This is a genomic window from Rhodoblastus sphagnicola (genome assembly GCF_002937075.1).
Lineage (GTDB): Bacteria > Pseudomonadota > Alphaproteobacteria > Rhizobiales > Beijerinckiaceae > Rhodoblastus > Rhodoblastus sphagnicola.
Window position 1 is genome coordinate 1 of record NZ_NHSJ01000107.1, and the last position, 50485, is coordinate 50485.

At 62.3% G+C, this 50485-nt stretch carries 50 protein-coding genes, 2 tRNA genes, 2 pseudogenes and 1 other annotated feature; of the genes and pseudogenes, 15 read left to right on the forward strand and 39 right to left on the reverse strand.

Going from position 1 to position 50485, the window contains the following annotated elements:
- A pseudogene (locus tag CCR94_RS17540) lies at positions 1 to 603 on the reverse strand (IS3 family transposase); the annotation flags it as partial.
- Positions 206 to 322 (reverse strand) — a sequence feature (AL1L pseudoknot). (Overlaps the previous pseudogene by 117 nt.)
- A 343-nt stretch (positions 604 to 946) precedes the next feature.
- On the opposite strand from CCR94_RS17540, the gene CCR94_RS17545 reads away from it, so the two are divergent.
- From CCR94_RS17545 to tnpC, 11 genes are all read left to right on the forward strand, one after another.
- Complete coding sequence (locus tag CCR94_RS17545) at positions 947 to 2395, forward strand: UbiA family prenyltransferase (protein ID WP_104509141.1); 1449 nt, start codon at positions 947 to 949, stop codon at positions 2393 to 2395.
- Between the two features lie 105 nt (positions 2396 to 2500).
- Positions 2501 to 3529, forward strand: coding sequence for an NAD-dependent epimerase/dehydratase family protein (locus tag CCR94_RS17550; RefSeq protein ID WP_104509142.1), 1029 nt, complete (start codon positions 2501 to 2503; stop codon positions 3527 to 3529).
- Positions 3530 to 3545: 16 nt separating this feature from the next.
- Positions 3546 to 4085, forward strand: coding sequence for a hypothetical protein (locus CCR94_RS17555; RefSeq protein WP_146090076.1), 540 nt, complete (start codon positions 3546 to 3548; stop codon positions 4083 to 4085).
- 14 nt (positions 4086 to 4099) lie between these two features.
- Entirely contained in the window at positions 4100 to 4432 is a 333-nt protein-coding gene (locus CCR94_RS17560; RefSeq protein WP_104509144.1) for a DMT family transporter, read from the forward strand.
- A gap of 119 nt (positions 4433 to 4551) precedes the next feature.
- A complete protein-coding gene (locus CCR94_RS17565) occupies positions 4552 to 4917 on the forward strand; it encodes a hypothetical protein (protein WP_146090077.1) in 366 nt (121 codons plus the stop codon).
- Positions 4914 to 6437, forward strand: a complete 1524-nt coding sequence (locus CCR94_RS17570; protein ID WP_104509146.1) for an FAD-dependent oxidoreductase — start codon at positions 4914 to 4916, stop codon at positions 6435 to 6437. Before CCR94_RS17565 ends, CCR94_RS17570 begins: the two co-directional genes overlap by 4 nt.
- Positions 6438 to 6461: 24 nt before the next feature.
- Positions 6462 to 7532: an NAD-dependent epimerase/dehydratase family protein gene (locus tag CCR94_RS17575; RefSeq protein ID WP_104509147.1), complete on the forward strand. Its 1071-nt coding sequence runs from the start codon at positions 6462 to 6464 to the stop codon at positions 7530 to 7532.
- 305 nt (positions 7533 to 7837) lie between these two features.
- Positions 7838 to 8410, forward strand: a complete 573-nt coding sequence (locus tag CCR94_RS25545) for a transposase (protein ID WP_104509148.1) — start codon at positions 7838 to 7840, stop codon at positions 8408 to 8410.
- 427 nt (positions 8411 to 8837) lie between these two features.
- Positions 8838 to 9197 (forward strand): IS66-like element accessory protein TnpA, encoded by a 360-nt coding sequence (gene tnpA, locus CCR94_RS17585; RefSeq protein WP_104509149.1) that lies wholly within the window; start codon positions 8838 to 8840, stop codon positions 9195 to 9197.
- A complete protein-coding gene (gene tnpB, locus CCR94_RS17590) occupies positions 9194 to 9541 on the forward strand; it encodes an IS66 family insertion sequence element accessory protein TnpB (RefSeq protein WP_104509150.1) in 348 nt (115 codons plus the stop codon). The genes tnpA and tnpB overlap by 4 nt, the downstream gene beginning before the upstream one ends.
- Positions 9542 to 9613: 72 nt before the next feature.
- On the forward strand, positions 9614 to 11224 hold the full coding sequence (tnpC, locus tag CCR94_RS17595) for an IS66 family transposase (RefSeq protein ID WP_104509151.1): 1611 nt from the start codon (positions 9614 to 9616) through the stop codon (positions 11222 to 11224).
- Between the two features lie 6 nt (positions 11225 to 11230).
- Here the strand turns inward: tnpC and CCR94_RS17600 are convergent, their stop codons facing one another.
- From CCR94_RS17600 to CCR94_RS17630, 7 genes are all read right to left on the reverse strand, one after another.
- Positions 11231 to 12046, reverse strand: coding sequence for a hypothetical protein (locus CCR94_RS17600; RefSeq protein ID WP_146090078.1), 816 nt, complete (start codon positions 12044 to 12046; stop codon positions 11231 to 11233).
- Positions 12043 to 12582 carry a DUF6650 family protein gene (locus CCR94_RS17605; protein ID WP_104509153.1) on the reverse strand — a complete coding sequence of 180 codons (540 nt, stop codon included), beginning with the start codon at positions 12580 to 12582 and terminating at the stop codon, positions 12043 to 12045. The genes CCR94_RS17600 and CCR94_RS17605 overlap by 4 nt, the downstream gene beginning before the upstream one ends.
- Positions 12583 to 12621: 39 nt before the next feature.
- The gene (locus CCR94_RS17610) at positions 12622 to 15771 is read right to left on the reverse strand and encodes a type I restriction endonuclease subunit R (protein WP_104509154.1); all 3150 of its coding nucleotides are present in this window, start codon (positions 15769 to 15771) and stop codon (positions 12622 to 12624) included.
- Between the two features lie 126 nt (positions 15772 to 15897).
- The gene (locus CCR94_RS17615) at positions 15898 to 17031 is read right to left on the reverse strand and encodes a Fic family protein (protein ID WP_104509155.1); all 1134 of its coding nucleotides are present in this window, start codon (positions 17029 to 17031) and stop codon (positions 15898 to 15900) included.
- Entirely contained in the window at positions 17028 to 18269 is a 1242-nt protein-coding gene (locus CCR94_RS17620; protein ID WP_104509156.1) for a restriction endonuclease subunit S, read from the reverse strand. Before CCR94_RS17620 ends, CCR94_RS17615 begins: the two co-directional genes overlap by 4 nt.
- Positions 18266 to 18472: a virulence RhuM family protein gene (locus CCR94_RS17625; RefSeq protein ID WP_104509157.1), complete on the reverse strand. Its 207-nt coding sequence runs from the start codon at positions 18470 to 18472 to the stop codon at positions 18266 to 18268. The genes CCR94_RS17620 and CCR94_RS17625 overlap by 4 nt, the downstream gene beginning before the upstream one ends.
- Positions 18469 to 20304: a type I restriction-modification system subunit M gene (locus CCR94_RS17630; protein ID WP_104509158.1), complete on the reverse strand. Its 1836-nt coding sequence runs from the start codon at positions 20302 to 20304 to the stop codon at positions 18469 to 18471. The genes CCR94_RS17625 and CCR94_RS17630 overlap by 4 nt, the downstream gene beginning before the upstream one ends.
- Positions 20305 to 20615: 311 nt before the next feature.
- Between CCR94_RS17630 and CCR94_RS17635 the strand changes: the two genes are divergently transcribed.
- Positions 20616 to 21773 (forward strand): tyrosine-type recombinase/integrase, encoded by a 1158-nt coding sequence (locus tag CCR94_RS17635; protein WP_146090079.1) that lies wholly within the window; start codon positions 20616 to 20618, stop codon positions 21771 to 21773.
- Between the two features lie 133 nt (positions 21774 to 21906).
- On the opposite strand, the gene CCR94_RS17640 is transcribed toward CCR94_RS17635, so the two are convergent.
- Both CCR94_RS17640 and CCR94_RS17645 read right to left on the reverse strand, forming a co-directional pair.
- Positions 21907 to 21982, reverse strand: a tRNA-Lys gene (locus tag CCR94_RS17640).
- A 40-nt stretch (positions 21983 to 22022) separates the two neighbouring features.
- Complete coding sequence (locus tag CCR94_RS17645) at positions 22023 to 23159, reverse strand: GNAT family N-acetyltransferase (RefSeq protein WP_104509160.1); 1137 nt, start codon at positions 23157 to 23159, stop codon at positions 22023 to 22025.
- Positions 23160 to 23209: 50 nt separating this feature from the next.
- Here CCR94_RS17645 and CCR94_RS17650 point away from each other — a divergent pair, with 50 nt between their 5' ends.
- On the forward strand, positions 23210 to 24247 hold the full coding sequence (locus CCR94_RS17650) for a polysaccharide deacetylase family protein (protein WP_104509161.1): 1038 nt from the start codon (positions 23210 to 23212) through the stop codon (positions 24245 to 24247).
- 135 nt (positions 24248 to 24382) lie between these two features.
- Here CCR94_RS17650 and CCR94_RS17655 read toward each other — a convergent pair whose 3' ends face one another.
- The 6 genes and pseudogenes from CCR94_RS17655 to CCR94_RS17670 form a co-directional block, all read right to left on the reverse strand.
- Positions 24383 to 24799, reverse strand: coding sequence for a response regulator (locus CCR94_RS17655; RefSeq protein WP_104509162.1), 417 nt, complete (start codon positions 24797 to 24799; stop codon positions 24383 to 24385).
- 181 nt (positions 24800 to 24980) lie between these two features.
- Entirely contained in the window at positions 24981 to 25478 is a 498-nt protein-coding gene (locus CCR94_RS17660; protein WP_104509163.1) for a response regulator, read from the reverse strand.
- A 116-nt stretch (positions 25479 to 25594) separates the two neighbouring features.
- On the reverse strand, positions 25595 to 26152 hold the full coding sequence (locus CCR94_RS26095; RefSeq protein WP_244594117.1) for a sensor histidine kinase: 558 nt from the start codon (positions 26150 to 26152) through the stop codon (positions 25595 to 25597).
- Between the two features lie 213 nt (positions 26153 to 26365).
- Positions 26366 to 26794: pseudogene (locus tag CCR94_RS26465) on the reverse strand (PAS domain S-box protein); the annotation flags it as partial.
- Between the two features lie 335 nt (positions 26795 to 27129).
- On the reverse strand, positions 27130 to 27300 hold the full coding sequence (locus tag CCR94_RS25190; RefSeq protein WP_158254816.1) for a hypothetical protein: 171 nt from the start codon (positions 27298 to 27300) through the stop codon (positions 27130 to 27132).
- Between the two features lie 141 nt (positions 27301 to 27441).
- Positions 27442 to 27651, reverse strand: coding sequence for a DUF2842 domain-containing protein (locus CCR94_RS17670; protein ID WP_104509164.1), 210 nt, complete (start codon positions 27649 to 27651; stop codon positions 27442 to 27444).
- A gap of 138 nt (positions 27652 to 27789) precedes the next feature.
- Between CCR94_RS17670 and CCR94_RS17675 the strand changes: the two genes are divergently transcribed.
- Both CCR94_RS17675 and CCR94_RS17680 read left to right on the forward strand, forming a co-directional pair.
- Entirely contained in the window at positions 27790 to 28311 is a 522-nt protein-coding gene (locus CCR94_RS17675) for a Spy/CpxP family protein refolding chaperone (RefSeq protein WP_104509165.1), read from the forward strand.
- A gap of 148 nt (positions 28312 to 28459) precedes the next feature.
- Entirely contained in the window at positions 28460 to 29383 is a 924-nt protein-coding gene (locus tag CCR94_RS17680; protein WP_104509166.1) for a COX15/CtaA family protein, read from the forward strand.
- An 18-nt stretch (positions 29384 to 29401) separates the two neighbouring features.
- Here the strand turns inward: CCR94_RS17680 and CCR94_RS17685 are convergent, their stop codons facing one another.
- From CCR94_RS17685 to CCR94_RS17800, 23 genes are all read right to left on the reverse strand, one after another.
- Positions 29402 to 30454, reverse strand: coding sequence for a potassium channel family protein (locus CCR94_RS17685; protein WP_104509167.1), 1053 nt, complete (start codon positions 30452 to 30454; stop codon positions 29402 to 29404).
- A 58-nt stretch (positions 30455 to 30512) separates the two neighbouring features.
- Positions 30513 to 30944 (reverse strand): acyl-CoA thioesterase, encoded by a 432-nt coding sequence (locus CCR94_RS17690; protein ID WP_104509168.1) that lies wholly within the window; start codon positions 30942 to 30944, stop codon positions 30513 to 30515.
- A 14-nt stretch (positions 30945 to 30958) separates the two neighbouring features.
- Positions 30959 to 31363 (reverse strand): methylmalonyl-CoA epimerase, encoded by a 405-nt coding sequence (gene mce, locus CCR94_RS17695; protein ID WP_104509169.1) that lies wholly within the window; start codon positions 31361 to 31363, stop codon positions 30959 to 30961.
- Positions 31364 to 31376: 13 nt separating this feature from the next.
- Positions 31377 to 33044 (reverse strand): ribonuclease J, encoded by a 1668-nt coding sequence (locus tag CCR94_RS17700; protein ID WP_104509170.1) that lies wholly within the window; start codon positions 33042 to 33044, stop codon positions 31377 to 31379.
- Between the two features lie 14 nt (positions 33045 to 33058).
- Positions 33059 to 33826: a biotin--[acetyl-CoA-carboxylase] ligase gene (locus CCR94_RS17705; RefSeq protein WP_104509171.1), complete on the reverse strand. Its 768-nt coding sequence runs from the start codon at positions 33824 to 33826 to the stop codon at positions 33059 to 33061.
- Positions 33827 to 33829: 3 nt separating this feature from the next.
- Positions 33830 to 35263 carry an NADH-quinone oxidoreductase subunit NuoN gene (gene nuoN / locus CCR94_RS17710; protein ID WP_104509172.1) on the reverse strand — a complete coding sequence of 478 codons (1434 nt, stop codon included), beginning with the start codon at positions 35261 to 35263 and terminating at the stop codon, positions 33830 to 33832.
- Positions 35264 to 35271: 8 nt separating this feature from the next.
- Entirely contained in the window at positions 35272 to 36783 is a 1512-nt protein-coding gene (locus tag CCR94_RS17715) for an NADH-quinone oxidoreductase subunit M (RefSeq protein ID WP_104509189.1), read from the reverse strand.
- Positions 36783 to 38795, reverse strand: a complete 2013-nt coding sequence (gene nuoL, locus CCR94_RS17720) for an NADH-quinone oxidoreductase subunit L (protein ID WP_104509173.1) — start codon at positions 38793 to 38795, stop codon at positions 36783 to 36785. Before nuoL ends, CCR94_RS17715 begins: the two co-directional genes overlap by 1 nt.
- A gap of 6 nt (positions 38796 to 38801) precedes the next feature.
- Positions 38802 to 39110 carry an NADH-quinone oxidoreductase subunit NuoK gene (gene nuoK, locus CCR94_RS17725; RefSeq protein WP_104509174.1) on the reverse strand — a complete coding sequence of 103 codons (309 nt, stop codon included), beginning with the start codon at positions 39108 to 39110 and terminating at the stop codon, positions 38802 to 38804.
- An 11-nt stretch (positions 39111 to 39121) separates the two neighbouring features.
- A complete protein-coding gene (locus CCR94_RS17730) occupies positions 39122 to 39733 on the reverse strand; it encodes an NADH-quinone oxidoreductase subunit J (RefSeq protein WP_104509175.1) in 612 nt (203 codons plus the stop codon).
- A gap of 127 nt (positions 39734 to 39860) precedes the next feature.
- A complete protein-coding gene (gene nuoI, locus CCR94_RS17735) occupies positions 39861 to 40397 on the reverse strand; it encodes an NADH-quinone oxidoreductase subunit NuoI (protein ID WP_104509176.1) in 537 nt (178 codons plus the stop codon).
- Positions 40398 to 40406: 9 nt separating this feature from the next.
- The gene (nuoH, locus tag CCR94_RS17740) at positions 40407 to 41417 is read right to left on the reverse strand and encodes an NADH-quinone oxidoreductase subunit NuoH (RefSeq protein WP_104509177.1); all 1011 of its coding nucleotides are present in this window, start codon (positions 41415 to 41417) and stop codon (positions 40407 to 40409) included.
- A gap of 10 nt (positions 41418 to 41427) precedes the next feature.
- Positions 41428 to 43500, reverse strand: a complete 2073-nt coding sequence (nuoG, locus tag CCR94_RS17745) for an NADH-quinone oxidoreductase subunit NuoG (RefSeq protein WP_104509178.1) — start codon at positions 43498 to 43500, stop codon at positions 41428 to 41430.
- A 114-nt stretch (positions 43501 to 43614) separates the two neighbouring features.
- Positions 43615 to 44916 (reverse strand): NADH-quinone oxidoreductase subunit NuoF, encoded by a 1302-nt coding sequence (nuoF, locus tag CCR94_RS17750; protein ID WP_104509179.1) that lies wholly within the window; start codon positions 44914 to 44916, stop codon positions 43615 to 43617.
- Between the two features lie 10 nt (positions 44917 to 44926).
- A complete protein-coding gene (nuoE, locus tag CCR94_RS17755; RefSeq protein WP_104509180.1) occupies positions 44927 to 45595 on the reverse strand; it encodes an NADH-quinone oxidoreductase subunit NuoE in 669 nt (222 codons plus the stop codon).
- On the reverse strand, positions 45592 to 45801 hold the full coding sequence (locus tag CCR94_RS17760) for a hypothetical protein (protein WP_104509181.1): 210 nt from the start codon (positions 45799 to 45801) through the stop codon (positions 45592 to 45594). Before CCR94_RS17760 ends, nuoE begins: the two co-directional genes overlap by 4 nt.
- Positions 45788 to 46033 carry a hypothetical protein gene (locus CCR94_RS17765; protein ID WP_104509182.1) on the reverse strand — a complete coding sequence of 82 codons (246 nt, stop codon included), beginning with the start codon at positions 46031 to 46033 and terminating at the stop codon, positions 45788 to 45790. The genes CCR94_RS17760 and CCR94_RS17765 overlap by 14 nt, the downstream gene beginning before the upstream one ends.
- Positions 46030 to 47220 (reverse strand): NADH-quinone oxidoreductase subunit D, encoded by a 1191-nt coding sequence (locus tag CCR94_RS17770; RefSeq protein ID WP_104509190.1) that lies wholly within the window; start codon positions 47218 to 47220, stop codon positions 46030 to 46032. The genes CCR94_RS17765 and CCR94_RS17770 overlap by 4 nt, the downstream gene beginning before the upstream one ends.
- A gap of 8 nt (positions 47221 to 47228) precedes the next feature.
- The gene (locus CCR94_RS17775; RefSeq protein WP_104509183.1) at positions 47229 to 47765 is read right to left on the reverse strand and encodes a hypothetical protein; all 537 of its coding nucleotides are present in this window, start codon (positions 47763 to 47765) and stop codon (positions 47229 to 47231) included.
- Entirely contained in the window at positions 47765 to 48409 is a 645-nt protein-coding gene (locus CCR94_RS17780; protein ID WP_104509184.1) for an NADH-quinone oxidoreductase subunit C, read from the reverse strand. The genes CCR94_RS17775 and CCR94_RS17780 overlap by 1 nt, the downstream gene beginning before the upstream one ends.
- A 57-nt stretch (positions 48410 to 48466) precedes the next feature.
- The gene (locus tag CCR94_RS17785) at positions 48467 to 49063 is read right to left on the reverse strand and encodes a NuoB/complex I 20 kDa subunit family protein (protein WP_104509185.1); all 597 of its coding nucleotides are present in this window, start codon (positions 49061 to 49063) and stop codon (positions 48467 to 48469) included.
- Positions 49054 to 49416, reverse strand: a complete 363-nt coding sequence (locus CCR94_RS17790) for an NADH-quinone oxidoreductase subunit A (RefSeq protein ID WP_104509186.1) — start codon at positions 49414 to 49416, stop codon at positions 49054 to 49056. Before CCR94_RS17790 ends, CCR94_RS17785 begins: the two co-directional genes overlap by 10 nt.
- A gap of 825 nt (positions 49417 to 50241) precedes the next feature.
- A tRNA-Asp gene (locus tag CCR94_RS17800) sits at positions 50242 to 50318 on the reverse strand.
- Positions 50319 to 50485: the final 167 nt, after the last annotated feature.

Here is a 50485-nt window from a genome sequence, read left to right on the forward strand (position 1 = left end):
TCGCGCGCATCAGGCGCGCCACCGTGCAGCGCGCGACCGCCACGCCTTCCCGGTTCAATTGCAGCCAAACCTTGCGCACGCCATAGACCTCGAAGTTTTCGGAAAACACCCGCCGGATCGCCACCTTCAGGGCCAGGTCGCGCCTGGCCCGCCGAGAAAGCTTCGAAGGATCAACGCGGCTGGCGACATTGGCGTGATAGGTTGAAGGGGCGATCGGCAAGACCTTGCAGATCGGCTCGACCCCATGGGCTTGCCGATGATCGTCGATGAAGGCGATCATCACTTCGGTCGGCGGTCGAGCTCCGCCAGCGCAAAATATTCCGAGGCCTTGCGCAGGATCTCATTGGCCTGCCGGAGTTCGCGGTTCTCGCGCTCCAGCGCCTTCAACTTCTCGGCGACTTCGCTCGGCACGCCGGAGCGCTTGCCGCTGTCGGTTTCGGCTTTGTTGACCCATTCGCGCAGGGTGTGCGGCGAACAGCCGATCTTCGACGCCACAGACGACACCGCCGCCCAGCGCGAGGCGTGATCGCCCTCGTGATCTAAAACCATTCGCACCGCGCGGGCGCGAACCTCAGGTGAAAATTTATTGGTCGTCGTGCTCATGATAGCCCCATCCTATTTTGGAGTTGGGGCCTCCGGCAAACCCGGCGCGGTTCAATGCGACCGATATACAGCTTGCAAATCTGACCGGATAAGTGGGACATATTCTCAGGCGCTGCTTATTGTGGACCGCGCGCGAGCGGCGGAATTGTTGGGGCTCTGGGCACGTCGCCGCAGAACCTGCTATGAGGGGCATGAGGCGTGACGTGTCGCTGGTCGGTCGATGCCGCCGTGTTGTAAACGTTGGTTATGACCATGCGGCTTTCCTGTTGACAAAATGTTCTATTTAGACCATGAGGACCAAGCTTGTATGTTTTTTTGCTCATGAAATTTGGCGGAGTTCTTAATGCTTGATGCCATAAACGATTTGGACAACAGTATTCCGCTGATTATTGACCTCGATGGCACATTTATACACACAGATTCATTGTATGAAAACTTGATCGATGCGTTGTTTCATTCGACAGGCCGTTTGTTGAGAGTGGTTCCGAAGCTGATTGCAGGCCGTGCGCGTATCAAGCAGTCCTTGGCGAAGGTGCGGCCGCTCGATCCAGCGAATTTGCCTTACCGCACGGAGATTTTGGAGCTTATCCGCGCCGCCCGCGCCGCCGCCCGCAGAGTTTACCTCGTGTCCGCCGCCGACCAGCAGATCGCCGAATCCGTTGGGCGTCATCTTGGCTTGTTCGATGGGGCGAAGGGAAGCGATGGCGAGGTCAACCTCAAGGGGTCGAACAAGCTGGCATGGCTTAGAGACACGTTCCCGCATGGATTCATTTATGCGGGCGACAGCGCGGCGGATCTTCCGATTTGGTATGCGTCTAAACTTGCTGTTTTGGTTGGCAACGGGGGGCGCTTTGCCCACAGGTTGCGCGAGACTGGCGTTCCTGTCGCGACCGTCGGGGAGGAACAGCACGATTCTTTGCGCGATTGGCTCGCGGAATTCCGTTTGCACCAGTGGTCGAAGAACCTTTTGATTTTTGTGCCTCTCGTTCTCGGGAACATCGGCGGCGACACCGCTGCGATTCTGAAAACAGCGGCAGCCTTCTTCATCGTCGGTCTCGTCGCGTCTGGAACCTATGTGATCAACGATCTCGCTGATCTAAAGGCAGATCGCAGCCATGCGACAAAGCGGTTTCGCGCCATTGCCGCGGGCCGCATCGGCGTCGGAGAAGGGCTTGTGGCAAGCCTTTTGCTTATCGTTGTCGGATTTGGCTTCGCGGTCGCCCTCAACGCGGCCTTCGCCGCAGCCCTAGGTTGCTATCTTATTGTCACACTCGTCTATTCGTTCCGCTTGAAGCGCGTTGCGCTTTTCGATGTCGCCGCGCTGGCGGTCTTGTTCACGCTGCGGATCGGCATGGGCATTTTCCTGAACGATTTGCCGGTGTCGCCCTGGATACTGTCCTTTTCGGCTTTCTTTTTCTTTTCGATGGCGCTCGCCAAGCGGCATGTCGAACTGATGCGCGCCGAATCCCAGGGGAATACGCGAAAAATCGCCGGTCGAGGCTACATGACCAGTGACTGGCCGTTGACGCTCGCGTTCGGCGTCGCGAGCGCCTTGTGCTCCATGATCGTGATGCTCCTGTTCGTGGTGGAACAAGGGCATCTGACGGGAGGGTACCGGCATCCGGGCTGGCTGTTCGCGATGCCGACCTGCATCTTGCTATGGACATCGCGGATATGGCTCTTGAGTCACCGGAGAGAGCTCGATGACGATCCGGTCGTGTTTGCGATAAAGGACCCCCCAAGTTATGCGCTTGGCGGAGTGATGCTTGCTGCATTATTGCTTGCGGTTTGAACGGTAAGGTTTGTGTCGTCGTGCACGCGCGTCCGGAGCGGGCTCATCCCCACGCGCGTGCGTCTGAAATGCCGATCGGCAAACGGTTGAAAAGGGAGATACGTTATGTTTCACCTTGTGACAGGTGGCTCGGGCTTTGTTGGATCGACAATCGCACGACGGCTGGTCGAACGGGGGGAAAAGGTTCGCGTATACGATTTGTGGCGCGCTGAAGATCAGCCTGCGGAAGTCGAATTCGTACAGGGCGACATCAATGACCGCGCCGCGGTAGCCGCCGCTATGCACGGCATTGACTGCGTCCATCACAATGTCGCTTTGGTGCCGCTCGCCAAGGCCGGAGACCGGTTCTGGACCGTCAACGTCGAAGGAACCCGCATCGCGCTCGAAGAAGCGAAACGAGCGGAAGTCAAGATGTTCGCGCACATGTCGTCGAGCGCGGTGTTTGGGTCGCCCGAGGTCATGCCGATCACCAATGACACGCCGCGCAGACCGATCGAAATCTATGGCGAGGCGAAAAAGGCCGGCGAGGATCTAGTGCTCGAAGCTCAGGCTCATGGCTTTCCGGCTTCAGTCATCCGTCCGCGTACAGTGATCGGCATCGGGCGGCTCGGGATCTTCGAGATTCTTTTCGATTGGATCCGAGATAAGGCCAATATTTACATCATCGGTTCGGGCGACAATCTGTTCCAGTTCGTTCACGCCGAGGATATTGCAGATGCGAGCATTTATAGCTGTCTGAAACACGTTCCGGGCGTCTTCAATGTCGGCGCGGAGAAATTCGGCACGTTGCGCGAAGACCTGGAATTTTTGTGCCAGCATGCTGGAACGGGGTCGAAGGTCGTCAGTCTGCCAACTGGACTGACGATCGCCACGCTACAGACGCTCGACAAGGTTGGACTATCGCCGCTTGGCCCGTGGCACTACCTCACCTACCACAAGCCCTTCCATTTCGATTCCGAACCGGCATTTGCCGCGTTGGGCTATCGGCCGCGTTATGACAACCGCTCGATGCTGACCGACAGTTACGATTGGTTCGTCAATAACTTCGACGCTTCAAAGGTGAAGGCTGGCGCCTCAACGCACAAGCGCCCAGTCAAACAGGGGATCCTAAGGGTCTTGAAAGCGCTGTCGTAAGCGGATGGCGATGGCCTTGCGAAAAGTTATCGTCGTGCCGGACGGTCTTCAGGCGGAGCGCGGAACTGGTCGCGCTCTGCCGCAGCCAAGCTTCATGTACCGCGGTGTGCTTGATCACGCAGCGCGTCAATACCTGCGCGATACACTGTATTTGGCGCCGGCCAACGACTTCGGTTGCGGTGTCTGCGAACAGGCCGCCGCCGCCGCGTACCTCCGGAAAGCCGCGCCCGATGTCGTCTGTGTCGCCGTGGCGTACGGGCAGTCGAACTACATCGACACACGCGGCAACGCGCGCGGGATGCGTCTTCACTTTGAGCAACGGTCGGCGTGGCCAGTCCCGCCAATCACACTCATTGCGGCGCGTCCGCACGCAAGGCGAGCCGCCCTGTGCTTTCGCAAGGAAGGCTTTCTGATCGAGCGCCTCGTCGCGGTCGACTGCTCCATTCCGCCCGAAGAGCCGGTGGTTTCGCGATTGTGGTATTATCGCTGGCCGACCATTCATGCGACTTATGAGGCTCTGGCTTATCTGCGGGATTTGCTGCGTCCGGCGGCTTGAATCGGGGTGACAGCATGTCGGTTTCGTTGATGGCTCTCGTTTTCGCGATCTTGGCCAATAGTGGGGCCAATATTCTGATTAAAAAGGCCGGAACAGTCGAAAGCGGACTGGCGAGCTACATCTCGGTCTGGTTTATAGCTGGGCTGGTGTTGTTCGGGCTCAATCTCGTGGCTTATACGTTCGCAGTCCGGTCGATTGCGTTGTCGGTCGCCTATCCGATACTGGTCGGAGGTTCGCTCGTTCTGATTGCCGCTTACACGTCATTCGGCCTGCAAGAATCATTCGGCGTGTCGAAATTGGCGGGCTACGCGTTTGTCATTGCTGGAGCCTACCTCATCGTCCGCTGAACCTTGCCCGAAGGTGATTGCGCGCCGGGCCTGACGGTTGACAAAAAGGCGCTTCCGACGGCCTCTCGCGGGTGGACTTCATCGCTTTTCCGAAATAGTAAAGCTCCATGTTATTCAGCTTGATCATTATCGAAACTATGGTTCCAGATTGGCCGCTTCTCGATCTGCGAGCGAGGGATGCGGCGCATGCTCGCATCGCCAACGATGTTGTAACAGCCATCTCTCTGGCGCCTTTGCATGTCAAAATCGGTGTGAGCGTGCTCTCCATCCTCCTTGGCGCAATGGTCCGCTGTCTAGCTCTGACTGCGGGCGGGTCGCTCGGCCGCCGAAACGAGCGCGCCAACCGACTCTATGGTTTGATCCAGCGCCTACCCGGCCCGATGGCGGCCGTCGTGCGACTCTATCGTTCGATGACGCTTCTGTCGTACTATGAGCAGCCTGAAATTGCGCAAGCGTTGCTGGCACTTGGAGAGACGAGGGCATGAAAGGCAGTTTTCGTCCCTGCTCGCCCCTCGTGCTCGACGCCGACGCGGTGATCATCGGCTCCGGAGCCGGCGGTTCAAGCGTCGCTGACGTGCTGACCGCCGCAGGTCTTTCCGTGGTGATGCTCGAAGAGGGCGGGTATTTGCCGGGGTCGCGGGCCTCGGCTCTGGCGACCGAGGCTTTCCCGGCAGCGTGGCGCTGCGGCGGCCTGACGGCCGCGCTCGGCCGCCCGCCAATAGCCTATGCGGAGGGGCGCGGCGTCGGCGGCGGCACCGAAATCAACAGCGCCATCGTCCAGCGGACCGCCGACGAACTGATCGACGAGTGGCGCGCGCGCTACCGCATCGAGGAATTTAGCCCGGAAGCGCTTGCGCCCTATTTCGAGCGTGCGGAATCTACGGTCAACGCCAGCTATACGCCGGGCGCCCTTGGACGGCCAACCGACATCCTGCGCGAAGGCGGCAAACGGCTAGGCTGGAAGGTCTCCGATCTGAAACGCGGCCAAAAGGATTGCAAGGGCGCTAACCGTTGCTCCTTCGTCTGCCCGAACGGGGCCAAGCAGTCGATGGCGGTGACGCTGTTGCCGCGCGCCATCGGCCGCGGCATGCGGTTGCTTGCCCATACGCGCGTGACGAAGCTTGTAATCCGCAAGGGGCGGGTCGAAGAGGTGCGCGCCCAAGCGACTGACAGCAGCGGCTCCGCCCTGCCGGTCGTCATCCGCGCGAACCTGGTGTTTTCCTGCGCCGGAGCGATCCACACGCCCGCCTTGTTGCAACGCTCGGGCTTGCGGCGGCGCATCGGCGCGACTCTGCGGCTTCACCCGACGATCAAGGCGACGGCCGTCTTCGATGAGCCGGTCGACGCTCATGCGTCCCGGTTGCCGCTCAGCGCAATCACCGAGTTCATGCCGGATCAAAGGATCGGCGGTTCGGTATTCACGCCGTCGGTGTTCGCCCTCTCGCTTGCCGAGGATTGGAAACAGCGTGCCGATCTGATGATGGATTGGCGGCGCTGCGGCTCCTATTACGGAATGATCCGACCGAAGGGGACTGGCTCGGTGCTCGCCCTTCCGGGTGCCCGAGAGCCTCTCGTGCGATATGCGCTCGCTCCGCAGGATTGGGTGGCGCTGGGTCAAGTCCTGACGCGGCTCGGGCAAGCGATGTTCGCCGCAGGCGCCCGCAAGGTGTTTCCAAGCATCAGCGGCCACAAGGGGTGGACGAATGCGGGCGAAGTCGAGGAATTTTGGGATCGGCCTTTGCCGGCAACGTCCACCAATCTGATGACGATCCATTTGTTTTCGTCTTGTCCGCCTGGGGAGAACGCCGACCTGTGCGCCACGGACAGTTTTGGACGCGTGCGCGGAATCGAGAACCTGTTCGTCGCCGACGGCAGTCTCATTCCCGAGGCGCCGGGCGTCAATCCGCAGATGACAATCATGGCGCTGGCTTTTCGCGTGGCGGAAGCCGCCCTGGCGCTCTCCGGTCGGGCGCGCGTGGCGTTGGTCGATCGAGAAACCGCCTGATCCGCCTGACACCGAGGATGTCCGATGAATAATGACCCGTCGCCGCGTCTGAATGCTCCGCTGATCCTCGTCACCGGAGGCGGCGGCTGGCTCGGCAAGCGCGTAGTCGCGGCGCTGACCGCCGGCCTGCCGGAGGCTGGTCCGCTCGCGGTCGGAGGGCATCGGGTGAGGGTCCTAGCTCCCGCCGGCGAAGTCACGTCAGAGTTGATGGCGTTCGGGGTCGATATCGTCACCGGCGATCTTCGCGATCCGGACGCCGTCGCGGACTTCTTGCAGGATTCCCAAGGCGCCGTTCTGATCCACCTCGCCGGCATCATCCACCCGCGCGCCGTTGCGGAGTTCGAAGCGATCAACACGCAGGGCGCCATCGGTTTGATCGCCGCCGCCAAGAAGGCGGGCGTGCGCCGCGCGGTGGTGATGTCGTCGAACTCGCCGATCGGCTGCAATCCGCGGCCGGACCACCGCTTCGACGAAGAAAGCCCTTACAATCCCTACATGGGATACGGGCGCTCGAAAATGTTGATGGAAAAGGCGTTGCGGGCGGAAATGGCGGCCCGGACGTCGCTCGAAATCTGCATCGTCCGCGCGCCCTGGTTTTACGGGCCGGGTCAACCTCCGCGCCAGACGCTGTTTTTTCAGATGATCAAGGAGGGCAAATTTCCGATTGTCGGCTCGGGCGAAAACCGCCGTTCCATGGGATACACCGACAATCTCGCCCAGGGCATATTGTTGGCGGCTGCCCATGACGCAGCGGTGGGAGAAATTTTCTGGCTGGCTGACGAGGCGCCCTACACGATGCTTGAGGTCATCGAGACCGTCGGCGCCGTGCTGCGCGAGGATTTCGGCATGACGGTCAAACCCAACCGGCTGCGGTTGCCCGGCGTCGTCGGCGACATCGCGACGCTGGTGGATGCGAGCTTGCAAAGCCTCGGCGTCTATCAGCAAAAAATTCATGTCTTGTCCGAGATGAACAAGACGATCGCCTGTGACATATCCAAGGCGAAACGCCTGCTCGGCTATCGGCCGGAAGTCGCGCTGCGCGACGGCATGCGCCGGTCGACCGAATGGTGCCTGCGCAACGGTCAGGTGATTTGAGAGCGGGAACGAATTTGAAGGCGTCGCACGCGAAAATCATGGAACTGGTGCTGGGAAATGATTTCTGTCCGGCGCGCTCGGCAAAGGCCAGTCTGCTGAGCGCAAAAAACGATCGATCGCGACCATGATCTGCCGGTCGCGCGCTAGCGTCTTTATTTTCGCATGATCTTTTCCAAAAACTGGTGTCCACTTTTTGGGATCATGCTCTAACCCGGATTTCTCAAACGGGGCTGTGCATCGGGGCTACGAATCACAGATAAGTTGTTTTGCGAGAACGACTTAGCGTGAGGCAGTGAGGTTCCCCGATGCCGACGGAGTGTAGCGCGAAACCGAGCATTTTCACACCCGTGGAAGGGCGGGCCGTGGTGGCCGAATTTGACGCCGGGGCGGTGACCTCGGACGCGGGCGGGCTGCTGTTGGGGGAGGCCGACAAGGCCATCGGTCTGGTTCGTCGCTTGGCCGACTGCTTTCGCGATAAGCGCGATGGCCGCTTCATCGAACACACGGTGGCCACGCTGGTCGGCCAGCGCGTGTTCGGCATCGCCCTGGGATATGAGAACCTCAACGATCCCGATGATCTGCGCCATGATCCGATGATGTCGGTTCTGGCCGGCAAGCTGAAAGCCTGGAGGTCGGACTGCGCGCCCGTGGCCGGCAAATCCACGCTGAACCGGCTCGAACTGTCGCGCGCTGCGCCGACGAAGTATCGCAAGATCGCGCACGACCCGGCCGCGATCGAAAACTTGTTCGTCGATCTCTTCATCGAAGCGCACGCAAAAGGTATCCACCGGAGCATAGATACCACCGCCATATACGTGAAGGTGGCGCTGCCGCAACTCGCCGACGTGGCGCAGCCCTTTCCGGGAGACGCGTCATGAGCGTCTTCGCCAAAACGCTGGCCGAGAAAGTCCAGAGCTACATCGAGCTTCGACGCTCGCTCGGCTAGCGCAGCTTGTCGCGGGCATATTGCGGGCGGTTCTCGGTGGTCCACATCCGGCGGCCCCTCCAGAATCAGGCCGCAAACCTTGAATCACAAATGACTCAACCGATTCAACTTCTTTTCGGACGGACACTTAATTCGGTTCGGGCGTGAGGATGGTGAGGCAACACGCCCATTTGCCCTCGACCGCGGCCATGATGGCGAAAACGAAGGTTTCATCGGCCTGATACACGAATAGCAGGGCGTTTTTTGCGTCGGACGCCTGCCTTGGCGTATCCCTCCGGCGTGACGCGCCTTGCGAAAATTGAGGCCTGCGCGATGCTTCGCAGCTAAATCGGCTTTATGAGCGAGGTTAGCTGCGCAGCATGGGACGAATTACGGTGATATCGGGCGCCGAGCGCCGCCGGCGGTGGAGCGACGAAGACCGGGCGCGGATTCTTGCGGCCATTTCCGAACCCGGGGCGGTGATCGCGGAGGTGGCGCGGCGCGAAGACGTTTGCGCCAGCCTCGTCTTCAAATGGCGCCGGGAGATGCGCGAAGCTGTTGAAGCGGATGCTTCCGGATTTGCGCCCGTTGTCATCGAGCCGGCGCCGGCTTCGCCTTGCTCGTCATCGAACTTGGGTTCCGCCGTGATCGAGGTGGAGTTGAAAGATGCGCGCGTGCGCATCCACGCAGGCGCTCCAACGTCGGCGATCGCGGCGGCTTTGAAGGCGCTGCGGCCATGATCCCGATCCCCTCGGGATGCCGCGTCTGGATCGCCATGGGCCACACGGACATGCGCCGGGGCATGCAGGGCTTGGCGCTTCAGGTCCAGGAGCAGTTGAAGCGCGATCCCCATGCCGGCGACCTGTACGTCTTCAGAGGTCGCAGAGGCGATCTGGCGAAAATTCTTTGGCATGATGGGGTCGGCCTATCTCTGTACGCGAAGAGATTGGACCGGGGAAAGTTCATCTGGCCTTCCGCGAAAGACGGCGTCGTTTCGATCTCGGCGTCCCAGATGGCCTGCATGCTGGAGGGGATTGACTGGCGAAATCCGCAATTGACCTGGCGGCCGACCAGCGCCGGATGACGCGGAAAAAATCTGGGGCCGAACGCATTTTGGGGCGCCTCGAATCGCGAGAATTATGATTCACTCTTACGTATGGACGCCGCCAGCCTCGCCCTTGCCGAAGAAAACGCCGCGCTGAAAGCGGAGCTGGCGGTGGCGCGGGCGAAAGCCTCCGAGGACACGGCGTTGATCGCGCAGCAGAAGCTGCGGATCGCCATGCTGGAGCGGCAAGTTTACGGGCAAAGGTCGGAGCGCTCAGCGCGCCTGGTCGACCAGTTGGCGCTGGCGTTCGAAGAGGCGGAGGCCAGCGCCACGGAAGACGAACTGGCGGCGGAAAAGGCCGTCGCCAACACCACGACCGTGCGCGCATTTACGCGCAAGCGCCCCGACCGCAACACCTTTCCCGACCATCTCCCGCGCGAACGCGTGGTGATCGAAGCCCCGACGACCTGCGCGTGCTGTGGCGGCAAGAGGCTGCGCAAGCTCGGCGAGGAGGTGACGCGGACGCTGGAGTCGCAGCCGCGCCAGTGGAAGGTGGTCGAGACGGTGCGCGAAAAGTTCACGTGTCGCGATTGCGAGAAGATCACTCAGGCGCCCGCGCCCTTCCACGCCATCCCGAGGGGATGGGCGGGGCCGAGCCTGCTGGCGATGATCGTGTTCGAAAAGTTTGGCCAGCACCAGCCGTTGAACCGCCAGGCCGAACGCTACGCGCTGGAAGGCGTGCCGATCGCGCTGTCGACCATGGCGGACTCCGTGGGATCGGTCTGCGCGGCGCTCGCGCCGATCCTTCGCATGGTGGAGTCCCATGTGATGGCGGCCGAGCGGTTGCACGGCGACGACACCACCGTGCCCGTTCTGGCCGAGGGCAAAACCGACACCGGGCGATGTTGGGTGTATGTGCGCGACGACAAGCCGTTCGGCGGCGCCGGCCCGCCGGCGGCGATGTTCTATTACTCGCGCAATCGCCGGGGCGAGCATCCGCAGGCGCATCTGGCCGGATATTCCGGAATCTTCCAGGCGGACGCCTTTGAAGGCTACGGCAAGCTTTATCAGGCTGACCGAAAGCCCGGTCCGATCAAGGAGGCGGCGTGCTGGGTTCATGCGCGGCGCCCGTTCTTCGCCATGGCCGACATCGAGGAAAACGCGCGGCGCAAGGCCACCGGCAAGAAGGAAATCCCGCTGTCGCCGATCGCGATCGAGGTCGTGCGCCGCATCGACGCGCTGTTCGAAATCGAGCGGACCATCAACGGCAAGAGCGCCGCGGAGCGCCTCGCGGTTCGACAAAAACTGAGCCGGCCGCTGGTCGAGGATCTCCAGGCCTATATGTGCGAGCAAGCCGCCAGACTGTCGCGCGGGCATGATCTGGTCAAGGCGATCAACTACATTCTCAAGCGTTGGGCCGCCTTCACGCTCTTTCTGGATGATGGCCGGGTTTGCATGTCGAACAATGCCGCCGAACGGGGCCTGAGAGGGATCGCTCTGGGAAGAAAATCGTGGCTGTTCTGCGGTTCGGATCGCGGGGGCGAGCGCGCCGCAGCCATGTACAGCCTCATTATCTCCTGCAAGATGAATGGCGTCGATCCGCAGGCCTGGCTGGCCGACGTCCTCGCCCGCATCGCCGGCCATCCGGCGCATCGGTTGGATGAGTTGGTCCCGTGGAACTGGAAACCGCAGGCGCCGGCCAGCGCCGCTCAGGCCGCCTGAGCCCGGTCAGCCCACGCCTGCGTGGTATGCCGGATGGATACCCATCATCTCAAACACGACAGGCCCATAGGTCCGGATGTAACGATAGCCGTCGTAATCGAGATTGTACGCGATGATCGTAATAGCCTCTCCAAGGCTCTGGCCCATGTCTGCCACTGCATCCAGCAATTTGGAGGGTCTGCCGAAGCTCCCATGCTCCTGCCCCCTCCACTTGACGTCAGATGCCACGTCCGTAGGATCGAACAGCCGCTTGTCTTCGTTCAAAGGGGGGTCGCCATAGCGGTGAAGTCGCAACGATAAGCGAAAAGCCTTGGCGGCATGTTCCAGAGCGGCGGGAAATTGTTCCTCACGCACGGCGGCTTCAGCAGCTTGTAACGCTGACCTCACCTCGTCTGATCTCACCAGCGCCGACAACGAGATACTGTCAAACTCGATCTCGAACAGCTTCGGCGCGGCGTCGGCCAGGAAGGCGGTGATCGTCGCGCGAAAGCCTTCGACATCATGCCGAGACGGCAATGTGCCCCTGTGTTTGACTTCCACTCGTGCATTGTTAAACCTACGCATCTGCTCTTGATAAGGCAACGTCAGTCCAGCGGTTGCGAATGCTGGCCAGTAAGCCATGAACTCGACCGACTTTGTTAGCTTCACCTCAGGATGATTTTCAGCCGCGACCTGGAGAAACAGTTCGACAGCGTCGTGAAACGGGAGCAGCGCCAAACCGCCGACAAGATCACCTTTGCGCTCCTGCTCAAGGGCCTGGTTGTAGAGATAACGAACGATCGTCAGTCGTCGCATCGTTGGGGCAGATAGAACCAAGCTCATTCTCCAGGTCCTGTCTTGACCAGCGGTGCGTCGTCGTCAGGGGTGGGAAGGATCGTCGCGAGATCGCCTTCGATGTCGATGTCGTAATGCGCCGCCAAGAACACGACCTGCTGACCGACCCTCGCTCGAAACGCGCCGAGCGCGACGAAGAAGCCTGGGCCAACGCCCCTGTCTCGCGAGTGCGCGTCGAAAAACCGGAACTCCTCATTCTCGTCATCATGAAACCGACGTCCTGCGGCGCGTATGGCGCGGATCGGGCTGACGGCGAAGGCCCTGGGGCCAAGTTCCTGAAGAGCTTTCGTGCTCTGTTCCCGTATTTCATGAACAGAGCGTTCGACTTGGCTCGTGACCTCAAGGTCTTCTGCGTTATACAGAACACGGCGATCCTCCAAGAAGATCAAAAAACGCCGAACCACGTCGGCGTCCGACGGACCACCGTCCGACCACTGAATGCCGCCCAGCGGCGTGCTGATGCCCGTGATGCGTCGTGCGGTGTCGGCCGTCAGCCTTCCACTGCACTTGAACCAGTTGCCCATGCTGTTGAAGCTCCCTGTGTCTCGCCTACGTGCCGCGCGTCACTGACTCAATCCGACTCCGCCATCGACAGTCGCACCACCACGCGCCCGCAGCGCCTCCCACAGCCCAGCCGGTCCGAGCAGAATGTCCCTGAGACCGGCCTTCACCTTCTCCGAGGACAGCGCCTGCTTGCTCATCTCGGTGTGCGCCGCGAGCGCGTCGATGATCGCCTCGTCCAGAGCCTTGGTGAGGTCGGGCGAGCCCGAGAATTGCTCCTTGGTGTTGTTGGCGGCCTGCTCGACCAACGTTTCGACCTCCAGGAGCTTCCCCATCAGCACGTTGTTCACGTAGACGAGCCGGTCGTTGTCGGTCAGGTCGCCGGTGAACAGGTCGTTGACCCGGCTGATGATCTCGGCCAGCCGCGCCTTCTCCTTCTCTTGCACCGCGCCTGAGCCCGTCTCGGTCGGCGGAACGAGCTTGGGCCGACCCGTGCCGACGATGAGCGGCAGCTCCCCCTGGCTGCGGATGTTGTGGTGCGTGAGCACGACCTTGGACAGATCAACGCCCTCGCGCTCTCGGCCGAAGTCGAGCAGCGGCAGGAGGCGGCGGTAGAAGATCGCGCGCTTCTCGATGTCGGTATTGCCGTAGTCGAATATCTGGGACAGGAAGGCGTATAGCCGCTGGTAGGCTCCCATGTCGCCCTTGAACAGGGTCAGCGCGTCCATCTGCTGGCGGCAGGCCGTGGCTGTGTTCTCGTCACCTTGCGCCTGCGCGTCGGCATAGGCCGTCTGCGCAGCCTTGAACTTTTTCAGCAGCCGGTCGGCCACCGGCGTGATCGCCGCGACGAGATCGCCCTGCTTCGCCTTCGGGTTCATCTCGACCTTCACCACGGCCTCGATCTCGAAGTCGTCGTAATGCCCAGCCGCGTCGAGCTTGGCTCTCAGGTCGAAGATGATGTTGGGGTCAGAGATGTTCTCCAGCTCGGCGGTCTCGTAATAGGTGCGGAACGCCTTCAGGATTTCATCCGAGCTGTTGACGAAGTCGAGCACGTAGGTCGTGTCCTTCTTCACGCCCTTGTCCTCGTGGGAGCGGTTGAGGCGCGAGAGCGTCTGCACGGCCTGGATGCCGGCGAGACGCCGATCCACATACATGCCGCATAGCAGCGGCTGGTCGAAGCCGGTCTGGAATTTGTTCGCGACCAGCAGCAGGTGGTAATCCTCGGTGGTGAAGGCGTCGCGGATGTCGCGCCCTTTCAGGCCGGGGTTCAGCGCCTTGCTCGTCTCCGTGAACGGGTCGGGGCCGGACTCCTTGTCATCGACCTCGCCGGAGAAGGCGACCAGCGTCCCGATCTTGTAGCCCTTGGCCTTGATGTATTTCTCGACCGCGATCTGCCAGCGCACGGCCTCCTTGCGGCTCGCCAGCACCACCATCGCCTTGGCCTTGCCGTTGAGCAGCGGCGCGACCTTCTCGCGATAGTGCTCGACCACGATCTCGACCTTCTGGGAGATGTTGTAGGGGTGGAGCCGCACCCAGCCCATGATGCCCTTCATGGCGGCGTCGCGCTCCACCTCCTTGTCGTCCCATTCCTTGCCGCCGCTCGCCAGCTTGAAGGCCAGGCTGTAAGGCGTGTAGTTCTTCAGCACGTCGAGAATAAAACCTTCCTCGATCGCCTGCCGCATCGAATAGACGTGGAATGGCGCCGGCAGATTGTCCGGCCCCTTGGGCTGGTCGGGGTGCGGAACCCGGCCGAACAGCTCCATGGTCTTGGGTTTCGGCGTGGCGGTGAAGGCGACGAAGGTGATGCCCTTGGACTGCGCGCGCGTCGCCATCTGCGCCGCCAGCATGTCTTCCGAGCTGATCTCGCCGCCGTCCGCCAGCTCGGCCAGTTCCTCAGCCGACAGCAGCTGTTTTAACGCGCTGGACGCCGCGCCGGTCTGCGAGCTATGCGCCTCGTCGGCGATGACGGCGAAGGTCTTGCCCTGCGTCGCCGCCATGTCTTGCACAGCCTTGAGCGCGAAGGGGAAGGTCTGGATGGTGCAGACGATGATCTTCTTGCCCGCCGCCAGCGCGTCGGCCAGTTGCCCGCTCTTGCTGCCGCCCTCGTTGGTGATGGTCTCGACCACGCCGGCCGTACGCTGGAAGTCGAACAGGGTTTCCCGCAACTGCGAGTCGATGACGTTCCTGTCCGACACCACGATCACCGCCGAGAAAACCTTATCGTCGCTGGCGTCATGCAGCTCGGCGAGAAAATGCGCCAACCAGGCGATCGAGTTGGTCTTGCCCGAACCCGCCGAGTGCTGAACCAGGAATTTGCCGCCCGCGCCCTCGACGAGGATTTGCTGCGGGACCTCGCGCGTCACGTCAAGCTGATGGAAGCGCGGGAAGATGACCATCTTGATCTGCTTCTTATCGTCGCGCTTGGCGACCAGGTAGCGCCCGAGGATTTCGAGCCAGCTGTCGCGCGCCCAGACCTCCTCCCAAAGGTAACTGGTCGGGTGGCCGTTGGGGTTGACCGGATTGCCCGCGCCGCCTTGGTCGCCCTTGTTGAACGGCAGGAAGCGCGTCTTCGCCCCGGTGAGCCGGGTGGTCATGTGGACTTCGCTGTTGCTCACGGCGAAATGCACCAACGCGCCGCTCGGGAAGCTCAGCAGCGGCTCGGGGGCTTGCCCCTTCGGGTGGGGGTCACGGTCGAGCCGATATTGGTCGATGGCGTCTTGCACACTCTGGGTGAAGTCGGTCTTCAACTCGCAGGTGGCGACGGGCAGGCCGTTGACGAACAGGACGAGGTCGATGCAGTTCTCGTTGGCGAGCGAATAGCGCACCTGTCGGATCACGCGCAGTCGGTTGGCGGCATAGCGCGTCACCAGATCGGCGTTCATGCCCATGGCCGGCTTGAACTGGACGAGGCTCAGGCGCTGTTTCAAGCCGATGATCTCGACGCCTTGCCGCAGCACGGCCAGCGTGCCCTGCGCGTCCAGCACTTTTCGCACCCGGTCGAGCAGCACGCCGTCGGCGGCGGCTCCGTGGTTCTTGGTCAGCGTCTCCCACGCCTGCGGCTGGGTCGCCTGGAGCCATGCCAGGAGATCGGGGGCGTAGAGGGCGCGGGCGCGGTCATAGGCCGTCGCGGCGGCCGGATCGTAGAACCAGCCGTGCTGCGCCAGATGCGCGCAAATCTCGTCCTCGAAGCTGATCTCCTTGTGCAGGCTCATGGCGCGTCCATTTGGGCAGTCGCGACCCGCGTGCTGTCGCGGCGGGAAGCGTTGGAAACGTTCTTCGTTTGATCGACTTCGAGCCTTAACTTGGTGACTTCGTTAGTTAAGGGAATGCGGTTTTGCTTAACTTAGGAACAGGCTGAGGTAACGATTAAAGGAGTAGGTTCGGTATCGCTTCTGCCCGGTCACTTCGATCAGGATGCCAAGGCCAATCAGGTCGCGGATCAGCGCGTTCGCGGTCGGCGTGCTGACCTCAATGCCCTTCTCCAGCTGGTCCGCTGTGACGAATGGACGGCTGTAGAGCATGTTGAGGGCGGCGCGGGCGTTTGGCGTGCGCTTGCCCAGCTTCAGTATGGAATGCTCCACCTCCGTGCGCAGGGCCAGTACCTGCCGAAACACGTCGCGCCCCTTGGAGGCTGTCTCGGCAACGCCCTTCAGGAAGAACCTCACCCAATGGACGAGGTCGTTCGACATCCTCACGCGCATCAAGGCATCGTAATAGCTCGCCCGGTTGCGCTCGAAGAAATCGGACAGGTACAGCGAGGGCTTGGCGAGGAGGCCGTGGCTGACCAGGTACAGCGGGATCATGAGACGCCCGATGCGCCCATTGCCGTCGAGGAACGGGTGGATCGTCTCGAACTGGTAATGACTGATGGCGACGCGCACGAGGTGCGGCACGATGATCGCGTCGTCATGCCAGAATTTTTCCAGATCGCCCATAAGATCGGCAACCCCGTCCGGGTGGGGCGGGATGAAGACGGCGTCCGCGAGACTCGATCCGCCGATCCAGTTCTGGCTGGCGCGGAACTCGCCGGGCTGCTTGTGTTCGCCGCGCACGCCGTCCATCAGAACCGAGTGCGTCTGCTTGAGCAGCCGGTTGGACAGCGGCAGCTTGTCCAGTTCCGCCACCGCCGTGTTGACGGCATCGATGTAGTTGCGCACCTCGCGCCAGTCGTCGCGCTTTTCCGGCAGGATTTGCTCCTCCGGCATCAGGGCTTCGTCAATGCCGGTCTGCGTGCCCTCGATCCGGCTCGACGTTTGCGCTTCCTTGACGACGTGCATCTGGATGAACAGGTCGATGTCGGGAACGATCAGCGAGAAGGCGTTGAGTTCGCCAAGCGCCCGCGTCGCCTCCTCCAGCAAGGTGTTGATCTGGAGATCGTCCCAGCCCCAGTCGTGGTCGATCAAAGCCGGCTCGAAGCTCTTGTACTGGTAGCGCTGCCGCCACTTGCCAGCGCTGAAGGCTTCGAGCTTCATGCCGCCTCCGCTGCCGCAGGGATCAGGCCGCGCACGTCGATCTTCCCGGTCACGGCGGCGGAGATCAGGGCGCTGCGGCGTTCTTGCAGGAGCTGAACCTGACTCGCGATCTCGTCGAACAGCTTCTTCGTCTTGTGAACGGCTACTGCAATGGCTTCTTGTACGGGAAGCTCAATCGCCGGGATTTTTTCATTAAGCAGTGAGCCGATATTCAAGGGCTTATTCCTTCCCGCCGCGCCGCGCGAATTCTCGTTCAGGATGAATTCGCCGTGTCTCGTAAGGAACAGAGCAAAGATGTACTCGGTAAGCGCAACATGGGGCCGTCCCCGCAGAATATGATATCTATGAGATACAACGCAGCCTTGATCTTCGTCCCCGGCTAGAGCAACGGCACCTTCCCAAGCAAATTGCCCACTAATGATAAGATCACCCGCCTGAACCCAGAAAAATTCTGAGTCGCCCATGTCTGCCGTCTCGCGTGCTTCTTTGTGGAAGACGCCACGCCCTCGGTTGTACAACCCTATGGGCACATAAAGCTCTTCCGGCGTTTGGATAACCGGGCGAAATATAAGCTCAGATGCCTCAGAGAGGCGCGCATTTTTAGTTCCACGAATATTAACGGTCGACAAGACCAATGAAGTGATCTTCTCCCTGAGCAAGTCGATCAGGCGCTGCTGCTCTGCGATCAAGGCGTCGATTTTGGCGGTCTCGCGGTCAAGGAAGCCAACTATTTGAATTTGCTCGTCACAGGGCGGAAGCGCGAAAGGGAGCTGTAGAAACTTGTCCGGCTCAATGCGCCATTGGTCGGGCCGTATGCCATTCGAGATCGTCTTGAAGACGGGTGGCAGCAGCTTGCACCGAAAGAGGTAATTCAGAAACTCAGGCTTGTCTTTATGGACCGGCATGAACACGGCATAGTCAGGGCTGGTGATCCCGTTCAAAGATGAGACGCCCAACGATCCTTGCCAGGCTTTCATCTTGTTGATGACCAGATCGCCAGGGTTGACTGACTGGTACAAAGACAGGTCTTCTGGAGTTTTGTTGTTATTGTCGTCGCGGGACGACTTCTCGATGATGCCATAATCCCTGTAAACGGATAGGATAGGCAAGTCGTCTTGATCCCGCCGCTTCACAAGACGAAACAGCCGTCTAGCCTTTATCGTCCTCCAGTGCGCCGGAATGCCGCCCAGCCACGCAACGCCGCTGTCCTTGTATTCGGCATAGGGTGGGAAGCTCATAGGTTTAGGTCCTTCCTCGACCGTTCGCCCTCGATTTGAATTGCCAAGTATTCCTTGACGGTTGCCGCCGCAGCCAGTTCGCCTTCGGCCAGGAACAGGTCCGCCATCTCCGCCTGGCTGAGCCAGATCGTCCCGCCTTCCACTTGCAGCCGGAGCTGGGCCTGGCCATGGTCCGTGATGTTGAGGGTGACTTCGCCGCTCACGCCGCCAGTCCCTCGATCATGGCCTTGATCCGCGCGGTCACCTTGGCAAGGTCGGCGTCGATCTCAGCCAGCGCCCGGGGCGGCTCAAACACATAGAAGTGGCGGTTGAGCGGGATTTCGTAGCCAACCTTCGTCTTGTCCGCGTCGATCCAGGCGTCGGGCGCATGGGGCAGCACCTCTCGCGTAAAATAGGTCTCGACCTCCTCGGATAGCGGCACATTCTCCGTGTCGCGCAGGGACGTGTCCGGCTGGGGCTTGCCCTTCTGCTTGCCCTTGACGCCGAGCACCACCTTGCCCTTGCCGTCGCGCAGCGGGCGTTCAACCGTGATGGTGCGGTATCCGAATTCCTCGTTGGCGAAGATGCGCGACAGCGGGGCCAGCTTGACCTTGCCGCCCTCGGGCGCGGCCGGCACAGCCTCGCCCGCGCGCAAAATCTCCTTGCCGGTTTCCTTGCCCTCAGCGTCGAACAGGGTCGCCTGCTGCGCCTCGACGAAACCGCCGAACAGTTTGGTGATGGCGTCGATGTGATCGTCGGAAAGCTCCTTGCGCTTGGAGCCGAGGCTCTTGCGCATCTTGCGCCACATGCCGCTGGCGTCGATCAGCTGGACCTTGCCCTTGCGCGGCGCGGGCTTGCGGTTGGAGACGATCCAGACATAGGTCGAGATGCCCGTGTTATAAAACATGTCGGTGGGCAGACCGATGATGGCCTCAACCAGATCGTTCTCCAGCAGGTAGCGTCGGATTTCGCTTTCGCCCGATCCCGCGCCGCCCGTGAACAGCGGCGAGCCGTTGAGGACGATGCCGAACCGGCTGCCGCCATCCTTGGCGAGGCGCATCTTCTTCAGCAGGTGCATCATGAAGAGCAGCGAGCCATCCGACACGCGCGGCAGGCCGGGGCCGAAGCGCCCGTCAAAACCCTGGCTCTCATGCTCCTTGCGCACCTCCTTCTCGATCTTCTTCCATTCGACGCCGAAGGGCGGGTTGGAGAGCATGTAGTCGAAGGCGCGGCCGTGGTGCCCATCGTCGGACAGGGTGTTGCCGGCGACGATGTTGCCGATGTCCTGGCCCTTGATCAGCATGTCGGCCTTGCAGATGGCGTAGGACTCGTCGTTCAGCTCCTGGCCGAACATGTTGAGCCGCGCCCTGGGGTTCATGCCCTCCAGCTGCTCGCCAGCGATCGACAGCATGCCGCCGGTGCCGGCCGTGGGATCATAGATCGAGCGCACCACGCCCGGCTTGGTCAGCGCATCGTCGTCCTCGACGAAGATCAGGTTGACCATCAGCCTGATGACCTCGCGCGGGGTGAAATGCTCACCGGCCGTCTCGTTGGACAGTTCGGCGAATTTTCTGATCAGCTCCTCGAAGACCAGCCCCATGGCCGAGTTCGACACCTTGTCCGGGTGCAGGTCGATGGCGGCGAATTTCTCGACGATCAGGTACAGCAGCCCGTTCTTGTGCAGCCGGTCCACCTGGGTGGCGAAGTCGAACCGCTCGAAGATGTCGCGCACGGCAGGCGAGAAACCCTGGACGTAGGAGACAACGTGCTGCCGGACGTTGTCGGGATCGCCGAGCAGCTTGCCGAGCGTCATGGTGGAGACGTTGAAGAAGCTCTGGCCGGCGGCCTTGAGCAGGAACGGCTCCGGGGGCAGGCCCGCAGCCTCCTTGGCTGCCTTCTCCGCGAGCACGGCAACCTTGGTGGACTCCAGCACGCAGTCAAGGCGACGCAGCACGGTGAAAGGCAGAATGACCTTGCCGTAGTCGGACTGCTTGTAATCGCCGCGCAGGAGGTCGGCTACGGACCAGATGAAGGCGGAAAGCGATTGGTGGTTCAAAACAGGCGACCCCGGACAGACGACTCACGCTGGCCACAGCGTAGTCAAAGACACAGGGTGACGCCAGTGATGGCCGACGCCATGAGTCTTTCAGCTGGCAGGGCTCCAGACACCAAGACGCTGAGCGGGTGGCCTCCGCAGGCCCATTATTGATGTCCCAACATGATCTATCCTGCCTGTTGTGCAATTAATTGCATGAACTGCCCGCCCTTACAGTCGTCACCTGGTCCTTTACAGGCTGGAGAAACAAGCAAGTGGGCATTGCGGAGCCATTGACGCGGCTATCGACAAGATGTCTGGACTAACCCATAGTGAGCCAGTTGCAGCCTGGGCAGAATGAGGTCGGCTCAAGGATGGCGCGTCCAAAAAGCCAGGGACCTTGTAAGGTCAACAAGAAGCTCGCCTCGGGCGAGGTCGAAACCTATTACTATGCGTGGCGTGGCGGCCCCAGGATCACCGATCCCATCACGGGCAAGCCCTACCCCTTCAACTCAAAGCAGTTCAAGATCAGGTTCGCGGAGCTTCTCCAGCAGCGCGAGGGGCCGGCGCAGACGGCTCTTGCCATCAAAGGGCCTTTCGTCCAAGACCTCATCGCCAAATTCAAGACGGACCCAATCTACTTCGGCAACCTGTCCGTGAAGACGAAGACCGATTACACGCACCTGCTCGACAAAATCGGAGCCAAGTTCGGCGACATGCCCCTTCGGGCGGTGGACGAGTTCGGGGCGCGGAAGGACTTCCTCGACTGGCGCAACGACATGATGGACAAGCCGCGCACGGCGGACGCTTGCTGGACGATGCTCAAGCGCCTATTCAACTTCGGCATCGACCGGCAGGAGATCAAGGTCAACCCCTGCCTCGGAGGGGGCAAGCTCTATGCCTCGGATCGGTCGGATAAGGTTTGGATGCCCGAGCACCTCGCGAAGCTGAAGGCGGTCGCTCCCAAGCAGGTATGGGACGTTGTGGAGTTGGCCGAGTGGACCGGGCAGCGCATGGGCGACTTGCTGCAACTCACCTGGGACGACTTCGACGGCGAAGTCATCACCCTGATCCAGAGCAAGAGCAAGCGTCGTGGGCAGGGCGGCGTGAAGGTCATCATCCCGGTGCTGGCCAGCCTTCAGGAAATCCTCGACCGGCTCCCGCGACGGGACAGGACCAATGCCATGCTGATCCCCACCAAGCGGTCGAGCGAGCGTTGGACGGAGGACGGTTTCAAGACTGTGTTCGGGCGGGCCAAGACGTCGGCGGGGATCACGGACCTGCACTTCCACGACCTGCGGGGCACCTTCGTCCTGCACGCGGCCGAGGCCGGCTGCACGGTCCCCGAGATCGCATCCATCACTGGGCACAAGCTCGGAGAGGTTCAGACGATCATCGACAAGTACCTGCCAAAGACGAAGACTCAGTCGCTCTCCGCCATGCAGAAGATCGAGGCGAAGAAGAAAAATTTCTCAAGGACCGACGCCTAAGTCGATCCCTCTGTCCGTTTGAACTGGGCGGTTTGCAGAATGGGTTTTACAAACTACTGCAAACCAACAAAAAAGACCTCCTTTTAGGAGGCCTCTTTCGAGTCCGAAACCCCAAGAGTTTCAACCCTTTGAGTGGTGAGCGCGTCGGGGTTCGAACCCGAGACCCTCTGATTAAAAGTCAGATGCTCTACCGGCTGAGCTACGCGCTCTCAAAGGGTTCGTGGGAGTTACAGGGCTTGACGCGGGCGGTCAAGACCTAATCCCGACCTTGCCTGCGTCCCCGCGCGCGGCGCGGCGGCGTAGGCGCTGGATCGCGGGCCACAGCCTCGCGTTCGTCTTGATCGCCGCCTTCGCCCGCAGACTCGCCGCCAGAATGGGTTTCGCCAGCGCGCCCGCCGCGCTCGATGCGAACAGCACGTCCACCATTTCCTCGCGCTCGCCGCAGAACATCGTCTTGTAACGCGCTTCGCCCAGGCCAAGATCGAAGGTTTTGAGACCGCGCGCGCAGGACTCGCGCAGGATGCGCATCAGCAGCAGGTCGCCGGGGCTGGATTTCGCGATCTCCGGATCGGGGTCGAAGGAATTGAACTGGCCTTGTAGCCGATCGCCGTTCAGCGCCGCCGCCAGCATCGCAATCGGGCGGCCGTCCAGCGCCAAAACATGCAACTCCAACTCCAGCCCCTGCCCCGCCATCCCCCGATAAAATTTTCGCTTGCGTGCAATCTCCTCCGCGTCGCCCAGCGCGTAACTGTGCTGCTTCTGCGTGAAGAACGCGTCGAGGATGGCGTCGGACTGCTCCGGCGCCGCGCGAAAATAGGTCAGCGCGCCCCGGTCCGTCAGGCGTTTTTCCTTTTTGCGCAGTTTTTTGCGCGTCTCGGGGGAAAGTTTTCCGGCGAGAAAGGCTTCGCCGTCCTCGGCCAGAGCCGTGCAATAGGCGGGGCTGGGGCTGGGCTGACGCGGCAGGCGCGTCAGCGGATTTTCCACGCCGTTCCAGGTTATTGGCATGTTGAGCAGGCGGTAGAGATGCGGGCCGTCGGGCTGGCGCGCCGCCGCGCGCAGCAGGGCCGCGACATCTGCCGCGCTGAAGGCCGCGGGGTCGCGGAACAGGCCGAGATTGTAGTTGGAGTCCTTGCCGCCCAGGAATTGCGCGATGCGCAGCGGGCCGAAACGGTAAAGGCCGAGTTGCAGCATCGCGACGGGCGCGCCCGCCGCGTCGCGCGCCGCGATGAAGAACGGCTCGACCGCCGCGCCATGGGCCGCCAGCCAGTTCAGCAGGAAAGTTTCGGATTGACAGAACGAAGCCAGCCGCTCCGGCGCGAGGGCGCGCCAGTCGGCCAGGGCCTGACGCGGGTCGCGGAAAATCTCGATGTCAGCGAAAGCTTCCATGCGACGGTTTTAGCAACAAAGGATCAACGCGCCCTTGCTAAACTCCGTTCATGAGCCTGAAACGCCGCATGATCGCCGCCGGTTTTTCGCTGTTTCGCGCCGCGGGCCTCCACCGTCTCGCGCGCGGCGCCTTTTCCGGGCGCGGCGTCATTCTCACGTTTCACCGGGTGCGTCCGGCGGAGGACGAGGCTTTCGCGCCCAACGCGCTTCTGGAGATCACGCCCGAATTTTTCGACGCCGCGCTCGCCCGCGTGCGCGCCAGCGGTTTGCAGATCGTGACGCTGGATGAAGCGCTGCGGCGGCTGGTCTCCGGCGAGGGCGCGGCGTTCGCCGTGCTGACCTTCGACGACGGGTTTCGCGATGTCGCCGAACACGCCCTGCCCGTGCTGCAACGCCATCGCGCGCCCTTCATGACTTACATCGCCCCCGGCCTCGTTTCGCGCGCGGCGCGGCTGTGGTGGGTGGAGTTGGAGGAGGCTTTGCGCCGGCTCGACCGCGTCGAACTGGGCGGGCGCGTTTTTTCCGCGCGCGACGCGCGCGAGAAGGCCGTGGCGTTCGACAGGATTTACTGGACTCTTCGCGCGCAGGGCGAGCAGGCGCTGCGCGACGGCGTCGCGGTTTTGCGGGACCGCGCGGAGATCGATTCCGTCGCGCTGGCGGACCAACTTTGCCTCGACTGGGACGGGCTGAAGCGCCTCGCCGGATGCGAGCTTGCGTCCTTCGGCGCGCATTCGATGACGCATCCACGGTTGCGGCAGATTCCGGAGGATCTCGCCCGCGCGGAGATGGCGGAGAGCCGGCGCGTGCTGGAGGCCGGGTTGGGCCGCGCCTGCCCGCATTTCGCCTATCCGGTCGGCGATCCCACCTCCGCCGGGCCGCGCGAATTCGCGCTCGCCGCCGAACTGGGCTTTTCCAGCGCCGTCACCACCCGGCCCGGCATGATCTTTCCGGAGCACGCGGCCTGTCTGCACGCCCTGCCCCGTGTGTCCGTGAACGGGCTTTGGCAGAACCTCGACTTTTTCGACATTCTGCTGTCGGGCGCGCCCTTCGCCCTGTGGAACCGGGGGCGACGGGTCAATACCGCCTGAGGACCACTTACTGAGAAAATCCCGCGTTTCGTTTCATCGGCGCTGACGGCGCCGGGCAAGAAGCGCCGCCATTTGAGCGGTCTGGTCGCGGCGCGAAGCCGATTGTCCTGACGAAACGGAATTTTGGACCGGGGCTCAATGAACCGAATTCAACGCCATGCTGGCGTCAACGATTTCCCTGGTGATCGCCGCCAGCGCATCCAAGCGGTCGGGTTTGACATAGACCCTGTTGGCGCCGGCGCTTGTCGCCTCCCTGTGCCGATCGCTTTCGGTCGATGTCGTCAGAACGAAAACCGGAAGGGCTTGCAGCAGCAGCGATTTGCGCAGCGAATGCAGGAAACTGATCCCGTCGAAACGGGGCATGTTCAAATCGAGGACGAGGACGTCGGGGAGTTTGTCCATGACGTCGAGTCTGGAAACGCGAAGGACCGCCTCAAGTCCATCGCAGACATGTTCGACCGCGACCGCGTCCTTCGCCATCGATTGTTCCAGCGCGGTCTTGAACAGGTACACATCGACCAGGTCATCCTCGATCAGCAAGATCCTGAACATTCGCGCCTCCCGGGCGTAATTTTGAAATGCGGCAAGCTTGGCGCGAGCCGGAGCGGCCTTAATCTCTCAACGAGACCGCGATGCGTCCGACCCGAAAGGACTCGCGCTTTCCGCGTGTGAACGCGCTTGTCCTGTCTTGTCGGTTCGCGCGCGAGACATCGTCTGAAGACAAGTCCGATCCTCAGACGGCGCGAGACAGGCCAATGTCTCGGCGAAGGACCGCCATCGTCACGCCTTCGATGGCCTGGATCGAAAGACCATCCTTGGCGAGAAACGCCGCGACGCCGGCGCGGAAGGCGATCCGCCGGATTTCCGGCGTATCGAGTCCGGTCAGGAGGACGCACGGGACAGGCTGGCTTTGCGAGAAGGCGTGAATGAAGCCGATGGATGTCTCATACCCCAGCCAATAGTCGATCAGCGCGACATCGAATTCGCTTTGCTCGATCGCGTTTCTCCCCTCCTCGACCGATCGGCAGGTCACGAGAGAAAAATCCAGTTGCTTCGAATTGGCCATCAAGGTCTTGATCATCGCCGCATCGCCGCCATCGTCGTCGATCAGCAAGACGCGGATCGATTCCCGATGCTGGGGAAAATAATGTTCGAGGGTTGAATCGTCGTCGCGCGGCGGCGAGACAACGGCCTTCATGCTGGTCGCTATGTCCATGGTTCCTGCCTTCATTCGTTGACTTCTGGCTGTTTCGACAGGTGAGCCTTCCTGACCTGCCGTCGCTTGCGGTCCCCCTCAAACGGGGGCTCCGCATTCCGCACACGCATGTCGTCAACCAACGCAGACGCTCAGGCCGGGACGAAGCCGATTTCGAATTTCGCGCCAATCAAAGGCGTCCCATGGGCCGTCAATGTCCATTTGTGCCGCGCCGCGATGGTCTTGCAGATCGCCAGACCAATTCCCGAACCCGGATAGTCATCGCGGGAATGCAACCGCTTGAACGGCTCGAAAATATCCTTCAGATACAGCATACTGAAGCCGATGCCTTCATCGGCGACGGAAAGAACGCGCCCCTTTGGCGTCCCGCTTCTGGCCGAGATCCTGATGACCGGCCTTTGACCGGGCTTATGATATTTCAGGGCGTTCGAGACGAGGTTCTGGATCAGGGAAACGATTTGCCACCGATCGGCGTCGATCTCGAAGTCGTCGAGATCAACCTCCAACACGGCGTTCTTGTCTTTGATGGCCTGCGAAAGATTATCCAGAGCCTCGCTGACCGCTGTTTTGATCGGCACGGGTTCAAGGTCGTATTCAGCATTGATCGACCTCGATAAATTCAGGAGATCCGCGACAAGGCCGCGCGCGTGCAGCGCCGATTCCTGCATGATCCCGGCGGCAAACGCCACTTGGGCCATGTCGTTCCGGGCCAGCGCATCCTTCTGGATGTGGGAGAAGGTCGCGATCTTGCGAAGCGGTTCCTGAATATCGTGCGAAGCCGCATAGGCGAACCGGGCAAGCCCCTCGTTGGCGCGCTCCAGTTCTTCCGTATATTTGCCGATCGCCCGTTCGGACTCCCGCCGCGCGCTGATATCGATCACGAACGCCATGACGCCCGGTCCGTCTGGCGCTTCGAAAGGGGTCAGACCAATTTCGACGGGAAATTCCGTCCCATCCGACCGAACGGCGTAGAGATCGCGCCCCACCCCCATCTGCCGCTTGCTCGGCGTTTTGGCGAATCCGGCGCGGTGAGCGAGATGATCCTGTCGCAGTCTTGCCGGTATGAGCGACTCGATGGGCGCGCCGATCATTTCATTGCGCTGGTAATTGAACATCCGTTCGCATTCGGCGTTCGCCAGGCTGATCAAACCGCCCGCACCGATCATGATCATCGCGGCGGGACAGGATTCGACCGCCAAGCGAAAAATATCCTTGGCAGGCGACGGTTCGCGCGCGCAATTCTTCTGTGTATTCGCCATTTCCCCGCCTTCGCCCGTTTTTGGCGACGAAATGCTGTTTCGTTGAATCTGAACGGCTTTGTTTGCTTGCATCGAATCAGGATGCAGACACCCTGAACGAATCTACGCAACTCCCGCGAAAACACAACCAATGATTGAAATTTCGTTAACAAAACCGCGAAGCTATAGCTAATTAAACTGCAAAGCCATAGTTTCAACATCATCGTGCGCCGGCCGGACATCTCTTGCAACGATGAAAGCGTCTTCGCGCGAAGCGGGCGCCGGTTCGCGCGAAGATAATGCGTCAAACCAAAAAGCTGGCGCGCGGGCGGCGGCGTTTTCAGTTTACCGAGCCAGCCACGAAATTCCGGTTATGGCGGATTGCGCGCAATACACGCCTGCAAGGACGTCGCGCCGACGGCGCTCGATCAGCGCGTCATGAAAATTTCTACCACAGGTTGCTCTTCGGCGAGAAAAACGCGCGATTCCGCGATGGTTTTGGACGAAAATGAGCAAATTTCGATGCGTTTCCGCATGATTTTTGCCGGTTCGCGCAGCCGGTTGTATCCAGGAGCGATCATGGGCGGATTGACGATCATTATGATAAATCAATCGCTTGCACGATCAAGACCCCGTTTCACATGAAACAAAACAGGAACATGGCGCGCGAGACGCGGTTTTCACCCCATTTTCACTTTCTTGTTTTCCCCGGCGCCGACCACGCCATGCGCGCGCCTCGATCAGTCGCCCTTGCCTTCCATCCATTTGATCAGCGGCATCATCGGCAGCGCCCAGCCCAAACCCAGCGCGGCGAAGATCACGAAGCGCAGCGCGCCGTTCTCCATCTTCATCGCCGTATACTGCGCCAGCACCATGGCGAACAGCGCATAGATCACCACGAAGGTGAGCATGATCACGGCTCCGATCAGTTTTCGCGTGCGGCTGGTCATGAGGGCTCCACAGGGTTCGACGAGCGGCTTTATCCCGCGAACACAATTTTTCCTCAAGTCGTTCATGCAGGATTCAGCCGGCGGGTCATAGAAAGGTCGCCAAGGGTAAAGCGAAGGCCAACCCGATTGGAGACCAAAATGCGTCTTGTAAGAATTGCGTCCATTGCTCTGGCCTGCGGCGCCGCCGCTTACGCGCTGCCCCCGGCGCAAGCCGCCTGGGGCGATCACGGCGACCGGCCGGGTCACGAGAGTTTCTGCTCGGACGAGAAATTCGGCGACAAAATCGCCGAAATACACAAGGAGCACGCCGACACCCTGGCGCGGCGCCTGAAACTGACCGATGCGCAGAAAGCCGCGTTCAAGGACGCGCAGGATGTGCGCGTCAAAGCCATGACCGAGGGCCGCGCCGCCATCTGCGCCGCCAAGCCCGCCGAACTGAGCTTCGACAAGCGGCTTGAGTTCCGCCAGGCGCGGTTGCAGGCCCGACTCGACGCGCTGAAGGCCGAGGCGCCGAAACTGCTCGCCTTCTACAACAGCCTCAATGAGCGGCAGAAGGGCCAGTTCGACGAGATCAGCCGGCATGAGAGTCACGGTCCTCTCGACGTGACGACCGGCGACACGCATGATGAGATGGGTCCGCCTCCCCGCGACAAGGACTGACGAGCTTCCGGGCTCGGGTTCGAATGCCCCCTCCCCAGAACCCGCCGCCCGGATCAAGGGAAACCGCGCCGAAGCCCCCCTCGGCGCGGTTTTTCTTTGCGCGCCGCGTCGTCCGGGATAGATTTAGGCCGCGTTCTGGAAATCACCCATGTTGCAGACCTCTGGCCGCGCCGTCGCTTCCGCCGCCCCGCCCGCATTTGTCAGGCGCTGGCTGTTTGTGGTCGCTTGGCTGATCGCCCTGATGATGCTGGTCGGCGCCGCCGCGCGGCTGGCTCCGGACATGGATCTGGCGCGCTTCAAGACCATTTTGCCTGGGGACTCGGGGCATCGTCTGCTGGAGCGGACGATCGGAGTCGCCTTCGCCCTGCCGCTCGTGTTGTTCTGGCTGAAAGGGTTTGTCAGGGACGGCTTGCGCGGACGCTTGCTGGTCATTCTGGCGCTGGGCGCGCTGCAAGGTTTTGTCGGCTGGTGGCTGGAGTCCTCGGGCCTTGCTGGGCGCACGGAAGGGACGCAGGCGTGGCGCGCCCTTGATCCGTTGCTCGCCGCGCTCGCCTTCATCGCGGTCTTGTGGACCGCCGAGGGGTTGCGTCCCGGTTTCCGCGACCCGATGGGCCGGGATGCGCGGGGCTTCCGGTTCGAGGCGGGCCTGCTGCTGGCGCTGGCGTTCGCGCAGATTGGTTTTGGCGCGCTGGTGGCGGGCGCGCCGGCGGGCTTGACCTTCAACATCTGGCCGCTGACGGATGGGCGCTTTTTCCCGCCCGCCGGCGAAGCGTTCAGCCTTTCCCCGTTCTGGACCAATTTTTTCGACAATCCCGTCACGATGCAATTCCAGCATCGCATGACCGCTTCTCTCATCGTGCTGGTCAGCCTGTTCCACGCCTTTCATATCAGCCGCGAGCGATTGGCGCGGCGCGCGGTGCGGCGGGCCCTGGTCTTGGCGGGGCTTGTCGTGGCGCAGGCGGGGCTGGGGGCGATGGCGCCGGCCGCGCCGCTTCCCGCCGCGCTGGCGCATCAGGCGCTGGCCATCGGCGTGCTGGCGCTGGCGACGATCCACCGGCGCAAGCTGGGGTAAATCCGCTCAATCAACAAATCACTTGCCAGCCGCCGCGAACAAATCTTCCAGCATTTGCGCCTTTTCCGGGCGGCGGACGATGCAGAGGCCGTCGCCGGCCTCGACAAAAGTCGCCGGTTCCGGCTGGATCAGCGCGCCGCCGCCGCGCCTCTCCAGCGCCACGATGAGAAAGGCGCCGGCGCCGAGCTTTTCGATCTCCCCGACCGTGCGCTTGTCGCAGGCGCTGCCGGCCTCCACCGCGATCACCTCCATGTCCAGGCCGAGCATGCGCAGGTCGGCGGCGAGGCGATCGTTGCCGCCGGCGCGCATGCGCGCGACAATGCTGTTGATGTCGTCGAACAGCAGCAGTTCCGCCACGCGCTCGGCGCCGATGCGCGCCGGCAGCACCACGCGATTCGCGCCGGCCTGCATCAGCTTGCGTTCGGTCGAGGGCAATTGGGCGCGCGCGATGATGAAAACGTCGGGGTTGAGCGCGCGCGCGGAGAGCGTGATGAAGACGTTGGCCGCGTCCTCCGGCAGGACGGTGGCGAGCGCCTTGGCCCTGGCTATCCCGGCGCGCTTGAGCGTTTCCTCGTCGGTGGCGTCGGCCTGAAGGAAACTATGGTCGGATTTGCGCGCCGCCTCCATCCGTTCGGGATCATGGTCGATGACGACGAAAGACATCCGCGCCGCCTTGAGTTCGTGGGAGAGCATCTGGCCGATGCGGCCGAAGCCGCAGATCACGACATGGTCCTTCAGACCATCGATTTCCTTCTGCATGCGGCGGTTCCCGAACATCTGCTGAAACTGGGAGGCGGTGATGAGCTGAATCAGCGAACCGGTGGTGAAGACCATGCCGGTGCAGCCCGCCGCGACCAGGGCGATGGTGATGGCGCGCAAGGCCGGCGTCTGGATGGGCCGCACCTCGCCATAGCCGACCGTATAGACGGTCGTGACGACCATATAGACGGCGTCGCCCAGGCTCCAGCCCTGCGCCACATAGGCGATCACGGCGACAGTCGACACCGCCAGCACAAACAGGATGCCGGCGATGACGTTGCGAAGCGGTGACGCGAGGAAGCCGGAGGACATGGCAGACCGTTGATTCGCCCCATTCTATGCCGGACGAAACGGCGGCGATCCAGCTAAATTATACCTTGACGCGCGCCTCCAGCCAGGCGCGGGCTTCATCCGAAAAAGGTTTGGAGCGGCGGGTGGTCGTGTCGGTCAACACCGTCACATCGACGCCGTGCGCCGCATAGTCGCCGCTGTCGAACACCGCATGTTCAAGTCGCAAGGATGAGCGGCCGATGGAAACGATTCGCGTGCCGATCTCGACCTCGCCGGGCCAGTTGATCTCGCGCACATAATCGATTTCGAGCCGCGCCAGCACAAAGGCGCCGTTCTCGCCCTTCAGGTCGAAATCGACGTCCATCAGCATGTCGACGCGGGCGGTCTCGAAAAAGGTGGCGAAGACCGCGTTGTTGACGTGGCCCTGCCGGTCAGTGTCGCCGTAGCGCAATTTTTCGCGGGTGCGAAAGGGGAAGTCGGTCAAAACCGGGGTTTCGGGTTTCGCGCTCATCCTTCCCCCTCGACTCAGACCTGCTCGATCTCGACCAGCGTCCCATTAAAGTCCTTGGGATGCAGGAACAGCACCGGCTTGCCGTGGGCGCCGGTTTTCGGGTTGCCGTCGCCGATCACGCGGGCGCCCGCCGCCTTGAGTTTGTCGCGGGCGGCCAAAATGTCCTCGACCTCGTAGCAGAGGTGATGCATGCCGCCATCGGGGTTTTTTTCGAGGAATTTCAGAATCGGGCTTTTTTCACCAAGCGGTTCTAAAAGTTCGATCTTGGTGTTGGGCAGTTGGATGAAGACCACGGTGACGCCGTGATCCGGTTGCGCGATCGGGTCGGACACCTGCGCGCCGAGCACGTCGCGATAGGTTTTCGAGGCCGCCGCAATGTCTTTCACGGCAATGGCGACATGGTTCAAACGTCCGATCATGATGCTTCCCCCCCTAAATTTCGATCGCCAGCACGTGAACGTGCGGTTTCTTGCCCCAAACGCCGGAGACCGCCGCGCGCACGGATTTCTCCACCGCGGTGCAGGCGGCGTCCGGATCCCTTTTCTTCGCTTTCGGCAGCGAGTCTAGGGTCTCGAACAGGGCGCGGTCAATCACGTCATCCATGGGGCGGCCGTCGGCGCCCTTTTGCGGCAGACCGAAGCTGACCACGTCCGGCGTGCCCAGCACGTCGCCCTTGCCATTGACAGCGAAGGCGATGCTGACAATGCCCGCCGCCGCGAGGCGATGGCGCTGGCGGAAGCAATCGTCGCTCTCCGGGAGGATCACTTCGCCATCGCGATAGAGCTTGCCATGGGCGACTTGCGGCAGGTGGCCGGGCGCGTCGGGGCCGAGCGAGATCATGTCGCCATTATGCGCCGTCAGCACGTGCTCCACCCCCATCTGGCGGGCGAAGGCGGCGTGAACCCGCAGATGCAGCGGCTCGCCGTGGGCGGGGATGGCGATTTTCGGACGCAGCCATTGATAGAGTTGCTCGACCTCGCCGCGCCGGGGATGGCCGGAGCAATGCACCAGCGCGTCATAGCCCGTCACCACATCCACCCCTTGCAGGATCAGGGCGTTGATGATGGTCCCCACCTCGCGCTCGTTGCCGGGAATGGTGCGCGAGGAAAAAATAGCGAGATCGTTGGCGCTAAGTTTTACGGCATGGTCGCCGCGAATGATGCGCGACATGGCGGCGCGCGCCTCGCCCTGGCTGCCGGTCGCCAGCACCAGCACCTTTTTCGCCGGCAGGCGGGCGAAACTTTCCAGCGTCAGCGTCTCCGGCACGCCGTCGAGATAGCCGCAGTCGCGCGCCACGGCGAGCGAACGCTCCATGGCGCGTCCGGCCAGCACCACTTGCCGACCGGCCTCTTGCGCGGCCAGGCAGACGGCGCGGAGACGCGCAATGTTGGAGGCGAAAGTGGTGACGAGCACCCTGCCCTGCGCCGCCGAAATTTTTTCGCGGAGGATTTCGGCGACGTCGGCTTCCGACGGGCTCTCGCCTTCGCGCAAAATATTGGTGGAATCGCTGATGAGGGCCAAAACCCCCTCGTCGCCGATCGCTTTCAGGCGCGCTATGTCGGTTGGACGGCCGAGGCCCGGATGCTCGTCCAGTTTCCAGTCGCCGGAATGGACCACCGTTCCGACCGGCGTGCGAATCGCCAACAGGCAGGCTTCGGGGATCGAATGCGACATCGCCACGAATTCGACCTCGAACGGTCCGAGTTGCAGACGGTCGCCCTGCGTCACGATCTGGATCGGGATTTTCGGCGCGCCCGGTTCGGCGAGGCGGCGGGTCTGCAACAGGCCGGTGGCGAAGGCCGTGGCATAGACCGGGCAGCCCAGGCGCGGCCACAGCGCGGCGATGGCGCCGACATGGTCCTCATGGGCGTGGGTGATGACGATGCCGAGCAGATCCTTGCGGTGCTTCTCGATGAAGACGGGATCGGGCAGGATCAGGTCGACGCCGGGCATGTCGGTATGGGCGAAGGCCACGCCGCAATCGACCAGAATGTATTTGCGCTTGCCAGGGCCTCCGAACCCGTAGAGCGCCATGTTCATGCCGATTTCGCCCAAGCCCCCGAGCGGGGCGAAAACCAATTCCTCCTGTCCGGAAGACATTTAAATTATACCCTTCATCTCACAGGTAAGGGCGGCGCGAAGCTGAGATCGCCCGCCTCTATCGTAACCAATTTTCCGTCATGACTTTCCAATAGCATACGCCCGTGCGCGTCAATGCCGCGAAACGTCCCTTCCATGACATTTCCGTTACGCATGACTTTTGCCGGCGCGTCGAGGCCGCCGGCGACATCGAGCCAGGCGCGGCGAATGGCGGGGAAATTGTCGCCGCGCGACCAGAGGTCGAGCCAGCCAGCCAGGGAATTCGACAGCGCGACGAAAACCGCGTCGCGGTCGGCGCGCGCGCCCATGGCTTTCAAACTGGTGGCGGGATAGGGCGTGTCGTCGGGATGGTCAGCGCAATTGACGCCAAAGCCGATGACGCAACCGAAGGTGGTTTGCGCAAAACTTTCGAGCAGCAGGCCGGAGAGTTTGGCGCCGTCGTAGAGCGCGTCATTCGGCCATTTCAGCGTGAGTCTGGGGTCGCCGCCGAGCAGGTTTCGCAGGGCGTCCGCCAGCGCCACGCCTGCGACGAAGCCGAGTTGCGGCGCTTTTTCGCGCGCGCAGGGCTCGATCAAGAGCAGGCTGGCGAAAAGATTTCCTGGCGGCGAAACCCAGACGCGACCGAGCCGTCCACGGCCCTTGGTCTGGCGGTCGGCGACGATCCACAGACGGCCGGGATCTCCCGAGGCGACCCTTGCGGCCGCCTCGTCATTGGTCGATCCCAGCACTTCGAAATGTTCCAGCCGGTAGCCCGACCGGACGGCGCCTTTCCCGAGGTCCAAAGCTTAGAACAGCGATTTGGCGGCGGCGTCCGCCGCCTCGACCAGCGGGGCCGGATAGACCCAGTACAGCAGCATCGCCAGCGATGACGCCGCCAGCACAGCGCGCAGCGTGGCGTTGGGCCGGTCGAGCGCCGGAGCGGCGTCATCGAAATACATCACCTTGATGATGCGCCAGTAGTAGAACGCCGCCACCGTCGAGGTCAGCACACCGATCACGGCCAGCGCGAACAGCTTGGCCTCGACCGCCGCGAGGAACACGTACCATTTGGCGAAAAAGCCGGCGAGCGGCGGCACGCCCGACAGCGACACCATCAGCATGGCCAGGAAGAAGGCCATGGTTCCGTTGGTCTTGGCGAGGCCGGAGAGGTCGGAAATCTTTTCCACCGCCTTGCCGTTGACGCGCATGGAGAGAATGGCGGCGAAGGTTCCCAGCGTCATCACCAGATAGATCGCCATATAGATCAGCACGCCCTGCACGCCGGCTTCGGTGGCGGCGGCGAGGCCAACCAGAGCGAAACCCATGTGGCCGATCGAGGAATAGGCCATCAGGCGCTTGATGTTGTCCTGCTTGATCGCGGCGAAGGAGCCCAGCGCCATCGAGGCGATCGACATGAACACGACGATCTGCTGCCATTGATGCGTCACGCTGGGGAAGGCGGTGTAAATGACGCGGGTGGCGATGGCCACCGCCGCCATTTTCGGCGCCGAGGCGAAGAAGGCGGTGACCGGGGTCGGCGCGCCCTCATAAACGTCGGGCGTCCACATGTGGAACGGCACCACCGACATTTTGAACGCGAGGCCGGTGAGCAGGAAGACAAGGCCGAAGATCACGCCGACATTGGGGTGATCGCCGATGGCCGAGGCGATGCCGGCGAAGGACACCGTGCCGGAAAAACCGTAGAGCAGCGAGGCGCCATAGAGCAACATGCCCGAGGACAGCGCGCCCAGCACGAAATATTTCAAGCCGGCTTCGGAGGCGCGGGCGTCGTCGCGGGCGAGCGCCGCCGTGACATAGAGCGCGAGCGACATCAGTTCGAGGCCGAGATAGAGCGCGATCAGGCCGTTGGCCGAGATCAACATCATCATGCCCAAGGTCGCGAGCACGACGAGGATCGGGAATTCGAACTTGTTGATGCCCTGCGCCTTGAAGAAATCGCCGGCCATCAGCAGCGTGACGATGGAGCCGCCGAGCGCCAGCACCTTCATGAAATCGCCGAAGCGGTCGTCGATGAAGGCGTTGTCGAAGGCGACGCCCGCCGCCGTCGTCTTGAGCACGATGGCGACCAAAGCCGCGCCGAGGATGACAACGGCGATTTCGCTCATCGGGCCGTCGTCGGCCTTGCCGCGAAAGGCGCCGATCAGCACCATGAGGATCACGCCGACCGCCAGAATGGTTTCCGGCAGCGCGTGAGCAAGAGCGATTTGCAGCGTGTCCATGAAAACTCTCAGTAAAGCGAAAGGGCGGCCGTGCGGGTCACGGCGAGCGCCGCGTCGTAATTCTTGACGAGTTGCGCGACCGCGCCGGAACAGGCGTGGAGGATCTGGTTGGGCTGAACGCCGTACCAGAGGGTCACAATGACCAGCGGCGCCAGAATGGCGAATTCGCGCGCCGACACATCGGCGAGGCCCATCAGGCTCGCCTTCTCCAGCTTGCCGAACACCACGCGGCGATAGAGGTAAAGAGCGTAAGCCGCCGACAGGATGACCCCGAATGTCGCGAGAAATGCGACCCAGGTGTTGGCCTTGAACGCGCCGATCAGGGTCAGGAATTCGCCGACGAAGCCCGACGTGCCGGGCAGGCCGATATTGGCCATGGTGAACACCATGAAGAGGACGGCATAAACCGGCATGGTCTTGACGATGCCGCCGTAGGCCGAGATCTCGCGGGTGTGGAGACGGTCATAGACCACGCCGACGCAAAGAAACAGCGCGCCGGAGACGATGCCGTGCGACACCATCTGGAACACCGCGCCCTCCACCGCCTGCTGGTTCATCGCGAACAGGCCCATGGTGACAAAGCCCATATGCGCGACCGAGGAATAGGCGATCAGCTTCTTGATGTCCTCCTGCACCAGCGCCACCAGCGAGGTGTAGATGATGGCGATCACCGACAAAGCGAACACCAGCGGCGCGAAATAATGCGACGCATCCGGGAACATTGGCAGCGAGAAGCGGATGAAGCCGTAGCCGCCCATCTTTAGCAGGATGCCCGCCAGGATCACCGAGCCGGCGGTCGGCGCCTCGACGTGGGCGTCGGGCAACCAGGTGTGAACCGGCCACATCGGCATCTTCACCGCGAAGGAGGCGAAGAAGGCCAGCCACAGCCACTTTTGCAGGCCGGGGTCGAAATGGGTGGTGAGCAGCGTGGTGATGTCGGTGGTGTGGGTCTGCGCATACATCGCCATGATGGCGATCAGCATCAGCAGCGAGCCGACCAGCGTGTAGAGGAAGAATTTGAAGCTGGCGTAGATGCGCCGCTTGCCGCCCCAGACCCCGATGATGATGAACATCGGGATCAGGCCGCCCTCGAAGAACAGGTAGAACAGCACCAGATCCAGCGCGCAGAACACGCCGATCATCAGGGTTTCCAGCACCAGGAAGGCGATGAAATATTCCTTGACGCGGACGTCGATCGACTTCCACGAGGCCGCGATGCAGAACGGCATCAGGAATGCGGTCAGCACCACGAACGGGAAGGAAATGCCGTCCACGCCCATCTTGTAGCTGAGGCCGGAGCCGAACCAGCCGCGCTCCTCGACGAACTGGAAGTCCGCGATCCCCGGCGTGAATTGCGACCAGGCGTAGAACGACAAAGCCAGCGTGACCAAAGTGGTCCACAGCGCGATCCAGCGGATCGTGGTTTTCGCGCCGTCCGTGTCGGTCTTGACCAGCAGGATCAGCGCGGCGCCGACCAGGGGCAGGAAGGTCAGCCCGGAAAGTATGCCAAAGCCGAACATCATTGTCCCCCGCCAACAGCGAACAGTCCGTAGGTGATGAGCGCGGCGAGGCCGAGCAGCATCGCGAAAGCGTAATTGTAGATGAAGCCGGTCTGTAGCCGCGACGCGAGGCCGGCGCCGTCGATCACGCGGGCCGCGATGCCGTCCGGGCCAAGCCGGTCGATGATGGCGCCGTCGCCGCCCTTCCAGAACAAGCGTCCCAGCCAGAACGCCGGCTTGACGAAGATCCTGTCGTAAAGCTCGTCAAAGTACCATTTGTTGAGCAGGAACAGGTAGAGCTTCGGGTAGCGCGCCGCCAAAGCGGCGGGGATTTTCGGCGCGATCACATACAGGACCAGCGCCACGAGAAAGCCGCCGCCCATCATCAGTAAGGGCAAAGGTTCGACCCAGTAGGGCGTTTGGTGCATTTCATGGAGGATGTGGTTGTTCGCGCCAGTGAACAGCGACGTGCGCCAGAATTCTTGCGCCCCCTCATTGATGAAATGGTCCTTGAACACATAGCCCGCCCCCAGCGCGCCCGCCGAAAGCACGAACAGCGGGATCATCATGGTCAGGGGCGATTCATGGGGTTCGCCAATGTGGTGGGCGTGGGCGTCGTCATGGCCGTGATCGTCCTGCGCGGCGGCGTGGCCGTGCAGGGCCTTGTACTCATCCGACCAGCGGCGCGGACCGAAGAAGGTCATGAACACGAGGCGCCAGGAGTAGAACGAGGTCATGCCCGCCGCGACCACCAGAGCCACGAAGGCGTAGAACGCGGCGGCGCTGTGGCCGCTGGCGGCGAAGGCGCCCTCGATGATGGCGTCCTTGGAGAAATAGCCGGCGGTGAACGGGAAGCCGGTCAGGGCCAGCGTGCCGATGGTCATGCAGGCGAAGGTGATGGGGATTTTGGTCCACAACCCGCCCATCTGGCGCATGTCCTGTTCGTGATGCATGGCGTGGATCACCGATCCCGCGCCCAAGAACAGCAAGGCCTTGAAGAAGGCGTGGGTGAACAGGTGGAAAATGCCAAGCGCGTAGCCCCCGCAGCCCAGGCCGACGAACATGTAGCCGAGCTGCGAGCAGGTCGAATAGGCGATGACGCGCTTGATGTCGTTCTGGACGAGGCCGACCGTGGCGGCGAAAAAGGCCGTGGTGGCGCCGACCAGCGTGACCACCGTCAGCGCGGTGGGCGACTGCTCGAACAAGGGCGACAGGCGGGCGACCATGAACACGCCGGCGGTGACCATGGTCGCGGCATGGATCAACGCGGAGACGGGGGTCGGGCCTTCCATCGCGTCCGGCAGCCAGGTGTGCAGCAGGAACTGCGCCGACTTGCCCATCGCGCCCATGAACAGCAGCAGGCAGGTCAGCGTCATCGCGTTCCAGTCGAGACCGAAGGCGTGAATGCTCTTGTCAGCGAGGCCCGGCGCGGCGGCGAAGATCGTGTCGAAGCTGATCGAGCCGGTGAGCAGGAAGATCAGGAACATGCCCAGCGAAAAGCCGAAGTCGCCGACGCGGTTGACGACGAAGGCCTTGATGGCGGCGGCGTTGGCCGAGGGTTTCTCGTACCAGAAGCCGATCAGCAGATAGGACGCGAGGCCCACGCCTTCCCATCCGAAAAACATTTGCGCCAGATTGTCCGCCGTCACCAGCGCCAGCATGGCGAAGGTGAACAGCGACAGATAGGCGAAGAAGCGTGGGCGCGAGGGATCCTCGCTCATGTAACCGACGGAATAGAGATGCACCAGCGCCGACACCGTCGTGACGACGACCAGCATCACGGACGTCAGCGTGTCCACGCGCAAAGCCCAGTCGATCTTGAGATCGCCCGAGGTCAGCCAGTTGGCGAGCACTGGCGCGGAAAAATGGCCGTCGTTCAGGCCGACGTCGAGGAACACCTTCCACGACAGAGCGCAAGAGACGAACAGCAGCGTTGTGGTGACGATTTCCGACGCGCGGTCGCCGATTTTCCGACCGGCGAGGCCGGCGATCAGAAAGCCGAGAAGGGGGAGGAAGACGATTGCCGAATACATGTTCGCTCAGCCCTTCATCATATTGATGTCGTCCACCGCGATGGTGCGGCGGTTGCGGAAATAGGTCACGAGGATCGCGAGGCCGATCGCCGCTTCCGCCGCCGCGACGGTGAGGATGAACAGGGCGAAGATTTGCCCGGTGAGGTCGTGCAGCTTGGCCGAGAAGGCCACCAGATTGATGTTCACCGACAGCAGGATCAACTCGATCGACATCAGGATGATGATGACGTTCTTGCGGTTGAGGATGATGCCCGCCACGCCCAGCGTAAAGACGATTGCCGCGACGATCAGGTAATGTTCGAGACCGATGACCATGATGTCGCTCCTCAGGGTACGGGGACGCCCGTGCGGGACGGGACTTGCTTGTTTTCGATCGCCGTCGCGCGGGTGCGCGCGTTCTGCGCCGATATGTTCTGGCGCTTGACGTTGGGACGGTGGTGCAGAGTCAGCACGATGGCGCCGATCATCGCGGTCAGCAGCACGAAGCCCGCCGCCTGGAACAGATAGACATATTGGGTGTAGAGCACCTGGCCGAGCGCGGCCGTGTTGCTCAGGTTTCCGGGCGTCGGAGTCCCGAGCGCGGCCTGCGGCGCGACCTGCCAGGCGCCGACCACCAGCACCAGTTCCGCCAGCACGATCGCGCCGATCAGGCCGCCGAGCGGCAGATGGCGCCGGATGCTTTTCTGCAATTCCGCGAAATCGACGTCGAGCATCATCACGACGAACAGGAACAGCACCATGACCGCGCCGACATAGACGACCACCAGCAGCATCGCCAGGAATTCCGCGCCGGCGAGCACGAACAGGCCGGCCGCGCTGACGAAGGCGAGGATCAGGAACAGCACGGAATGAACGGGATTGCGTCCGGAGATCACCATCGCCGCCGAGGCGATGGTGACGAACGAGAACAGATAGAAGAAAACCGTGGCTGCGCTCATGGTCCACCTGTGCGCCCTTGTGGGGGCTGGTTTCGTGTCGCCGCGTTTTTGCACGCGGCTGGAATTTTGGTCCCGCGCCTTGGCGCGGGTTTGTCAGCGACAAAGCTTCGCGCTTGCGCGAAGCGTCTCACCGATAAGGCGCGTCGGCCGCGAGGTTGCGCGCGATCTCGCGCTCCCACACGTCGCCGTTGTCCAGCAACCGCTGCTTGTCGTAGAAAAGCTCTTCGCGGGTTTCCGTCGCGAATTCCGCGTTGGGGCCTTCCACGATGGCGTCCACCGGGCAGGCTTCCTGGCAGAAGCCGCAATAGATGCATTTGGTCATGTCGATGTCGTAACGCGTGGTGCGGCGGGTGCCGTCATTGCCACGCGGTTCGGCCTCGATCGTGATGGCTTGCGCCGGGCAGATCGCCTCACACAGCTTGCAGGCGATGCAGCGCTCTTCCCCGTTGGGATAGCGGCGCAAGGCATGTTCCCCGCGAAACCGGGGCGATTGCGGGTTCTTCTCGTGCGGATAGTTCAGCGTCGGCTTGGGCTTCAGCAGATAGCGGAAGGCCAGGAAGAAGGTCGAGAAGAACTCCTTCAGGAACACCGACTTGATGGCGGCCAAAAGAGGCGAGGCTTTGGGCGAGGCTTGGGGAGAACCTTGGGGCGTGGCTTGCGTCATGTCAGAACCTCACTTCGCGGCCACGCCGGCGATCTCCAGCACCGCCGCGACCACGATCACGGCGACGAGGGACATCGGCAGGAACACTTTCCAGCCCAGGCGCATCAACTGGTCGTAACGGTAGCGCGGCACGAAGGCCTTCACCATGGCGAACAGGAAGAAGAACCATGTCAGCTTCAAGACGAACCAGACCACGCCGGGGACTTCGGTCAATGGCCAGATATTCGCGGGCGGCAGCCAGCCGCCGCAGAACAGGATCACCAGCAGCGCGCACATGGTGATGATCGCGACATATTCGCCGAGCATGAACAGCAGGTAGGGCGCCGACGAATATTCGACCATGAAGCCGGCGACCAGTTCGGATTCCGCCTCCACCAGATCGAACGGCGGGCGGTTGGTTTCCGCCAGCGCCGAGATGAAGAAGATCACGAACATCGGGAACAGCGGCAGCCAGTACCATCCCAATATGCCGTAGGGCGTGTCCTGCGCCTTGACGATATCGTTGAGGTTCAGCGAGCCCGCGCACAGCAGCACGGTGATGATGACGAAGCCGATCGAGACTTCGTAGGATACCATTTGCGCGGCGGAGCGCAGCGCCGACAGGAATGGATATTTCGAGTTCGACGCCCAGCCGGCCATGATGATGCCGTACACACCGAGCGAGGAGATCGCGAAAATGTAGAGCACGCCGACATTGAGATCGGCGATGGCCCAGCCGTCGCTGAACGGGATCACCGCCCAGGCTGACAAGGCCAGCGCCGCCGTGACCAGCGGCGCGAGGATGAACACGCCCTTGTTGGCGCCGTCGGGGATGATCGGCTCCTTGACCATGAACTTGATCATGTCGGCGAAGCTTTGCCAGATGCCCCACGGACCGACCACGTTCGGACCCTTGCGCAGCATCACAGCCGCCCAGATTTTTCTGTCCGCGAGCAGGTAATAGGCGATCGCCGTGAGGCCGAGCGTGATCAGCAGCAGACTTTTGCCGACAATCAGGAGGATCGAGAGCAGCAGGTCCATCGTTACGTCCTCATTCCGCCGCTTGCTTCAGCGCCGCGCTTTTGGCGAGCGCCGAACATTCGGCCATCACCTTCGACGCACGCGAAATTGGGTTGGTGAGATAGAAATCCGTGATCGGCGAGACCAAAGCCGCCGCGCTGATGTCGCCCGCCGGCAGCTTGAGCGCGCCCGCATCGCCCTTTTCGATCTGGTCGATCCCTGCGAAATGCGGGACCGCCCTGGTCAGCAGCGCGCGCAATTGGGCGAGCGAGTCGAACGGCAGCGTCTTGTCGAGCACGGCGGAGAGAGCGCGGAAGATCGCCCAATCCTCGCGGGCGTCGCCCGGCGGGAAGCCGGCGCGATCGGTCATCTGCACCCGCCCTTCCGTATTGACATAGAGGCCGGATTTTTCCGTGTAGGCAGCGCCGGGCAGGATCACGTCGGCGCGATGCGCGCCGCGGTCGCCGTGCGTGCCGACATAGACCACGAAGGCGCCCGGCTCGATGGCGATCTCGTCGGCGCCGACGAGGAAGAGCAGGTCGAGCGCGCCCGCCTTGGCCATGGCTGGCGCGTTCAGACCGCCCTGCCCCGGCACGAAGCCGATGTCGAGCGCGCCGACGCGCGAGGCCGCGTTGTGCAGCACGCAATAGCCGTTCCAGTCGCCCTTCACGCCGAGTTTGGCCGCCAGCGCGGCTATGGCCGGGCCGTCGTCGCGCGCGAAAACGCCGGCGCCGATCAGGATCAGCGGACGCTCGGCCTTGGCGAGAATTTTGCCGAAACCTTCGCCCTTGACGATATTTTGCAGGACGTCGGGGCTGTCGCCGAGATGTTCATAAGGATAGGTCAGGTCGTGCTGTTCGCCGATCACGGCGATGGGGAAGTCGCCTCCCTGCGATCCACCTTGTCGCCAGCGGCGGCGGATGCGGGCGTTGAGCACCGGGGATTCCCAGCGCGGATTGGAGCCGATGATCAGCAGCGCATCGGCCTGATCTATGCCCTCGACCGTCGCGTTGAACAGATAGGAGGCGCGGCCGTTGGCCGGATCGATTTTTGCGCCGTCCTGGCGGCAATCCACGTTTTTCACGCCGAGCGCGACGGCCAGCGCCTTGGCTGCGAACAGGTCTTCGACCGACGACAGATCGCCGCCGATGAACCCGACCTTTTCAGAGCTGGTCGCCTTCACCTTGGCCGCGATGGCGTTGAAGGCCTCGGACCAGCTCGCGGGGCGAAGCTTGCCGTTGTCGCGCAGATAGGGACGGTCGAGGCGTTGCAGCTTTAAACCATCGACGCTCTGGCGGGCCTTGTCGGAAATCCATTCCTCGTTCACCGCCTCGTTGAGGCGCGGCAGGATGCGGACCACTTCGCGGCCGCGCGCGTCGATGCGGATATTGGCGCCGAGCGCGTCGGAAACGTCCACGCCGGGCGTTTTCGAATATTCCCACGGACGGGCGCGAAAATTCTGCGGGCGCGGCAGCAGGGCGCCGACCGGGCAGAGGTCGGTGACATTGCCCTGCAATTCCGAGCGCATCGCAGTTTGCAGATAGGTGGTGATCTCCGAGTCTTCGCCGCGGTTGATGTTGCCCATGTCGGACGTGCCGCAGATTTCGGCGGTGAAGCGGACGCAGCGCGTACATTGGATGCAGCGCGTCATCTCCGTCTTCACCAGCGGGCCGATATATTTGTTTTCGACCGCGTTCTTGTTCTCGGTGTAGCGCGAGCGGTCGCGGCCGAAGGCGAGCGCCTGATCCTGCAAATCGCATTCGCCGCCCTGGTCGCAGATCGGGCAGTCGAGCGGATGGTTGATGAGAAGGAATTCCATCACGCCTTCGCGCGCCTTCTTCACCATCGGCGAATTGGTGAACATCACCGGCGGCTCGCCGTTCGGGCCGGGGCGCAGATCCTTGACCGACATGGCGCAGGAGGCCGTCGGCTTCGGCGGGCCGCCCTTCACCTCGACCAGACACATGCGGCAATTGCCGGCGACCGAGAGGCGCTCATGGAAACAGAAGCGCGGAATCTCCTTGCCCGCGGCTTCCGCCGCCTGGAGCAGCGTGTAGTCCGGCGGGACATCGACTTCGATCCCATCGACGATGATTTTCGCCATGTTTCTTCCCTTTGCGCCTGACGCGGCGGGGCGGTTGCGCCCTTCCGCCGGTCCGACCCTGGTCTGTTGCCTTAACACCGGCGGCGCCGATGCAAATCCCCGACTTTCCGGCGCCTACTGCGCCGCGACTTGCGCCGCGTCCTTGTCGGCGCGGGCTGTGTAGCTATCGATCCGCGCCTCGATGACCGGGCGGAAATGATTGATCAGGCCCTGAATCGGCCAGGCCGCCGCATCGCCGAGCGCGCAGATGGTGTGGCCCTCGATCTGCTTGGACACGTCGAACAGCAGGTCGATCTCGCTCTTTTGCGCGCGGCCCTCGACCATGCGCTGCATGATGCGGGCCATCCAGCCCGTGCCTTCCCGGCAGGGCGTGCATTGTCCGCAGCTCTCGTGCTTGTAGAACATCGAAAGCCGGGCGATGGCGCGGACGATGTCCGTGCTCTTGTCCATCACGATCACCGCCGCCGTGCCGAGACCCGATTTCAGCGCCGACAGCGAGTCGAAATCCATCGGCGTGTCGATGATTTGCGCCGCCGGGACGCAGCGCACCGACGAGCCGCCGGGAATCACCGCGAGCAGATTGTCCCAGCCGCCGCGCACGCCGCCGGCATGCTTCTCGATCAGCTCGCGGAACGGGATCGACATGGCCTCCTCGACATTGCACGGCGTGTTGACGTGGCCGGAAATGCTGAACAGCTTGGTGCCGGAATTGTTCTTGGCGCCGAAGGACGAAAACCACGCCGCGCCGCGCCGCAAAATGGTCGGGGCGACCGCGATGGATTCGACATTGTTGACCGTGGTCGGGCAGCCGTAGAGGCCCATATTGGCGGGGAAAGGCGGTTTGAGCCGGGGCATGCCCTTCTTGCCCTCAAGCGATTCCAGCAACGCCGTTTCCTCGCCGCAGATATAGGCGCCGGCGCCGTGGTGGACGATGATCTCGAAGGGATAATTGTGGATGTTCTTCTGACCGATCAGATTGGCCGCGTAGGCCTCGTCCACCGCCGCTTGCAGGCGCTCGCGCTCCCAGATGAATTCACCGCGCACGTAGATGTAGGCGGCGGACGCGCCCATGGCGAAGCCGGCGACCAGACAGCCTTCGACCAGCAGATGCGGGTCGTTGCGCAGGATTTCGCGGTCCTTGCAGGTGCCGGGCTCGGATTCGTCGGCGTTGACGACCAGATAGGACGGCCGGTTCGGATCGGGTTTGGGCATGAACGACCATTTCAGACCGGTCGGGAAGCCGGCGCCGCCGCGGCCGCGCAGGCCCGAGGCCTTCATCTCCGCGATGATCCAGTCCTTGCCCTTTTCCAGCAGGCCCTTGGTGTTGTCCCAGGCCCCGCGTTTTTTCGCGCCCTTCAGGCTCCAGTCGCCGTAGCCGTAGAGGTTCTGGAAGATGCGATCCTTGTCTTGAAGCATCGTCGTTTCCTTACTCTGCGGGATTTGCGGGTTGGGCGGCGGCTTGCGCGTCGCTCAGCGGACCGCTCTTGCCGTCGGCGCCGTAGAATTCGGTCAGCGCGGTCAGGCCGCCGAACGGCTCCGAACGCTGGCGGCCGTTTTGCGGGCCGATGTGCGTGGGGCGACCGGCGGCGAGATCGTCGAGCAGTTTTCCGAATGATTCGGCGTCGAGGTCCGAATAATAGTCGTCGTTGATCTGCACCATCGGCGCGTTGCAGCAGGCGCCGAGGCATTCCACCTCAAGCCAGGAGAACAGGCCGTCGGCCGTAACCTTGCGCTGGTGGCCGATGCGCTGTTTGCAGACCGCGACGATCGCGTCGGCGCCGCGCAAAAGGCAGGGCGTGGTGCCGCACAGTTGCACGAAATATTTGCCGACCGGCTCCAGGTTGAACATGGTGTAGAAGGTGGCGACTTCGAGCACGCGGATGTAGGGCATCCCCAGGATATCCGCGACCTTTTCGATGGCCTTTTGCGGCAGCCAGTAATCGTGCTGCTTCTGCGCCTTCCACAGCGCGGGGATCACGGCCGAGGCCTGGCGCCCCGGCGGATACCTGGCGATCTGGCTCTCCAGCCACGCCTGGTTTTCCGGCGTGAATTCAAAAGTTTCCGGCTGCTGCTCGGCGAGACGGCGGACGCTCATGGCTGCTTTCCATTGGATTCGCGCAGATCCTGAAACACGACATAGCCTGCGACGAGAAGCGCGCCGAGGACAATGCCGAGATCGGATTGCGGCTGGATCAGCGGCGCGCCGTCAAAGGCCCGCCAAACAAGAAGGAGGACGATCGCGGACCCGAAGCCGCTGATCAGGAAACGCGCGTTCTTGCGCAAGGATTCAAGCACGGTCATTGGACGCCTCCCCGAGCGACTCCGACGACAGGGAGTCGACGACGGATGAGATGATCCAGACGATCAAATGGCCTGCGATCAGGCTGGGAACGATCAATAGATCATGCCGGAGCGGCGCGAACCCCTCATGCCGAAACAAGACAATGACGGCTTCCAGCGCGACCAACAAGGCCGCGAATCGCCAGAGCGAGAAGCCGTCTATTTGCTTGCGAAACGCCGCGTTGAAAATCATCGGTCGACCTCGCCGAACACAATGTCCTGCGCGCCCAAAATGGCCGAGACGTCGGCGAGCATGTGATGGCGGCACAGCAGGTCCATGCCCTGCAAGTGCGCGAAGCCCGGCGCGCGGATCTTGCACTTGTACGGTTTGTCGGTTCCGTCAGACACCAGATAGACGCCGAATTCGCCCTTGGGCGCCTCGACGGCGGCGTAAACCTCGCCCTCCGGCGTGCGGAACCCTTCCGTAAACAGCTTGAAGTGATGGATCAGACTTTCCATCGACTGTTTCATCTGGCCGCGACGCGGCGGGGTGATCTTGTGGTCGGGCGTCAGCACCGGGCCTTCGTTCTCCGCCAGTGAAAGCTTTTCGACACATTGGCGCATGATGCGCACGGATTGTCGCATTTCTTCGAGCCGCACCACCTGACGGTCGTAGCAGTCGCCGTGCTTGCCGACGGGAATGTCGAATTCCATTTCCTCGTAGCATTCATAGGGCTGCGACCGACGCAGATCCCAGGCGACCCCAGAGCCGCGCAGCACCGGGCCGGAAAATCCCCATTTCCAGCATTCTTCCGCCGTGAGCACGCCGATATCGACATTGCGCTGCTTGAAAATGCGGTTTTCCACGAACAAAGCTTCGAGATCGTCCATCAGTTTCAAGAACGGATCGAGCCAGGCGCCGATGTCGGCGATGAGCGCGGGAGGCAAATCCTTCGCCACCCCGCCCGGGCGAAAATAATTGACGTGCATGCGGGCGCCCGAGGCGCGCTCGCAGAACACCATCAGCTTCTCGCGCTCTTCAAAGCCCCAGACCGGGGGGGTGAGCGCGCCGACGTCCATCGCCTGCGTGGTGACATTGAGCATGTGCGACAGCAGGCGACCGATCTCGCTATAGAGGACGCGAATCAATTGCGCGCGGCGCGGAACCGTCACGCCCAGCAGTTTTTCGATGGCGAGGCAGAAGGCGTGCTCCTGATTCATCGGCGCGCAATAATCGAGCCGGTCGAAATAGGGCACGTTCTGGAGATAGGTCCGCGATTCCATCAGCTTTTCGGTGCCGCGATGCAGCAGGCCGATATGGGGATCGACGCGCTCGACCACTTCGCCGTCAAGCTCGAGCACCAGGCGCAGCACGCCGTGGGCCGCCGGATGCTGCGGGCCGAAGTTGATCGAGAAATTGCGCATGTTCTGTTCGGTCATCATCCGCCTCAGATTTTCACTTCGACGCCGGTTTTGAGCATCTCGTCCCGCGCGGCGCTGAGCGCGCGCGGGATCACATAATTGTCCATCAGGCGCATGTTTTCATTCAAACGCGCGACCAGCAGCGGCAGTTTCCGCACCACCTTGGCGCCCATTGACGTCAGTTGGAAGGCGCGCAGCGCCACCAGTTCGTCCTTGTCCAGGGTTTCGAGCAACGTCAGCACGGCGGCATGGTCGAGCGCGTCCACATCCTGCGACAGCATTTTCTGCACGAAACAATCGACGAAGGCGGAGGCTTGATCCTCGCTCAAGCCGGGATTTTGCGCGCGGATGCGTTGATTGACGCTTTGCGCGGCATAGGGCGCGCTTTTCTGAATCAAGGCGCGCAGGTCAAGCGTCCCGGCATAGGCTTGCGCCGCGCCGACCGCTTCGGACTCGTAATTTTTCAGCTTCTCCGCATAGGTCTCGCCGGACTCCAGGGCGACCGCCGCGCCACAAAGCGCGAACGTCACGAGGACCGGCGGCAGAGAAGCGGAAAAGCCCATCAACCCTTGGTCGCCTTCTCGTCGCCGGGCAGCTCGTATTTGGCGGCTTCCCAGGGCGACTGGAAATCGAAGGAGCGGAACTCCTGGCTCAGCTTGACCGGATCGTAGACCACGCGCTTGCGCGCGTCATCGTAGCGCACCTCGACATAGCCCGTCTGCGGGAAATCCTTGCGCAAGGGATGACCGTCGAAACCGTAATCGGTGAGCATGCGGCGCAGGTCGGGATGGCCGGAGAACAGCACCCCGTACATGTCATAGGCCTCGCGCTCGAACCAGTTGGCGGCGGGCCACACATTGACCGCGCTGGGCAGCGGAGTCGTGTCGTTGGCGGCTGTCCTGACGCGGATGCGCAGGTTGGCGGCGGGGTCGAGCAGATGCACGACCACGTCGAAGCGCTGTTCCCGCGCCGGCCAGTCCACCGCCGTGAGGTCGATGAAGCTGACAAAACCATTGTCGCGCAGGTAAGTGAGCGATTCGATCCATTTGGACGAATCGAACGTCACGTTCAGTTCATCGTAAGCGATGGTCGCGGAGACAACCGCCGCGCCCAGACCCGTCTGGATTTTTTCCGACAGCGCCTGCAATCGCCCGAAAATTTCGGCGGGACCGGCGGCCTGATCGACCGCTTGTGTGGCGTCCGTCATCTCGACTCCCCTCGCCCGTTCGGGCAGATCGTTCTTGTCGCGGTCATCTTGTCGCAGTCAGCGTTCGATCGTGCCGGTGCGGCGAATCTTGCGCTGCAACAGCATGATGCCATAAAGCAGCGCCTCCGCCGAGGGCGGGCAGCCCGGCACGTAGATGTCCACCGGAACGATGCGGTCGCAGCCACGCACCACCGAATAGGAATAGTGGTAATAGCCGCCGCCGTTGGCGCAGGAACCCATCGAGATCACATAGCGCGGCTCGGGCATCTGGTCATAGACCTTGCGCAGCGCCGGGGCCATCTTGTTGGTGAGCGTGCCCGCGACGATCATCACGTCGGACTGGCGCGGCGAGGCGCGCGGCGCGAAGCCGAAGCGCTCGACGTCATAGCGCGGCATCGCCACCTGCATCATTTCGATCGCGCAGCAGGCGAGGCCGAAGGTCATCCACATCAGCGAGCCCGTGCGCGCCCAGTTGACCAGATCGTCGGTGGCGGTGACCAGGAAACCCTTGTCGGAGAGCTCCTCGCTGATCGCCAGGAAGGTCGGGTCGTCGGCGCCGACCGGCTTGCCCGTGCGCGGGTCGAGGATCCCGCGCGGTGCGGGCGCGATCAGCGTGCGATTGGGGGCCTGCCGTGTTTCGGGGGTCAATCCCATTCCAGGGCTCCCTTTTTCCATTCGTAGACGAATCCGACGGTCAACACGCCGAGGAACAGCATCATAGACCAGAAACCGAACACGCCGATGGTGCGAAACGCCACCGCCCAGGGAAACAGGAAGGCGACTTCGAGATCGAAGATGATGAACAGCAGCGAAACCAGATAGAAGCGCACGTCAAACTTCATGCGGGCGTCGTCGAAGGCGTTGAAGCCGCATTCGTAGGCCGACAGCTTCTCGGAGTCGGGCGCCTTATAGGCGAGGAGGAACGGCGCGACCAGCAGCGCTCCCGAAAGCGCCGTCGCTATGGCGATGAAAATCACCAGCGGCAGATAAGCGTTGAGAACCGACATAGGTTTGCCTTGTCTCCGTTTTGCTCTGGCTCTGGTTTCCGGCGCTCCGCTCTCAGGTCTCGCGACCGTCGGGAGAAGGCGCCCGGCAACGTGGTGTCGAGTGCAAAACCCTTGCCAGCGCAGCCGAATTGCTCTCGTTGCCTACCTTAGTGCGACAATACGCGCAAGATCGAAACGCGCGTTTAGAACTAAGGATGGGCACCGGCGGCCCCTCGCGACCGCCAATGTTCGGCGCCGCGGCGCCCACGACCCGCGACAGGCTCATGGTCGCGCGACAGGCTTTTGGTCGCGCGACAGGCTTTTGGCGGCTCCTCGGCCGATCCCGCGGCGGTCGCGCCCCGGACCGGAGCACGACCGCGCCCTGAATGCGCGCGCGCCGGGCTGTCCAATCCGACATGCCGCCGAATCGGAGGGTTCCGCGAGATCACGATCCGCGAAAGCAATCCGAAAAAAAATGCGCCGTCGGCGCGCGCATTCGTGTTCATCCCTCGCGGAAACGTCGCCCGCCCGATCACGCTGAGGCAGCATGAAATCCCCGCCATTGTCGCGGCCTGTTCCAACATCGACCATATCCTCGCGGCCTCGATGACATCCAACAGGCGATGGCTGAGGCGCGACGCGCCGTGCAGGAAGCGATCATCGCCATCGAGCACGCGCCCGCCAGACCCGCGCACGAAACAGACGCGTGGACGAAACAGAACGGTCACGCCTGATTCAGCAAGCGAAGAAACTTGCCGCCAGATGCAACTTTTTTTTGGGGGGTGTTTTCAGATGTGTTCGCGTCGCCGCGAGATTGCCGAATTTCCCACGCCAATATGTGGGAAATGGCGAGAGAGACGGGACTTGAACCCGCGACCTCCGGCGTGACAGGCCGGCGCTCTAACCAACTGAGCTACTCCCCCGCGTCTCCGGCGCGGTCACATGGACTTGCGTCGTGCGGAGGCCTGCGAATTAAGCCAGCGCGCCGTTCAAGTCAAGCGCCTGTGTGACGAGTTTTTGTCGGTTCTTGAATTTCGTCGCGCGAAAGGATGTGTTCGCCCCCTCTTTCCGCTTGGGGGACAGGGCTGGG

What these genes read in the sequence shown, in the direction of transcription:
- nuoI (WP_104509176.1), bottom strand. Translation starts at nt 40,397, where the DNA reads ATGACGCAAGCCACGCCCCAAGGTTCTCCCCAAGCCTCGCCCAAAGCC.
- CCR94_RS17715 (WP_104509189.1), bottom strand. Translation starts at nt 36,783, where the DNA reads ATGTTCGGCTTTGGCATACTTTCCGGGCTGACCTTCCTGCCCCTGGTC.
- CCR94_RS17650 (WP_104509161.1), top strand. Translation starts at nt 23,210, where the DNA reads ATGAGCCTGAAACGCCGCATGATCGCCGCCGGTTTTTCGCTGTTTCGC.
- CCR94_RS17615 (WP_104509155.1), bottom strand. Translation starts at nt 17,031, where the DNA reads ATGAAGCTCGAAGCCTTCAGCGCTGGCAAGTGGCGGCAGCGCTACCAG.
- tnpA (WP_104509149.1), top strand. Translation starts at nt 8,838, where the DNA reads ATGGGACGAATTACGGTGATATCGGGCGCCGAGCGCCGCCGGCGGTGG.
- CCR94_RS17610 (WP_104509154.1), bottom strand. Translation starts at nt 15,771, where the DNA reads ATGAGCCTGCACAAGGAGATCAGCTTCGAGGACGAGATTTGCGCGCAT.
- CCR94_RS17760 (WP_104509181.1), bottom strand. Translation starts at nt 45,801, where the DNA reads ATGACCGTGCTTGAATCCTTGCGCAAGAACGCGCGTTTCCTGATCAGC.
- CCR94_RS17655 (WP_104509162.1), bottom strand. Translation starts at nt 24,799, where the DNA reads ATGTTCAGGATCTTGCTGATCGAGGATGACCTGGTCGATGTGTACCTG.
- CCR94_RS25190 (WP_158254816.1), bottom strand. Translation starts at nt 27,300, where the DNA reads ATGATCGTCAATCCGCCCATGATCGCTCCTGGATACAACCGGCTGCGC.
- CCR94_RS17730 (WP_104509175.1), bottom strand. Translation starts at nt 39,733, where the DNA reads ATGAGCGCAGCCACGGTTTTCTTCTATCTGTTCTCGTTCGTCACCATC.
- CCR94_RS17780 (WP_104509184.1), bottom strand. Translation starts at nt 48,409, where the DNA reads ATGACGGACGCCACACAAGCGGTCGATCAGGCCGCCGGTCCCGCCGAA.
- CCR94_RS17570 (WP_104509146.1), top strand. Translation starts at nt 4,914, where the DNA reads ATGAAAGGCAGTTTTCGTCCCTGCTCGCCCCTCGTGCTCGACGCCGAC.
- CCR94_RS17685 (WP_104509167.1), bottom strand. Translation starts at nt 30,454, where the DNA reads ATGTCCTCCGGCTTCCTCGCGTCACCGCTTCGCAACGTCATCGCCGGC.
- CCR94_RS17765 (WP_104509182.1), bottom strand. Translation starts at nt 46,033, where the DNA reads ATGATTTTCAACGCGGCGTTTCGCAAGCAAATAGACGGCTTCTCGCTC.
- nuoK (WP_104509174.1), bottom strand. Translation starts at nt 39,110, where the DNA reads ATGGTCATCGGTCTCGAACATTACCTGATCGTCGCGGCAATCGTCTTT.
- CCR94_RS17790 (WP_104509186.1), bottom strand. Translation starts at nt 49,416, where the DNA reads ATGTCGGTTCTCAACGCTTATCTGCCGCTGGTGATTTTCATCGCCATA.
- nuoN (WP_104509172.1), bottom strand. Translation starts at nt 35,263, where the DNA reads ATGGACACGCTGCAAATCGCTCTTGCTCACGCGCTGCCGGAAACCATT.
- nuoH (WP_104509177.1), bottom strand. Translation starts at nt 41,417, where the DNA reads ATGGACCTGCTGCTCTCGATCCTCCTGATTGTCGGCAAAAGTCTGCTG.
- CCR94_RS17605 (WP_104509153.1), bottom strand. Translation starts at nt 12,582, where the DNA reads ATGGGCAACTGGTTCAAGTGCAGTGGAAGGCTGACGGCCGACACCGCA.
- CCR94_RS17545 (WP_104509141.1), top strand. Translation starts at nt 947, where the DNA reads ATGCTTGATGCCATAAACGATTTGGACAACAGTATTCCGCTGATTATT.
- tnpC (WP_104509151.1), top strand. Translation starts at nt 9,614, where the DNA reads ATGGACGCCGCCAGCCTCGCCCTTGCCGAAGAAAACGCCGCGCTGAAA.
- nuoE (WP_104509180.1), bottom strand. Translation starts at nt 45,595, where the DNA reads ATGAGCGTCCGCCGTCTCGCCGAGCAGCAGCCGGAAACTTTTGAATTC.
- CCR94_RS17690 (WP_104509168.1), bottom strand. Translation starts at nt 30,944, where the DNA reads ATGAGCGCGAAACCCGAAACCCCGGTTTTGACCGACTTCCCCTTTCGC.
- CCR94_RS17775 (WP_104509183.1), bottom strand. Translation starts at nt 47,765, where the DNA reads ATGGGCTTTTCCGCTTCTCTGCCGCCGGTCCTCGTGACGTTCGCGCTT.
- CCR94_RS17550 (WP_104509142.1), top strand. Translation starts at nt 2,501, where the DNA reads ATGTTTCACCTTGTGACAGGTGGCTCGGGCTTTGTTGGATCGACAATC.
- nuoG (WP_104509178.1), bottom strand. Translation starts at nt 43,500, where the DNA reads ATGGCGAAAATCATCGTCGATGGGATCGAAGTCGATGTCCCGCCGGAC.
- CCR94_RS25545 (WP_104509148.1), top strand. Translation starts at nt 7,838, where the DNA reads ATGCCGACGGAGTGTAGCGCGAAACCGAGCATTTTCACACCCGTGGAA.
- tnpB (WP_104509150.1), top strand. Translation starts at nt 9,194, where the DNA reads ATGATCCCGATCCCCTCGGGATGCCGCGTCTGGATCGCCATGGGCCAC.
- CCR94_RS17700 (WP_104509170.1), bottom strand. Translation starts at nt 33,044, where the DNA reads ATGTCTTCCGGACAGGAGGAATTGGTTTTCGCCCCGCTCGGGGGCTTG.
- CCR94_RS17670 (WP_104509164.1), bottom strand. Translation starts at nt 27,651, where the DNA reads ATGACCAGCCGCACGCGAAAACTGATCGGAGCCGTGATCATGCTCACC.
- CCR94_RS17675 (WP_104509165.1), top strand. Translation starts at nt 27,790, where the DNA reads ATGCGTCTTGTAAGAATTGCGTCCATTGCTCTGGCCTGCGGCGCCGCC.
- CCR94_RS17645 (WP_104509160.1), bottom strand. Translation starts at nt 23,159, where the DNA reads ATGGAAGCTTTCGCTGACATCGAGATTTTCCGCGACCCGCGTCAGGCC.
- nuoL (WP_104509173.1), bottom strand. Translation starts at nt 38,795, where the DNA reads ATGTATTCGGCAATCGTCTTCCTCCCCCTTCTCGGCTTTCTGATCGCC.
- CCR94_RS17600 (WP_146090078.1), bottom strand. Translation starts at nt 12,046, where the DNA reads ATGAGCTTGGTTCTATCTGCCCCAACGATGCGACGACTGACGATCGTT.
- CCR94_RS17770 (WP_104509190.1), bottom strand. Translation starts at nt 47,220, where the DNA reads ATGACCGAACAGAACATGCGCAATTTCTCGATCAACTTCGGCCCGCAG.
- CCR94_RS17560 (WP_104509144.1), top strand. Translation starts at nt 4,100, where the DNA reads ATGTCGGTTTCGTTGATGGCTCTCGTTTTCGCGATCTTGGCCAATAGT.
- nuoF (WP_104509179.1), bottom strand. Translation starts at nt 44,916, where the DNA reads ATGCTTCAAGACAAGGATCGCATCTTCCAGAACCTCTACGGCTACGGC.
- mce (WP_104509169.1), bottom strand. Translation starts at nt 31,363, where the DNA reads ATGATCGGACGTTTGAACCATGTCGCCATTGCCGTGAAAGACATTGCG.
- CCR94_RS17660 (WP_104509163.1), bottom strand. Translation starts at nt 25,478, where the DNA reads ATGAAGGCAGGAACCATGGACATAGCGACCAGCATGAAGGCCGTTGTC.
- CCR94_RS17620 (WP_104509156.1), bottom strand. Translation starts at nt 18,269, where the DNA reads ATGAGCTTCCCACCCTATGCCGAATACAAGGACAGCGGCGTTGCGTGG.
- CCR94_RS17785 (WP_104509185.1), bottom strand. Translation starts at nt 49,063, where the DNA reads ATGGGATTGACCCCCGAAACACGGCAGGCCCCCAATCGCACGCTGATC.
- CCR94_RS17680 (WP_104509166.1), top strand. Translation starts at nt 28,460, where the DNA reads ATGTTGCAGACCTCTGGCCGCGCCGTCGCTTCCGCCGCCCCGCCCGCA.
- CCR94_RS17575 (WP_104509147.1), top strand. Translation starts at nt 6,462, where the DNA reads ATGAATAATGACCCGTCGCCGCGTCTGAATGCTCCGCTGATCCTCGTC.